This is a genomic window from Nocardia sp. NPDC055050 (genome assembly GCF_053608345.1).
On sequence record NZ_JBSGVG010000033.1, the window covers coordinates 1 to 56,332 of the forward strand.

Sequence of the window (56,332 nt, forward strand, 5' to 3'; positions counted from 1 at the left end):
TACTGCACTCGACAGGGTGTGGGAGAGTAGGACACTGCCGGAACATCTTTGCGAAAGGCCCTCCAACTTCGGTTGGAGGGCCTTTTTGCGTTCCCGGAAACCCGCGGGGACCACTATGTCCGATTCCTGTGTGGGCCAGGTCACCCTGGAGTATGTTGTCGAGAACAACATTCGCTCCAGCTCAACCGCCACAGGCGGTGGTTCCACGAAAGGCCCACGCTCATGCGTCAGGGGATCTTCGGCATCGCGGCCGTCTCGATCGCACTTCTCACTTCGCTCACCGCCTGCGGCGACGACACTTCGAACTCCTCGGGAAGTGGCGGCGCCAAGATCGGCGTCATCCTGCCCGACAGCAAGACCTCGGCGCGGTGGGAGACGGCGGATCGCAAGTACCTCCAGCAGGCGTTCGACGCCGCGGGGATCAAGGCCGACATCCAGAATGCCCAGGGCGACAAGAACGCCTTCCAGACGATCGCCGATCAGATGATCACCAACGGCGCCTCGGTGCTGATGATCACCAACCTCGACAGCGGCACCGGCAAGGCCGTCATTCAGAAGGCAAAAGCGCAGGGCGTCACCGTGATCGACTACGACCGGCTGACTCTCGGCGGCGGTGCGCCGTATTACGTGTCGTTCGACAACGTGAAGGTCGGACAGCTCATGGGCGACGGCCTCGCGAAGTGCTTGGCCGACAAGCAAGCAGCCAAGCCGGTGGTCGCCTACCTCAACGGCGGCCCGACCGACAACAACGCCGCCCTGTTCAAGAGCGGATACGACGGCGCGCTGAAGCCGAAGTTCGACGCGGGCGAATATGTGAAGGGCCCGGATCAGGCCGTTCCGGAATGGGACAACACCAAGGCGGGCACCATCTTCGAACAGATGCTCACCGGCACGCCGAACCTCGGCGGCACCGTCGCGGCTAACGACGGGCTGGCCAACGCGGCCATCGCAGTGCTGAAGAAGCAGAAGCTGAACGGGCAGATCCCGGTGACAGGTCAGGACGCCACGGTCCAGGGTCTGCAGAACGTCCTGGCCGGTGATCAGTGCATGACCGTGTACAAGGCGATCAAGCTCGAGGCCGCCGCCGGCGCGAAGCTGGCGATCGCGCTGGCCAACGGGGAGAAGGGCGAGGCGCCGAGCACTGTCGACGATCCCGAGGCGAAGTCGAAGGTGCCCGCGGTGCTTCTCGAGCCGAAGGCGATCTTCAAGAACAACGTGAACGACGTCGTGGCGGACGGCTTCGTCGACAAGGCCGAGTTGTGCACCGGTGAGTTCACCAAGCTCTGCGCGGACAACGGCGTCCGCTGATGACCGACACCCCGCTCATCGAATTACGCGGATTAGAGAAGAGTTTCGGTCCGGTCCATGTCCTGCACGATATCGACTTCTCCGCCTACCGCGGTGAGGTGACGGCCCTCGTCGGCGATAACGGCGCAGGAAAGTCGACCCTGGTCAAATGCATCGGCGGCACCCATGCGATCGATGCGGGCGAAGTGCTGTTCGACGGTGAGCCGGTGCAGATCGGCAATCCGCGAGACGCGGCCGAACTGGGGATCGAGATCGTCTACCAGGATCTCGCGCTCTGCGACAACCTCGACATCGTGCAGAACATGTTCCTCGGCCGGGAGAAGAAGCACGGCCTCGTGCTCGACGAATACGGCATGGAGGAGCTCGCGGGTGCGACCCTGGCCGGGCTGTCGGTGCGCACGGTGAAGTCCGTGCGTCAGAAGGTGGCCAGCCTGTCCGGCGGACAACGCCAGACCGTCGCCATCGCCAAGGCCGTGCTGTGGAACAGCAAGGTGGTGATTCTGGACGAGCCGACCGCGGCGCTCGGCGTCGCCCAGACTCAGCAGGTTCTCGAACTGGTGCGCCGCCTGGCCGACAAAGGTCTTGCGGTGGTGCTGATCTCGCACAACATGAACGACGTCTTCGCGGTGTCGGATCGGATCGCGGCGCTGTATCTGGGCCGGATGGCCGCACAGGTACGGACCGCCGAGGTGACGCATTCGCAGGTCGTCGAACTGATCACCTCCGGCCGCAGCGGGAGTCTCGGAATCGGAGTGCAGGCATGAGCGTGGTTGTCACGGACAAGGCCACCGAGCCTGCCGCACCGGTGACCGGGTTGGTCACCGGCTATGTCGCGCGGATTCGTGGCGGCAACATGGGCGCCTTGCCCTCGGTTATCGCGCTGGTGGTGCTGTCGGTCGTGTTCTGGATCGCGCGGCCGGTGTTCATGACCCAGGGCAATATCGCGAACCTGCTCACCCAGGGCGCCGCCATCGCGGTGATCGCCATGGGCTTGATCTTCGTGCTGCTGCTCGGGGAGATCGATCTGTCGGCCGGCTTCACCAGCGGTGTGTGTGCCGCGGTGCTCGCGGTCCTGCTCACCGACAAGGGCTGGCCCTGGTACGCGGCGGTGCTCGTCTCGTTGCTCACCGGTGTGGTGATCGGGCTGACCATCGGCGCGATCGTGGTGAAGATCGGGGTGCCGTCGTTCGTCGTGACGCTGGCCGCGTTCCTGGCGCTGCAGGGCGTGGCACTGAAGATCATGGACAACGGCCGCAACATCTCCATCCACGACGAGACGATCCTGGCGATCGCCAACAAGAATGTGCCGCCGCTGCTCGGCTGGGTCATGTACCTGGTGCTGGTGGGTGGGTTCTCGTTGGTGCAGTACCGAAAGTTGCGAGCGCGCACCACGCTGGGGCTGACCGGCGAGACGGCACCGGTGGTCGCGTTGCGGATCGCCACGGTCGCGGTGGTCGCGGGGATAGCGGTGCTGGTGCTCAACGACGAGCGCAGTCGCAACCCGGAGGTCAACTCGCTGCAGGGCATGCCGATCGTGGTGCCGATCATCATCGCGCTGTTGCTGCTGTGGACGTTCGTGCTCAATCGCACTTCGTTCGGCAGGCATGTCTACGCGGTCGGCGGCAGCGTGGAAGCGGCTCGGCGCGCGGGCATTCCGGTCGACCGGATCAAGATCAGCGCCTTCGTGCTGTGCTCGACGATGGCCGCCGTCGGCGGTTTGATCGCGGCCTCGCGGGCCAACTCGGTCGATCCGAACACCGGCGGTTCCGATGTTCTGCTCACCGCAGTCGGTGCGGCGGTGATCGGTGGGACCAGCCTGTTCGGTGGTCGTGGCCGGATGCTCGATGCGGTACTCGGTGCCGCGGTGGTCGCGGTGATCAACAACGGGATGGGCCTGATGGGCTACAGCGCGGGCACGAAATTCGTTGTGACAGGATTTGTCCTGCTGCTCGCGGCGGGGGTGGACGCGCTGTCGCGCAAGCGTTCGCTGCCAGGAAGTTGACCATCGACCGGGAAGGCTGGGCCGGATGAGGGCTGCACCCGCCCCGGACGAGATCCGAACACGTAATCTCGCCGTGCTGTTGCGCCACGTCCATCTGAGCGGGCCGGTCTCGCGGGCGGAGCTGGCCGAGCGAATGGGCCTGAACCGCAGCACAATTCTGGCGCTGACCACCGATCTGGCCGCTGCCGGGCTGGTGAGTGAGCAACTGCCACGCCAGACCGGGAAGGCCGGTCGGCCGTCGCTGGTGGTGCGGCCGGAGTCGGAGCGGGTATTCGTGCTCGCGCTGGACGTCGGCGCGGATCGGCTCGCGGTAGCGCGGGTCGGTCTGGGCGGTGTGATTCTCGACCGGCGTGAAACGCCGCGTGAGAGTGCGGCTTTCGATCCCGACGAAGTGATCGAATCCCTGGCGGTGCTGGCCGAGACGATGATCGACACGGCAGGACGCGACAGTGTCTGCGTGGGTGTGGGTCTCGCGTTCTGCGGGATGGTTCGGCAGGGCGACGGTGTGGTGCGGTACGGGCCGAACATCGGCTGGGTGGATGTGCCGGTGGGCGCGAAACTGTCCGAGCGGCTCGGTGTTCGGGTCGTGGTCGGCAACAACGCGAATCTGGGAGCGCTCGCCGAGCGTGAGCGGGGTGTCGGTGCGGGGGTGTCGGAACTGATCTACCTGCACGGTGAGGTCGGCATCGGTGGTGGCGTCATCATGGGTGGTGAGTTGCTCGGTGGTGAGGGCGGCTACGGCGGCGAGGTCGGGCACATGATCGTCAACCCCGGCGGGCGGACGTGCCGGTGTGGTTCACGTGGCTGCCTGGAGGCCGAGGCGGGGGAGCTGGCGTTGATCGCGCTGGCGGGGCGGGCCGACCTCACCGGCCGGGCGGCGGTCGAGGCGATCGTCGACGCGGCGGCTCGCGGTGACGCGGTCGCCCGCGACGCGTTGCACCAGGTCGGGGACTGGCTCGGCTACGGGGTGGCCAATCTCGTCAATATCTTCAACCCGACGATGGTCGTGTTCGGTGGTGTCCTGCGCGAGATCTACCTCGCCTCGGCCGCGCAGGTCCGCAGCCGGTTGGCGGAGAACGGACTACTGGCCGTGCGCGAACGTGTTCGTCTGCGGACCTCCGCGCTGGCCGACGACGCGCCGCTGATCGGGGCCGCGGAACTGGCGTTCGCCGACGTGCTGACCGACCCACTCCAGACACTGGCGCGTAGCTCCGGCAGGTGATCGATCGGCGCCGGTCTCGCGACTATCGTGAAGGAATGGCGACCACAAGGATCGGCACGCAGATCAATGCGCCGCGCTCGACCGTCTACCGCCTGATGTTGGACGCCGACGCGGTCGCGGCCTGGATGCCCCCGCCCGGGATAACGGCCGAAGTGCATCGGTTCGAGCCGAAAGAGGGCGGATCGTTCTCGATCACCCTCACCTATGACGAGCCGACGGCCACGGGTGAGACGCGGCCGCCGCACCGCGACGCCTGTTTCGGGACGTTCCGCACGCTGGTACCGGATGAGCAGATCATCGAGGTGCTGGAATTCGTCACCGAGATCCCGGACATGACCGGTGCGCAAACCGTGACGTTCACCCTGACCGACGCCGACGGCGGCACCTACCTCGACACGGTGCACGAGGGGGTTCCGCCGGGGCTGAGCTCCGCCGACAACGAGAGGACCTGGCACCAGTCGTTAGCGAAACTGACCGCGCTGGCCGAGCGGGAATCGCGCGGCTGACCGCAGACCCACGCGGAGTCGTGCCCTTCAAATCATAGAAACGCTAATGGTGTTCGGGGGCGATCGTGGTTGCTTGAATTCGTCTATGTACCGACCGAACACCTCTCGACCCGGCCTGCGTGGCCGCGCCACCGCCGCACTCCTCGCGATGGCAACCGTTGCGACGCTCGGCCTGACCGGCTGCGCGCAAGGCAACAACACACCGGTCGGCACCCCCGACGCGCCACTGCCCACCGAGGTTCCACCGGGGACCACGCTCGTCGTCGCCGATCAGTCGGAACGTCTGCAATCGGCGCTGCGGCTGTCCGGTGAGCTGGACAAGCTGCCGTTCAAGATCGAGTTCGCGAACTTCGTCGGCGGCCCGGCCATTCTCGAGGCGTTCCGGGCAGGCGCGGCCGACGTCGGTCAGGTCGGCGATGTGCCGCCGATCCACGCACTGGCCGCCGGCCAGGACGTCCCGATCATCGGCTCCTATCAGACCAACCCTCAGGCGCTGAAACTCGCTGTCGCGCCGGGCCGTTCGATCAGCAAGCTCGCGGATCTGAAGGGCAAGAAGATCGCCTACGCCGAGGGCACCGCCCAGCAGGCGGCGGTGTTGAAGGCGCTTACCAAGGCGGGTCTGAAGCCCACCGATGTGGAGCTGGTCCGGCTGCAGCTGGCCGAGTTCCCTGACGCGGTCCGCACCGCTCAGGTCGACGTCGCGCCGCTGATCGAACCCAACGTGACCCGGTTCCTGCGCACCGAGGGCGCCTCGCTGATCCCGGACTCGGAGACCACGGGCATCTACAGCGGCCTCGCCTACCTGTACGCGCGCCGGGCGGTGGTCCAGGATCCGGCGAAGGCCGCCGCGACCCGTGCTCTGGTCGGCGCGTTCGTGCGGGCCTGGCAGTGGACCAACACCCACCGCGAGGAATGGGCCACCCGCTACTACGTCGGAAGCCAGAAGGTCAGCGCCGACGATGCCAAGCGGATCGTCGAATCGCTGGGCACCTACACCTTCCCGCACCTGGACCAGCAGTTGATCGCCCGGCAGCAGACCACCATCGACGCGATCGACGCCGTGGGCGAGCTGCCCAAGAAGATCAAGGCCGTCGACGGTTTCGACCTGCGCTTCGACGCCGCGGTTACCGAGGCGGTCACTGCCAGCGGAGCCGCGTTCGCACCGGCGGTGAGCTGATGGCCACCATCGATGCCGGGGCGCTGCGCAAACTCAGGACCAGCACCGCCCCGGTCGAGGCACTCGCCCCACGCGGGCGAGGCCGGCGCAGACTGGGACCCGGCAAGCCGATCCCATTCGGCTTCGCCCTCGGTCCGGTTCTGCTCATCGGTACCTGGGTTATCGGCTCCGCGATCGGGGCCATCGACCCGGAGACCCTGCCCGCGCCGTGGACCGTCGCGCAGACCGCGGGCGAGCTGATCGCCGACGGACGATTGCAGTCCAATCTGCTGACCTCGTTGCAGCGCGCCGTGATCGGCCTCGTTCTCGGTGTGGCGATCGGCGTGGTACTCGCGCTGGTCGCGGGGCTGAGCCGGATCGGTGAGGCGGTGGTCGACGGTCCCGTGCAGATCAAGCGGGCGATCCCGACTCTGGCACTGATCCCGCTGTTCATCGTCTGGTTCGGGATCGGCGAGCAGATGAAGCTGATCGTGATCACCACCAGCGTGCTCATTCCGATCTACATCAATACCCACGCCTACCTGCGCAGTGTCGACGCGCGCTATGTGGAACTGGCCGAGACCGTCGGGCTGTCGCGGTGGGGCTTCCTGCGTCGCATCGCGTTGCCGGGCTCGTTGCCGGGCTTCTTCCTCGGACTGCGGCTGGCGGTGACCATTTCCTGGTTGGCGCTGGTGGTGGTCGAACAGGTCAACGCGACCAGCGGCATCGGCTACCTGATGACCCAGGCGCGCACCTACGGCCAGATCGACGTGATCGTCGTCGGTCTGGTGATCTACGGGCTGCTCGGACTGTTCGGTGATCTCGCCGTGCGGGCAACGGAACGAAAGGTGCTGGCATGGCGACAGACACTGGGCGACTGAGCTCCGACGAGCGGGTCGTCGTACGCACCCGCGCCCTGACCCGCGGCTTCGGCGAGCGAATCGTTCTGAACGGCATCGACATCGAGATCCGGCGCGGTGAGTTCGTCGCGCTGCTCGGGCGCAGCGGTTCCGGCAAGAGCACGCTGCTGCGGGCACTGGCCGAACTCGATTCCGACGTGCCCGGATCCGGTGACCTGACGGTGCCGACGCAGCGCGCGGTGGTGTTCCAGGATTCGCGGCTGCTGCCATGGGCGCGGGTACTCGACAATGTGGTGCTCGGGCTGACCGGGCGCGACGCGCAGCAACGCGGGCGCTCCGCACTGGCCGAGGTGGGGTTGGCCGGGCGAGAAAAGGCTTGGCCGCGTGAGCTTTCCGGCGGTGAACAACAGCGGGTGGCGTTGGCCAGGTCGCTGGTGCGCGAGCCGGAACTGCTCCTGGCCGACGAACCGTTCGGCGCGCTCGACGCGCTGACCCGGATTAGGATGCACGCCCTGTTGCAGGCGCTGTGCGAGCGGCACCGGCCCGCCGTGCTGCTGGTGACCCACGATGTGGACGAGGCCGTGCTGCTCGCCGATCGGGTACTGGTCCTCGACGAGGGCCGGATCACGATCGACCAACGCATCGAGACCCCGCGCCCGCGCAGACACGCGCACCCGGAGTTCGTCCGGCTGCGCGAGGTGCTGCTGACCGGGCTCGGCGTCGACACAACAGATTCAGAGAAAGTGAAACAGGCCTCATGAGTGCACCGCGTCAACTGAGTCTGAACGCGTTCATCTACCCGTCCGGGCATCATGAGGCCGCCTGGCGGCATCCCGACAGCAGGCCCGACCGCATCTACGACGTCTCCTACTACCAGGAGATCGGGCGCACCGCGGAGGCGGCGAAGCTCGATGCGGTGTTCTTCGCCGACGGTCCCGCCTTGCGCACCGATGTTCGTCACAATGCCGCGCCCGGCCTGGAGCCGATCACGCTGCTCACCGCGATCGCCGCGGCGACAACACACCTGGGCCTGATCGCGACCGCGTCCACCACCTACTACGAGCCCTACAACCTGGCGCGGCTGTTCTCCTCGCTCGACCACATCTCCGGAGGCCGCGCGGGCTGGAACATCGTCACCACCGGCACCGATCTGGCCGCGGCCAACTTCGGGCTCGAACGCCACCCGGACCACGCCGAACGTTATGCCCGCGCACGGGAATTCGTCGACGCGGTGGTCGGGCTGTGGGACAGCTGGGAAGACGACGCGATCGTGCTCGACCGCGCCGCCGGTGTGTACGCCGATCCGGACAAGATCCATCCGATCGACTTCGTCGGCGAACATCTCAGTGTGCGTGGGCCGTTCAACTCGGCGCGGACACCGCAGGGCCGTCCGGTCCTAGTGCAGGCCGGTGCGTCGAACGAGGGCCGTGCCTTCGCGGGCAAGTACGCGGAGGCGATCTTCACGGCCCATCAGCGACTGTCGGACGCGCAGTCCTTCTACGCCGATATCAAGTCCAAGGCCACCGAGTTCGGCCGTACCGCCGACGAGGTGAAGATCCTGCCCGGGATCAGCCCGTTCATCGCCGACACCGAGGCCGCGGCACTGCGTTTGGAACGTGAGTTCAACGAGCTGACGGTGCCCGAATACGGGCTCAAGCAGCTGGAATCGATCACCGGCACCTCGCTGCGGACCCTCGAGCTCGACGAGCTGGTGCCCGTGGAAGTGTTCGCGGGGGCGGGCGATGTCACCGACAACGCGCGCAGCAGATTGCAGGTGGTGGCGGGGATCGTCGAGCGGGAACGACCGACTTTGCGTGGGCTGCTGCACCGGCTGGCCGGTGCGCGCGGACACCGGGTGTTCGCGGGAACCCCCGAGCAAGTGGCCGACACCATCGAAGAGTGGTTCACCCAGGGCGCGGCGGACGGCTTCAACGTGATGCCGCCGTACTACCCCGGTGGGCTCGAGGTATTCGCCGAAACGGTGGTGCCGATCCTGCAGGAGCGCGGGCTGTTCCGCACCGAATACACCGGGACCACGTTGCGCGACCACTTCGGGCTCGCGCGCCCGGAAAGCAAGTTCGCCCGCAGTGCCGCACTAGCCGGATGACGGCGGGCTGTAGTAGCCGGCCCGGCACCCGCCGGTCGGTGGTGGCGCCGTGACTCAGCTGCGATCCATGGCGCTGGCGGTGTTCGTTCCCTCCGCCATCTACGGAATCGGTTCGGGCGCAGCGGCTCCCATGCTGCCGCTGCACGCACTCGAACTCGGCGCGTCGGTCGGCACCGCGGGCGTGGTCGTCGCCATGATGGGCTTTGGGCTCATTCTCGGCGATCTGCCCGCGGGCTGGCTGGTGGCGCGCACGGGGGAGCGCAAGGCGATCGCGCTCGGTTCCTTCACCTGCGCGCTGGGCCTGCTCGTGGCCATCCTCGCGCCGAACATCGCCGTGTTCGCCCTCGGGCTGCTGATCAACGGCGCATCGGGGGCGGTGTGGGGGCTGGCCAGGCAGACCTACATCGTGGCCGTGGTGCCGAGTGCTGATCGGGGACGGGCCTTTTCGGCGCTGGCCGGGTGGATGCGGTTCGGGTTCTTCGCCGGGCCCTTCCTCGGCGCGGGCGCGGTGCACTGGCTCGGCCCGATCGGTGGCCTGTGGATCCAGCTCGTCGCCATGCTCGTCGCGGGTGCGCTGGTGTTCGCCATGCCCGAGACCGATGGTTCACCGACGGTGGTGAGCGACAACACGATTCGCTCCGTGGTGGTCGAGCATCGCAGGCTGCTCAGCACGCTCGGACTCGGCGCCCTGCTGATGGGAGCGGCACGGGCGGCCCGGCAATCGCTGCTGCCGTTGTGGGCGGTGCACATCGGCGCCGACGCGGCGACCACCAGCATCGTGTTCGGTATCGCGGGCGCGGTGGACGTGCTGATGTCGTATCCGGCCGGAATCTGGCTGGATCGATACGGTCGCAAGGCGATCGGCGTTCCCGCGATGATCGCCTTCGCGGCGGGATATGCCGCGCTGCCGTTCGCGGGGTCGGTGGTCGGGCTGACCGCTGTCGCCGTGCTGCTCGGCTTCGCCAACGGGTTGAGCAACGGCGTGATCATGACCGTCGGCGCCGATGTGGCGCCGCCCGGTCAGCGCGCGGAGTTCCTCGGTGCCTGGCGGCTCACCCACGACATCGGGATGTTCGCGGGCCCGATCGCGGTCGGCGCCATCAGCGCGGTGACGGTGCTGGGCGCGGCGGCGGGAGCGCTCGCGGTGGCGGGGCTCGGCGGAGCGGCCGCGATGTATCGCTGGTTCCCCGGACGCCCGGTCGTCGCGGTGGCGGTGCCGAGGAAGCCTGCCGCGAGTCCGAACGAAACCAGGGAATCGGTGGAGAGCAGTTGACGATGCCGCCGGCGGCATCAGGAAAGCCTAGGGCCAGGCGGCGTCGCGTCCGGTGAGGCCGAGGATGCGGTCGATCAGCGGGGCGGTGGCCGCGACAAGTACCTCGGGGCCGGTAGATACCCATCTCACGGCCCCGATCGGCGGTGTCGTCGTAGGTGTCGCGCAGCAGGTCGTCGTCCCAGTGTGGCGTGCTGCCGCTCGCGCGAGCGAGGTCCCAGCCGTGGACGTCCGGGCGTCGGTAGTGCACCGAGGTGGCCACTGCGGCGCGGTGCTCGCGACGGCGGCCGGAAGCGTTCGGATTCGACCGCCCCTACAGTGGAAGTATGTCGTCATTCGATCGGCATCCGTCCACCGTCGCGGACTTCGACGATGCGCGTCGGCGGGATCGGTTGCGTGAAACCAGGCTGGGACACGGGTGGCGCGGTTGGCGCCGGACCAGGCTGGCGGTGCTGCGAATTCTCGGGGTGCTGCTGGTCGCGATGATCGTGTTCGGGCAGTACTGGGTGCACGATGTGGCTCCCGAACGCGATCGGCTGGCACAGACCACGCCGGAGTTGCTGCCCGCGAATCTGCCTGCGGACGCGCGGGATTGGGATACCGCGGTCGTCGATATGGTGGGGCTCGGGGGAGTCAACGCGGCACCGACCGCCAAGGCACTGCCCGCGCTCAGTCGCCTCGGGGTGGTGTGGGCGGTGCGCTACGACAACGCGGGTATCGACACCAAGGTGATCGCCGAGATGATCGTGCGGGCCGCGCGGTACGGCAATGTGCGCAATATCGTGCTGGTCGGTCACAGCATGGGCGGGATCATCGCACTCGAGGTGGCGCGCCATATCCACCTGGGCAGCGACCGGCGATTGGTGGCCGTCGTGCTGGACTGCACGCCGATGGATCTGGACGCGGTCCGCCCGGAGAGTCGCAGTCGCGGTGCCGATCTGGTGCGATGGGTGGGCTGGTTGCCCGGGGCGAGGGAGAGCAGGCTCCTGCGCTTCGTGGTCGAGATGTCGGCTCGGCGTGAACGTTTCGCGCAGCGGGACGGACTGTTCTTCGATATCGACTACCGCGCCATGGGTCAGGCGGCCTCAGAGGTATTGCGCGACAAGATCTTCTCTCGTGATGCCGCCAGCAACGGGTTGATCGAGGCGCAGTTCCTGGCGATCGTGGCCGGCGGCGGCACGGCGGATCTGCGGGCGCTCGGCAAACCGAATCCGGACAAGCGAAACCCGGCGATCGTGTTCATCCGGCCCCGCGAGGCGTCGCGCGATGACGTGGTGGACGTGGAGTATTCGCACAGGGTGCTGATCGAACAGTCCGGCGGCGTCAACGGCACCCTGTCGGTGGTGCGGCCGACTCGGACCGAACACGCGAATCCGATTCAGCGACCCGATGAATACAACGAGGTCATCGAAACGCAGGTACTGCCGTTCGTGCGGCGCTACCAGGAAGCCAATCGCAACGACCCGCCCTGATCAGCGCACCCGGGTCCCGAGGATGGTGCGCACGCCCGCGATGAACAGCTGCAAGCCGAAGTCGAAGCGCGCGGTGGGGTCGGGAGTGTCGAGCAACGGTGTGTTGTCCTCGGGCAGCGCGCCGACGGAGTCCATCTGCATGCGCGACTGCTCGTCGACGGTCTGGCCGAGCACGTAGTAGAGCAGGGTGTAGGCCGTGAGATCGGCTTCCTCCCTGGTCATCCCGGCACGGATCACAATGCCCGCCAGGCGTTCACGCGCCTTGCTGGTGGTCAGGCGCGAGGCGTAGGTGGCCGAGACCAGTTCGGCGCCGTCGCGATAGGCGAGCAGGCAGTCGCGCAGTCGATGCGCCAGTTCGGTGAGCTGCGCGGGCCATTCGGCGGCTGCGATCGGCTCGTCCATCGGGGCGAGAATCCGGTCGGCCACCGCGCCGAGCAGGGTCTGCTTGTCCTTGACGTGCCAGTACAACGCCCCCGGCTGCACCTGCAGCGAGCCCGCGAGCCGGCGCATCGTCAGATCGGCGAGCCCGTACTGATCGAGAATCGCGACGGCGGCATCGACCACATCCGTCTTCCGCAGTTGCACGCGCGTCCTTCCGACGATTTTCCGACCCGAGTGTCGTGGTTCACTCGTAGCCGCTACCCTATCCTGAACACCGTTCAAGTTGCACGGCCACGCCGGGTGGACCACACCCACGGCACGTGCGCACACCCCCGTCGAAGGGACATCACGTCGTGACGCAGGCACCCGTCCAGACCGATATTCTGGCTATCGCCCGTGAGCAGGTGCTCGAGCGCGGCGAGGGCCTCACCGAGCAGCAGGCCGTCGAGGTGCTGCGCCTGGGTGACGAACACCTGGAAGCGCTGCTCGAGCTCGCCCACGACGTGCGGATGAAGTGGTGTGGCCCCGAGGTCGAGGTCGAGGGCATCATCAGCCTCAAGACCGGCGGCTGCCCCGAGGACTGCCACTTCTGCTCGCAGTCGGGCCTGTTCCAGTCGCCTGTGCGCGCGGCCTGGCTCGACATTCCCAGCCTGGTCGAGGCGGCCAAGCAGACCGCGAAGACCGGCGCCACCGAGTTCTGCATCGTCGCCGCGGTGCGCGGCCCCGACGAGCGCCTGATGGCGCAGGTCGCCGCCGGTGTGGAGGCCATCCGCAACGAGGTGGACATCCAGGTCGCGTGCTCGCTGGGCATGCTCAACCAGGAACAGGTCGACCAGCTCGCCGCGATGGGCGTGCACCGCTACAACCACAACCTCGAGACCGCCAAGTCGCACTTCCCCAAGGTGGTCACCACCCACTCCTACGAGGAGCGCTTCGAAACCCTGCGGATGGTGCGCGAAGCGGGCATGGAGGTGTGCTGCGGCGGCATCCTCGGCATGGGCGAGACCATCGAGCAGCGCGCCGAGTTCGCCGCGCAGCTGGCGTCGCTGAACCCCGACGAGGTTCCGTTGAACTTCCTGAACCCGCGTCCCGGCACCCCGTTCGGTGACCTGGAGGTGCTGCCCGCCGCCGACGCGCTGCGCGCGATCGCCACGTTCCGGCTCGCGATGCCGCGCACCATCCTGCGTTTCGCCGGTGGTCGTGAGATCACCCTCGGCGACCTGGGCGCCAAGCAGGGCATGCTCGGCGGCATCAACGCCGTCATCGTCGGCAACTACCTCACCACCCTCGGCCGTCCCGCCGAGTCCGACCTCGATCTGCTCGGTGAGCTGAGCATGCCGATCAAGGCGCTCAACGAAACCCTGTAAAACGCTGTGTACGATCGAGTATCGACCCAGGTCGGCAGGGATGACGCGACCGTCGAGTCACACTTCACGGAGGCGGTAACCGCATTGGACGAGCGCTACAACCCGTTCACCGGCAAGCGGATCGTGGCCGGGATCGACGATGTCACGCCCGCGTCGGCGACGCTCGGTCTCGAACCACCGCGATTCTGCGAGCAGTGCGGACGCCGGATGATCGTGCAGATCAGCCCGGATGGCTGGTGGGCCAAGTGCTCACGGCACGGTGTCATCGAATCGGCACAGTTGGAACGCCGGTAGTGCTCGGCCGCGAGGAGCGCCCCGAGGTGTTGCGGCGCGAGATCGTCGGCGTCGGCATCGTCATGGCCGTGGTGCTGGTGGCGAGTGCGGCGGCCGGGGTGGTGTGGGGTCTGCTCGCACCGACCGAGCGGTTGCGGGTGACTCAGCCGGGGCGCGCCGCGGTGCTCACCGGCGAGAGTCTGCACCTGTTCGACGCGGTCGCGATGTTCCTGTGCTTCGGCGCGGTGGTCGCGGTGCTGAGTGCGGTCGGGGCGTGGCGGGTGCGGACCACGCGCGGGCCCGCGCTCGTGCTCGGCATGCTGCTCGCCTCGGGGCTGGGCGCTGCGCTGATGATGTGGATCGGGGAATGGGTTGCGGGCGTGCGTCATCCGCGTCCCGGCGATCCGGCGATCGGCCAGATCGTCGCGCTGCCGGCGGAAGTCGGGACCGATCTCGCACTGCTGATCCAGCCGTTCCTGGCCGCCCTGGTGTTGTTGTTCCTCGCCGCGCTGCACCCGGCCGTCGATCTCCATTCCGGCGCGGCCGGGCTGCTCGGCGACTTACGTCCGGCCGATTTCGGCGACGAGTCCGACGACTACCGCCTGCCCTACGGTGCCGAACAGTATCGGCCGAGCGGCGATTTCGATCCGAGTTCGCAACCACGCGGCTGAGCGGCCATCAAGCGATACCATTTTCGCATAACAGCAGGTAGATACCGGCTGTCGTGTGAGAGGAACGGTCGTGGGATTCATCGGTGGTGGTCCGGTTGTCGAGGAACTGGACGCGAAATTCTGGCGGCTCACCGAACCGCTCACCTACCAGGCCGCGGTCGAAACCTTCACGGTGCCTACCGGATTCCGCACCGACTTCGCCTCGGTGCCGCGCGCGCTGGTCTGGCTGATCCCGCGCTACGGTGTCTACACCAGAGCCGCGATCCTGCACGACTACCTGTGCCGCACAGGCGAAGTCGGCCCCGCCGACGCCGACGGGATATTCCGGCGCAGCCTGCGCGAGGCCGGGGTTTCGGTACCGCGACGCTGGATGATGTGGACGGCGGTCCGCCTCGGCAGCCGGCTTCGTGGGGCGCGTGCGGTCGATGTGCTCGGGTGGTCGCTGATCGCGGTGCCTTCCGTGGTCTTTCTCGTGATCCCGGTGCTGGTGGTCACCGCCGCGCTACTGGTGTTCTGGGTGGTCGAGCTCGGGTTCTGGGCAGTGGGGCGGATCACCCGCCACACTGCAGCGCCGCCGCCGCAACCGCAGATGAAGACCGCCTGATCGCGCATCTCACCCGGAATGGGGGAGGTGGCGGCGCCTTCGCGTGGTTAGCGTTCGGCGCATGTCCGAGCCGAGCACCGACACCGCGCCCCCGGCCCCGCCCGTCGAATGGTCGATTCCGCGCGGTCTGATCGTGCTGCTGTCGCTCGGTGCGGGAGTGGTCACCATCGGCGGCCTGAAGGCCTTCTCCGGCATCATCGGACCGGTCTTCCTCGCCCTCATGTTGACCATCGCGGTGCAACCGATCCAGAGTTGGGCGCGCCGCAAGGGCTGGCCTGCCTGGCTCGGTATGGCCGCGGCACTGGTGGCGGTGGTCGGGATTCTGTTCGGCATCGGTGGGGCACTGGCGCTGTCGGCGGTGCAGCTGGCCTCGCTGCTGCCCGAATATGCCGACAAGCTCAACGAATTGCTCGACCATGGGCGCGCCTGGCTGTCGGATCTCGGGGTGAGCTCCGACCAGATCCACAAGGCGCTCAGCGGCATCGACGTGGGTAAGGCCGCGAGTGTCATCGAGGAGCTGGTCGGCGGGGTGCTCGGAGTCTTCTCGAATCTGTTCTTCGTCGTGGCGCTGCTGCTGTTCATGGCCGTCGACGGGATGACGATGGACCGCCGGCTGGCGATCGTGGCTCGCGAGCGGCCCGCGATCGCACAGGCACTGGACTATTTCGTCACCGGAACGCGCAAATACCTCATCGTGTCCACGGTGTTCGGTGCCATCGTGGCCGTGATCGACGGTGGGGCACTGTGGTTGATGGGGGTACCGCTGCCGATCCTGTGGGCGCTGCTGTCGTTCATCACCAACTACATCCCGAACGTCGGGTTCGTTATCGGCGTCATCCCGCCCGCGCTGCTGGCCCTACTCGACAGCGGTCCGGTGCTGATGATCTGGGTGATCGTGGTCTATTCGGTGATCAACTTCGTGATCCAGTCGATCATTCAGCCCAAGTTCGTCGGTGACGCCGTGGGCCTCGGAGTCACCATCACGTTCCTGTCGCTGGTGTTCTGGGCGTGGGTGATCGGGGCGCTCGGCGCGCTGCTGGCGATTCCGCTGACGCTGCTGGTGAAGGCGCTGCTGTTCGACATCGACCCGACAACGCGATGGGCGGATGTGCTGATCGGTGCGCCGATCGACCAGAAACCCGCGCCGCGCAAGGAATCCGGCAAGCCGACCGGGGCCCGGACAGCGGTGGACAAGGAATAGCGGGCGCCGCGGATCGGTTCACCGAAAACCAGTGGAACGCGGTCGGACCCGCTCCCTATCCTGGCAGCATCGTATTTTCGGGGGAGGACCTTGACCATGAAGACCGCAGCCGGGCAATCCACTGAGCCGCCCGCCGAGCGACCCGATCTGGTCGCCTGGCGCCGCCGCCACGCCCTGCGCAGCTCGTCCGCTGCCACCGCGGTGCCCAGCGGGCGCGCTTACCGCCGCTCGCCGAAGCATCGCGATCGCCGCCACGATTCGTGACGCCGCCGGGGCTACTGTGATGCTGTCCGGGTCAGCACCACCAGCGGTAGCGGCTTGTCGACCTTGGCCTGATATTCGGCCAGCAAGGAGTTCTCCGCCAGTGCCCATGCCGCGAACTCGTCGTAGCGCTCGCCGGTGAGTACGTCGGCCGTCGCCGCGAACTTCTCGCCGCCCAGTTCGATCGTCACCCGTGGGTCGGCCTTGGCGTTGTGATACCAGGCCGGGTACCGATCCTCGATGAACGAGCTCACATACATCAGGTCACCGCGATACAGCGCGCCGAGCGGAACCACATGCGGCTTACCGCTTTTGGCGCCCGTCGTCGTCAGCAACAGCAGGGTGGCGCCCGCGTAGTCGCCCCCGACCCGACCCTGGTTCTCCCGGAACTCCGTGATGACCCCGTCGTTCCAGCCCGCCATCTCCTCCTCGGAGAACTCCTTGTTCCAGGGAGCATCCGGGTCGTCATAGGAAGTGGTCTGCTTCGCGTCCGTCGCGTCGTTGTCCATGCTCGCAGTGTGGCACCGGCCACCGACAACTTCCGTCCGTCGACCGGCTGTCACCGCTACGTGGTCTGCACGGTGATCCGGTAGCCGAGGGTGAGTCCTTTGCCGATGTGCGCGGCTCCGCCCAGATGCAGCCATCGGTCGGTGCCGCCGCGTGGATCGGCCAGATAGGCCGCGCGGACGTAGTCGACACCGGCGGGAAACCCGCCGGCAGCCGAGGACACGGTGCTCATGACATACGCCTCGGCCCACACCTGGGGTTCGGGCTCGTTGCCCGGCAGGGGCGCGACGTGCGGGACGAACGCGCCGAACTCGTCGGCCGGTGCTCGATGGGACTGCAGGAATCGGCCCGTCATGGCGAGTCGCACGATGCCGCTGTAGACGGTGCAGACCGGGGTCAGCCGCAACGGCGGGGCGGGCTGGATATCGCACTGCAATTCGCTCATAGGTGCAGTGTGCACTTCGGTCAGGTCGGGGGACGGAGGGCGGCGAACTCGTCGGTTACTCGCAGGCCGGAGTCGGTGAAGCGGTAGAGCGCCGCGGGACGGCCGCCTGCCCGGCCGGACGGGGCGGTGTCGCCGGTGGGGGTGATCACCTTGCGGCGGGTGAGGACTCGCTGGAGATTGGTGGTGTCCACGTCGTATCCGAGTGCGGCGCAATAGATTTCGCGCAGGGTCGACATGGTGAAAGTGTCGGGGGCCAGGGCGTAGGCGATGTTGGTGTAGGAGAGTTTGGCGGCCAGGCGGGTGCGGGCGTGGTCGACGACGGTGCGATGGTCGAAGGACATGTCGGGCAGATTCGAGACCGGGTGCCAGGTGGTGTCGGACGGGAGTTCGGGTTCGGTGGTGAGGGGGACCAGGCCGAGGTAGGCCGAGGCGATGCGACGCGGGGCGGGGACGCGGTCGGGGTTGCTGAACACCGACACCTGCTCGAGGTGGTGCAGGTCGCGCACGTCGACCTTCTCGGCGAGCTGGCGCCGGGCGGAGGTGTCGAGGTCCTCGTCGTCGCGCAGGCGGCCGCCGGGTAGTGACCACGTGCCTTTCTGTGGATCGAGCGCGCGTTCCCACAGCAGAACCGCCAACTCCGGGTGCTTGGCGCCTCTACCTGCGGAAATGCTCGACGGGAAGCGGCGAACCTGGAACACCGCGGTGAGCGATTCGTGGATGGTGTTACTATGGGGCACGTTTTCGATTGTAAGTCGAAAACCTGGTTTGGTGCGAATCGCGGCGGTGGAGCCGCTCGCACGATGAAGGGAGCCACCATGGCGACGACGACTGCACAGCGGACGCTGATGGATTCGGTCTTCGACGGACCCACCGGTTACGCGGGTGTCGAAGCGACGCCGGAATGGGCGCAGGAGGTGCGCCGTCTGGCGCGCGAACGTAATGCGACCATCCTCGCGCACAACTACCAGCTGCCCGAGATCCAGGACGTGGCCGACCACGTCGGCGACTCGCTGGCCCTGTCACGCATCGCGGCCGAGGCCGAAGAGGGCACCATCGTGTTCTGCGGCGTGCACTTCATGGCGGAGACGGCCAAGATCCTCAGCCCGGCCAAGACCGTGCTCATCCCGGACCAGCGCGCCGGCTGCTCGCTGGCCGACTCGATCTCCGCCGACGAACTACGCGCCTGGAAAGCCGAGCACCCCGACGCGATGGTGGTGTCGTATGTGAACACCACCGCCGAGGTGAAGGCACTCACCGACATCTGCTGCACCTCCTCCAACGCCGTCGACGTGGTCGACTCGATCGACCCCGACCGTGAGGTGCTGTTCCTGCCGGACCAGTTCCTCGGCGCGCACGTCAAGCGGGAGACCAAGCGCGAGAACATGCACATCTGGGCGGGCGAGTGCCACGTGCACGCGGGTATCAACGGCGACGAGCTCACCGAGCAGGCCCGCACCCACCCCGATGCCGAGCTGTTCGTGCACCCGGAGTGCGGTTGCGCCACCTCGGCGCTGTATCTGGCCGGCGAGGGCGCGTTCCCGGCCGAGCGGGTGCACATCCTGTCGACCGGCGGGATGATCGACGCGGCCAAGGCGTCGCACTCCAACCAGGTGCTGGTGGCGACCGAGATCGGCATGCTGCACCAGCTGCGCAAGGCGGCGCCCGGGATCGACTTCCAGGCCGTCAACGATCGCGCGTCCTGCAAGTACATGAAGATGATCACCCCGGCGGCGCTGCTGCGCTGCCTGGTCGAGGGCGCCGACGAGGTGCACGTCGACCTGGCGATGGCCGAGGCCGGTCGCGCCTCGGTGCAGCGGATGATCGCCATCGGCAACTCCGGCGGTGGCGAGTGACCGGCACCGTGCGGCCGAGCCGGTAACGACCATGACGGTTCCTGTTTCGTGGGAGGCCGAGGTCGACCTGGTCGTCATCGGCGGCGGCGTCGCCGGGCTCACGGCCGCGCGCACGGCCTCGTTGCGTGGGCTGCGGGTGCTCATCCTGAGCAAGGGCGGTCCGACCGACACCTCGACCCAATACGCGCAAGGCGGCATCGCGGTCGTCGCACCGCTCGGTGATTCGGTCGACTCGCACGTGCGCGACACGGTCGAGGCCGGCGCCGGGTTGTGCGAGGTCGACGCGGTGCGTTCGATCGTCGAGGGTGGACAGGCCGCGGTCGCGGCGCTGACCGACCTCGGCGCGGTGTTCGACCTCGGTCGGGACGGCCAGATCTCGCGTACCCGCGAGGGCGGGCACAGCACGCGCCGCATCATCCACGCCGGTGGGGACGCGACCGGGGCCGAGGTGCAGCGCGCGCTCAACGCGGCGGGATTGCCTGTGCTGTTCGGCGCCGCCGCGCTGCGCGTGGTGACCGGCGCCGAGGGCGTGCAGGGTGTGATCGCGGTGTCGGACAACGGGTTCGGCGTCGTGCACACGCCCGCAGTGCTGCTGGCGACCGGCGGTCTGGGGCAGCTCTACGCGCTGAGTACGAATCCGCCGGGGGCGACCGGTGACGGTGTGGCGCTGGCATTGTGGGCCGGGGCCGCCGTGGCCGATCTCGAATTCGTGCAGTTCCATCCGACGGTGCTCTACACGCCCGGCGGAGTGGGCAGGCGACCGCTGATCAGCGAAGCGGTGCGCGGCGAAGGCGCGATACTCGTCGACTCCCACGGGAACTCGGTGACAGCCGGGCATCCACGTGGTGATCTGGCTCCTCGCGATGTGGTGTCGCGGGCGATCGCCGAGCGGATGCGGGCGCTCGGAACCGACCATGTCTTCCTCGACGCCCGCGCCATCGAAGGGTTCGCCCAGCGATTCCCGACCATCACCGCCTCGTGCCTGGCGGCGGGGATCGACCCTGCGGCGCAACTGATTCCGGTCGCGCCTGCCGCGCACTACCAGTGCGGTGGTGTTCTCACCGACACGCACGGGCGGACCGGTGTCGCCGGGCTCTACGCGGCGGGCGAGGTCGCCAGGACCGGGCTGCACGGTGCCAACCGGTTGGCCTCCAACAGCTTGCTCGAAGGGCTCGTGGTGGGTGAGCGGGCCGGTGCGGCGGCGGCCGAGCGGGTCGGGGTTCGCGCTCGGGTCGAGGAGATCTCCTCGTGGACAGTGGAATTCGCCGACCGATCGGTGGTGCAGCAGGCGATGACCGCGCATGCCTCCGTCGTGCGTGACGGCGACGGACTCGCGCGGGCACGCAGGCGGATCGACGGTGCGATGTCGGCAGTGTCGTCGCTCGACTCGGCTTCTGCTGATTCACCGGCAGCGGCACAGCAACTGCGCCGGATCGAGGACGCGGCGCTCACCTTGACCGCGCGTGCGCTGCTCGGTGCGGCGGCGGCGCGTACCGAGAGCCGAGGGTGCCACACGCGTGCGGAGTCGCCGGGCGCGGTCGAGGATCAGCGGCACAGCACGGTGATTCGGCTCCGGCCGGAGGGCACGCTCGAACTGTCCACCGTGCCCGCGGAATGCGGTTCGGTGCCCCTCGGCGTGCGTTGACCAGCGACGTTCCCGGCCGAGTTCACTCGGATCGGGCGGGTCGCAGCTGGAAATCACAGTCGGACAAGCAATATCGGTGGAGTGGTGACCTGCTCCGCCGCTTCGACCGAGGCGCACTGTGCGCCCGAGAATTAGGAGTGCGGTGATGGCTTTGGACGCCACTCTGGACCGTGACGAGCTGCTGACGCTGATCGGCAACGCCCTCGACGAGGACCTGCGCTACGGGCCCGACGTCACCACGATCGCCACCGTTGCCGAAGACGCGGTGAGCAAAGCCTCGGTCGTCTCGCGCCAGCACGGCACCGTCGCGGGCCTGGACGTCGGGCTGCTCGTGCTCGACGAGGTCCTCGGCGCGGGCACCTACGAGATCACCGCGCGGGTCGCCGACGGCACCCGGGTGGAGCCCGGCACCTCGGTGCTGAGCATCGTCGCCCCCACCCGCGGCCTGCTCACCGCCGAACGAACCATGCTCAACCTGGTGTGCCACCTGTCGGGCATCGCCACCGCCACCGCCGCCTGGGTCGACGCCGTCGACGGCACCGGATGCGAGATCCGCGACAGCCGCAAGACGCTGCCCGGCCTGCGCGCTCTGCAGAAGTACGCGGTCCGCGTCGGCGGCGGCGTCAACCACCGCATGGGGCTGGGCGATGCCGCCCTCATCAAGGACAACCACGTGGTGGCCGCCGGTTCGGTCGTCAACGCCCTGCGCGCGGTCCGCGCACTGGCACCCGACATCGCGTGCGAGGTGGAGGTCGACAGCCTCGAACAACTCGACGCTGTCCTCGCCGAAAACGTCGAACTCGTCCTGCTGGACAACTTCCCCCTCTGGCAGACCCAGGCCGCCGTCCAGCGCCGCGATGCCGCGGCCCCCGCGACGAAACTCGAGTCCTCCGGCGGACTTTCACTCGACCAAGCCGCCGAATACGCGGGCACCGGCGTCGACTACCTCGCCATCGGCGCCCTCACCCACTCGGTCCGCGTACTCGATCTCGGCCTGGATATGTGAGGTCATCTCGAAGCGACGTAGACCTGCGGACCGGCTCTCGTGGTCGGTCGACAGCTCAGGTCTGTGCCCAGGGGCTGCGGTCGGCAGCCGCATGCCACCAAGCCGGTGGTGACGGGTGTGTCGGCTGCGCGTCCGGTTGGTCGGGATGCAGGCCCAGGGGGGGCGCAGGGCCGCGCTACGGATGGCGATACCGACCGCGCAACCGACGCGGCCATCGGCATGCCGGGCTCGCATGAGGTCGACGCGGATGTCGTCGGCGGAGAAGGGCATCCAGTCGATTCCGCGGTCGCGCAGTCAACCGCGCAGGGCGCTGATCGGTCGCGGCGCGCCCTCGGTGGCCTCGTAGGTCATCAGCCGAATCCATTCGGGCTCTTCAGCATTCACCTGACCATTGTGACGGACTCGCCGGGCGAAATGTGGCGGCGGGACAGACCCAGATCCGCCGGTGATCGGTTCGGTGCCGAGTGGCAATGTCGAAGCGATGGGATCACCAGAATATTCAGGCACGTAACGAAATTCGGTGCCACCATCGGCGGTCCTGCCGAGCGCGGCAGCGAGACGACCGGACTTGTAGACGTCCGCGCTGCTGACCCTGCGCAACGCGCCGAAATCCGTCACGGCGTCACCGTCAGCGTTAGTCCCAGTGCGCCGGCCACTGCTGTGACCGTTCCGATGCTGGTCGAACCTCGACCGTGTTCGATGTCGCGAATCGTGCGCGTGGACGTAGCCGCGACTTCGGCAAGCTCCTCCTGAGTCAGGTGGTGGCGGCGACGCTCCGTTCGGATCTTTCCGCCGATGTCTTTCAGTACATCCATGAACACACCTCCAATCGGCAGGATATTGCCGAATTTATCCCGATTGGTCGGAAGCATACGCCTGTCCTGATCAGATCGGCAATATTCTGCCGATCAACGTCATTTCGCCACACTTTGACCACGGGCGGCACCGTATCGGCAGGATATTGCCGAAATTGTTGCCGCTAGGCGGTGAGTTCGCGTTGTAAGGGGGTCCGGAAGCGGGGGATGGCGCGGATGTCGCCGAACCAGGTTGTGGTGCGGTCTATTTCGGCGTCGATCAGCTTCTGGGTTCGGGGGTCCACGTCTTCGAGGAGGCGGGTGACCACTTCGCCGTTGGGGCGTTGGGCCCAGCCGCCTACTATGCGGCCGTCGGCCCAGATGGAGGGGCCGATATTGCCGTTGGTGTCGAAGAGGGCAGGGGCGTGGGGGCCGAGGAACCAGTCCCGGGATTGCCAGCCCATGGGGGTGGGGTCCAGGGCGGGGAGCAGGGCTGCCCAGGGTTCGGGGGTGGGGACGGGGGTGAGGTCGTCGGCGAGGATCAGGCCGGGGGTGCCGTCGAGGTCTACGTCGACTGTGTCGACTTCGGCCAGGGCCTTCCGGACTTCACCGAGGGTCCAGCCGGTCCACCATTTCAGGTCGGTGATCGGGGCCGGGCCGAAGGCGTACAACCACTGCCGTACCAGTTCGACGCGGGCCTCGGCGGCGGACAGCGGTGAAAACCCCTGGGGTAGCCAGGTTTCCACGGGGGCCCAGGTGTACTGGCTGCTGGTCCAGCTGCCGTTCGGGCGGCCGCGCACTATCCGGCCCTCCGCGCCGAGCACCACCAGTACCCAGGTGGTGATGCTCGTCGGTTTGGAATAGGACTTTCCGGGGGCGGTGTCGATCTGGGTGCGCAGCCGTGGCACATCTTTGCTCAGCTGGACACCGGTCGCCGCGCCACGGGTCAGCAGCGCCGCGTGCGTCTCGGCTTCGACCTCGGCCAGCCACGTCGAGATGTCACCGTCGACGACGCCCGCCTGCTCGATGAAGCGGCCGTAGGTGCGGCGTTGCTTGTGGGCCAGCGCATCGCAGGTGGATGCCTGCAGAACCGGGAGCAACTCGGTCGGCGCGACGAACATCGTGCGGCGCATGGCCAGCATGCGAAGCAGGGCCCGGTCGTCGTAGAGCGCCTTCTCGACATCGGCGGGAGTGAGATCGATGCCCCGAGCACCGACCGACAGGTACACCGTTGCCGGATCGGTGGCGTGCAGAACCACCATCGAACGGGCGATGTCCACGGGGTCGGTCGAACGCGCCGACGGCGCGAGGCGATGCCTGGTGGCCACTCGGGCGCGACGCTGCGCGGTATCGATCGAGAGCATGAGCGGATCGTAGGCGGGGGCACCGACAATCGCGGGGCAAGCCCGGTTCCGTGGGCGGTGACAGCCCAACCGGGTTACGTCGGCGGTGGTGCTCAGGCGAGACCGTCGAGGAACGCCGCGGCCTCGCGACGGGAGCCCAGCCGGACGAAGGTGAGATACCGGAATGCTGGATCATGCTGTGCCGCAAGGTAGCTCGCCCGGTTCTTCGCATGGGTCGTCCAGGCCCACATGATCACCGATCGTGCCGGGTCGAGCGAGATCATCTCGCGCCAGCGCTCCCGGTTGCTGTTCCACAGCTCGCGCCCGGTCAGCGCCCGGCCCACCGTCCGGCCGACGATCTGGCGCATGACCAGCGACCGTGGCAGATCGAACCAGGCCACCGTATCGGCACGTCGCCACACCAGATCGCCGAGTTTGCCCCGGTAGTTGCCGTCGACCACCCAGGCATCCCCGGCGATCCGCTCGGCGACCGCGGCCTGGAATTCGGGCGCGGCCATCGGTGTCCAGTTCGGCTGATGGTGGATCGAGTCGAGCTCGATGTGCGGGATGTCGAGCCGGTGCGAGATCTGGCGGGCCAGCGTGCTCTTGCCCGATCCCGAAGTCCCCACCACCACGATTCGTCGCCTCACGGCCACCACGACATTATCCACGCCGGTTCGGCCTGGAACCACGGGTTATTCGGCCCGCCACGCGCGGACGAGGTCGAGGAGGCCGGGGAATCGGGCGTCGAGGTCGGCTACCCGGACCTGGCTGCGGCGTTCGAGGCCGTAGCGGTGCTGACGGGTGATGCCCGCTTCGCGGAGGGCGCGGAAGTGGTGGGTGAGGGTCGACTTGGGGCGGTCGATGCCGAACCAGCCGCAGGGGCGGTCGAGGTCGGGGGATTCGGTGAGCAGCTTCTGCACGATGCCGAGGCGGAGCGGATCGCTGAGTGCGCCGAGGACGACATCGAGGCGCAGGTCGGCGCGCGGTGGCTCGGGAAGTCGTTCGGCTTCGGTCGTTGCCTGCATGGGACACCTTCAGGTCGGGGCTTGTACGAATCTTATCGTACTGAGTATGTTCGACTTCTGTCGTACTGGTACGAGATAAGTCGAACTAAGGAGTGGGCATGACGATCCAGGCAGCGGCGCCACGGGTGCGCGATGGGGCGATCTGGGCGGCAGCGTGGCCGGTCCTCGCGGTGTTCGCGCTCTCGAACGCCGCCACGCCGCTCTACGTCGTGTGGCAGCGGGAGATGGGATTCTCCTCGGGCACGCTCACCCTCGTCTTCGCCTGCTACATCGCGGGATTGCTCGGGGCGCTGACCGTCGCCGGCGTGGTCTCCGATCGGGTGGGGCGTAAGCCGGTGCTGCTACCCGCGATCGTGCTGGCGATGGTGGCCTGCGTGCTGTTCGCCTGCGCCGGTTCGGTTCTCGTGCTCGCGCTGGCGCGATTGCTCACCGGCGTCGCGGTGGGCTGTGCGGTCTCGGCGGGAATGGCGGCGGTGACCGATATCGCGGGCCGAGAGCGCTCGGCGAAAGGCGCGTTGGCGGCTTCGGTGGCCATGGTGCTGGGTGCCGGTCTCGGTCCGCTGCTGGCCGGGGTCTTGTCGGAGGCCGCGCCCGGTGCGACCGTGACCGTGTTCGTGGTCGAAATCGCGCTACTGGCAGTGGCTTTCGTCGTGGTGTCGCGGCTGGATCTGCCGAGCGGTGTGGGCGGGCGCGGTCCGTGGATCCGAGTGCCCGCGGTACCGGCGCGGGGCAGGACGGCGGTGCTGCTCGGGATTGTCGCCTTCGCCCCCGGCATCACGGCCACGTCCTTCATCCTGTCGCTGGGCCCGTCGGTTCTCGGGATGCTCGGATCGGCGAATCGGGTCGTGGCGGGTGCGCTCGCCTTCGTGATGTTCCTGGCCGCGACGGGGATCCAGTTCACGGTGCGGCGCAGGAGTATTCGCGTGATCCTGCTCGCCAGCTCGGTGGCGACGGTGGGGAGTGCGGTCGCGCTGATCGGCGCGGTCGCGACGGCGGCGGTGCCGGTGTTCGGTATCGCCGCGGTGCTGGCCGGGATGGGGCAGGGGCTCGGGCAACTCGGCGGTTTGACCGCGATCGGATCGGCAGTGCCGCCGGATCGGTTGGCCGAGGCCAACGCCGCGCAGAACGTGGGCGGTTATCTCCCCGCCGCGGTGTTGCCGCTGGCGACCGGTTTTCTCGGCGATGCGGCGGGGTTGGCCACGGCCACCACGGTATTCGCGATCGTTGTCGCGGCCGCCGCCGCAGCGGGCGCCACCTTCGCGCTGCGCCGAGGTGCGGAAGTGGATCGTGGGACCACACAGCGGTGAGCGCCACCCGCGTAGTGTCCATTTTGTACAGACTGCCCGGTTGTCGATTTCGTCACCGGCCGTGAATCTCGTTGCTATCGTCCGCTCATGAACGCAGCGCCACCGGTTGTCACTGCGGCTGAGCTGGGGGTGGACGACGAGGAGCGGCCCGCGCGGGTGCTCTCCGGATTCCCCGGTCGGCTGGTCGGCGGCGTCGCGCTCGGGCTCGCGCTGCTGTCGGTGTGGCAGGTGTTTCGGCCGCTGGCGCAGGGCAGCCAGTACTACCTGGTCATCTTTCTGGCTGTCGCGCTGCCGCTGGTGTATCTGAGCTATCGGTCGTGGTGGGGTCCGCTCGATCGGGCCGACGGACCATCCGTGCTCGACTGGGTACTGGCGGCGATCACCCTGGTGGTGTGTCTGTATCCGGTGCTGCCGATTCGAATCGGTGACGCGGGTGGGGGATACGACGCGTTTCTCGATCGGCAAGGGATGCTCGCGCCGCTCGATGTCGTGATGGGCGGGTTGCTGCTGGTGCTCGTGCTCGAGGCGTGCAGACGCACCACCGGGGTGATCCTGCCGGTGGTGTGTCTGGTGTTCCTCGGGTACGGGTACTACGGCGGTCTGCTGCCGCAGGACTGGTCGATCGCGCACGCGGGCCTCGACGTCGATCAGATCGTCGACGCGCTGTACAACTCCGGCAGCGGCTTCTACGGCACGCCCCTCGACGTCGCCGCCAGTTACATCGTGTTGTTCACGCTCTACGGAGCGGTACTCGAATTCTCCGGTGCGGCACGGTTCTTCGTCGATCTGTCGGTGTCACTGTTCCGGCGCTCGCACAGCGCGGCAGGGCGCACGGCAGTGGCGTCGGGATTCCTGCTCGGGACCGTCTCGGGCTCGGGAACCGCGACCGCGGTGAGCACCGGCGCGGTGACCTGGCCGATTCTGCGTAAGGCCGGCTACCGGCCCGAACAGGCGGGCGGGATGCTGGCGGCGGCGGGCGTCGGTGCGATTCTGTCGCCGCCCACGCTGGGTGTGGCGGCATTCATCGTCGCCGAATATCTCGACGTGTCGTATGTGACGGTGCTGGGGTGGGCCCTGATCCCGACGCTGCTGTACTACCTGGGCATCCTGCTGTCGGTCGAGATCGACGCCCGCCGGATCCACGCGGACGGGCGCGCGCCCGTGGATCTGGCCGACGGTCCGCTGCCGACGCCGTGGTGGAAGCTGCTGGGGCGCTTCGGGTATCACTTCTCGTCGCTGATCGTGATCGTCGTGCTCTTGCTGGCCGACGTGAGCGCGACCCGCGCGGTGGTGTACGCGACGGCGCTCGCGCTGCTGCTCGCGATCCCGGACCGGATGCTGCGCAGTGCCGCGGTGACCGATGCGGCCTCGGCCACCGATCTCACGAAAACGCCCGCTGAACAGAGCACGACGGAATCAGTTGAGGGCGGCTCGGTGCGAGCGGAGGGGCACCGCTGGTCACGCAAGAGCGTGGGGCAGTTCGTGATCGAAGCCTTGCGCTCGCTGTCGTACGGGATGCGCTCGGCGCTGCCGGTGGTCGCGGTGTGTGCGGCGGCGGGCGTGATCACCGCGATGACCACCAAGACCGGCCTCGGTGCGCAACTGGCCGCGCTGCTGGTCAAGGCCGGATCGGCGCTGTCGGACGATCCCGCCGTCGTGCTGGCGACCACCGCGGTGCTGGCGGCGATCGCGTTGTCGCTGCTGGGTCTGGCGGTCCCGGTGACGGCGTCGTTCGTCATCGGCTGGGTGATCATCGGGCCCGCGCTGCTCGACCTGCACGTCGCCGCACCCGCCGCCGCCATGTTCGTCTTCTACTTCTCGGTGCTCTCGGAGGTGACGCCGCCGACCGCGCTGGCCGCCGTCGGCGCGGCCGCGGTGACCGGGGCGAAGGCGATGCCGACGATGTGGCACGCCCTGCGGTACGCGCTGCCCGCGTTCCTGGTGCCGCTGATGTTCGTGCTCACCGACTCCGGGGAGCATCTGCTCGGCCGCGGTGCGGTGCTCGACGTGCTGTGGGTCAGCGCGGCAGCCTGCGTCGGCGTCGCGGCGCTGGCGGCGGCAACCGGCGGGTGGCTGTTCGGAATCGGCGCGATCGGCCCGATTCCGCGCGTCATCGCCGCCGCCGCGGGACTGATTCTGCTGTACCCGAATCCGGTCGCCACCGGGCTCGGACTCGGGGTGCTGGTCGTCGCCGTGCTGGCGGGCCTTCTCGACCGGGCGAACAGAACATCCACGGACACACCGTGATCCGCGGGAATCGGCAGGCGGCCTGGCCGTCGACGGAAGGGGACCTGATGGTCAGAACAATTGTCGCGGTGGTCGCGGCCGCCGCGTTACTCACCGGCTGCGGTGGCCGGCAGGACACCCCGACCGCCGACGCGGGCGGCGAGGTGACCTGTGCAGTGAAGCAGGACACCAGGATCGGCATCGCCACCGGAAACGCGACCGGCGTGTACTTCGCGCTCGGCAACGCCTACGCCGAGCAGATCTCCGCCGCCACCGGCGGGACCGTGAAGGCCACCGCGGCCGAGACCGGCGCCTCCGTACAGAACATCCAGCAGGTGGTCGGCGGCACCTATCAGGTCGGCTTCTCGCTCGCCGACTCCGCGGCCGACGCGGTCGCGGGCACGGGCAGCTTCACCAGCGCGCAGCCGATCCGCGCGCTGGCTCGGCTCTACGACAACTACACCCAGGTCATCGTGCGCACCGACGCCGGCATCAACTCCCTCGCCGACCTGCGCGGCAAACGGGTCTCCACCGGCTCACCCAAATCGGGAACCGAGGTGATCGCCCAGCGCGTGCTGCAAGCCGCGGGGCTCAACCCCGACAGCGACGTCGCCGCCCAGCGCCTCGACCTGACCAAGACCGTCGACGGTCTCAAGGACGGCTCCATCGACGCGATGTTCTGGTCCGGTGGCCTGCCGACGCCGGGCATCACCGACCTGTTCACCACCGCCGAGGACAAGGTCCGCTTCCTCGACATCACCGGTGTGCTGCCGAAACTGAAGCAGATCAACCCGGTCTACGAGACGGGCTCGATCCCGGCCGCCACCTATGGGCTGCCCGCCGACGCGCCGACCATCGTGGTGCCCAACCTGCTCGTGGTGCGCGACGATCTCGACGCGAACCTGGCCTGCGTGCTGACCAAGACGCTGCTGGATCGCAAACCTCAACTGGAACAGGCGAATCCGGCAGCCAAGGGAATCAACGCCGACACCGCGAGCAAGACGGCGCCGGTGTTGTTGCATCGCGGGTCGGAGGTCGCGCTGCGCTGACGTCACCACGAACGGATCCACGCCGACACGTGGGTTCCGGCGGTCCCCGCAACCCCTGCACTGTGGGGGCCGCGGGGACCGTGCCGTGTCGGCGTGGGAACGCGCGACGATGTGCTGGACCCCCGTCCACCGGTGGCGGACAATCGCGACATGAAGCGGGTCGGGGTCGTCGTGGCGGTGTGCGCGCTGCTGGTCGCGATATCGGCCGCAGCCGGACCCGCCCCGCACGGGCAACCGCCGTGCGCACCGGGTGTCGACCTGCGACAGGTCGCGATCACCGTGGACGGCGAGCGTGCGACCGGGCGCGTATACGAGCCGTTTCGCTGTGTTCCCGGCGATATCGCGGCCACGAAGCTGGTGGTCGCGGTGCACGGGCACGGTGGGTCGTCGGCCGATTTCGCCCCGTATATGTCCGCGCTCGCGCGCACGGGCGGGTCGCCGATTCTGCTCATGGATCTGCGCAGCGCCGACGGACCGTGGCGCACCGGCGACTGGAACCTGTGGACGGGCTGGCACGACCTGGTGGCAGCCACGCAGTGGTATCGCGGCGAGCATCCCGCTATCGCGTCCACCGTGCTGTGGGGGTGGAGTCAGGGCGGCATCACCAGCGGGCTCGCGGTGGCACACGGGCCGCCCGGGCTGTTCGACTACTGGGTCGACAACTACGGCCCCTCCGACGATTTCACGATGTGGGCGGCCGGTGGCTCGGTGGATCCCGCACTGCCCCGCCAGATCGAACGTGACGCGGGCGGCTGCGCGCCGATGATCTGCCCGCTCGCCTACATCGAGCGTTCGCCCGCGCTGCTCGCCGACCGGCTGACCATGCGCCGGGCCTTCCTGATCCACGGCACCGCCGACGCCATCGTGCCCTTCGCGACCAGTGTGGAACTGCGCGCGGCGCTGACCGCGGCAGGGCAAGCGTTCTCCTTCTACACCGTGGTCAGCGGGCGTGACCTGACCGGCGCCATCGTCGCGGGTGATCACTCGGTCGGACCCGCGCTGTTCGAGGGCGGATGTGTGGTGTTGCGCCTGCTCGCGGGAACCGAGCCGCTCGCGCCGCAGGTCATCGACTATGTCGTCGATGTCGAGCACGGTTCGGTCACCGCGCCCGCGGCCCCCGCGGGCGCGAAGTGCGCGGCCTGAGACACGCGGGAACAAGGTTCGGCGAACCGCGGTTGTGCGAGAAGACACCGACCGGAGTGAGGATGCGATGACCGACGTAGTGCCCGACGATCACGGCTGGCAGGGTGCCGAGCTCGATCTGGACGCCTATCTGTCCAGGATCGGCTACGACGGGCCGCGCACGGCATCGGTCGACACCTTGCGCGCCTTGGTGCGCGCCCACACGACCACCATCCCGTTCGAGAATCTGGAGATCATCCTCGGCCGCGGCATCCCGCTGGATCTGAACTCCTTGCAGAACAAGCTGATCCGTCGCAGCCGCGGCGGCTACTGCTACGAGAATGTGGGGATCTTCGCCGCCGCGCTCGAACGGTTCGGGTTCGGTGTCGCGGGACTCAGCGGCCGGGTCTCCTACGGTGTGGCCGACACCGGCGCCCTGCGGCCGGCGACCCACGCCCTGCTGCGCGTGACCACGCCCGACGACGATCGCGTCTGGATCTGCGATGTCGGTTTCGGTTTCGGTCCCTTGGCGCCGTTCGAACTGGTCGACAGCAACGGCGAATTCGCGCTCGGCGACTGGCGCTACCGGCTGGAACGCCGGGCCGGTGACCTGTGGGTGCTGTTCCAGTTCAGCCGCGACGGCTGGATCGACCGCTACACCTTCACCGAGAACCCGCAGTTCCGTATCGACTACGCGGTCGGCAACCACTTCGTGTCGACCTCGCCACGTTCGCCGTTCACCACGCGACCCTTCCTCCAGCGATTCCTGCCCGGCGTCCACCACGTGCTCGATGACCTGACGCTGAGCTCGGAATACCCCGACGGCACTGCCACTTCGCGTGATCTCGATCCCACCGAGCTGCCCAAGGTGCTGGCGGAAGTCTTCGACATCGACCTCGGCGAAGACGACGCCGCCACTGTGACGACCACGCCCTGGCGAACCGGATAGCACCCTCCCCACACGGCACGGCGGTTTGCTTCCTGGGTGGCGCTACGGCAAATTGATGGTTACTTGCCGGGAAACAATTCCTTTGTGGGGGCCGATTCTGTGGGGTCGTTGGTGCCGAATGTTCGGACCGCATCGCCGGGTGCGGCGGTCCGTGGCACCGTCGAACGCCGCCGGGATCTGGACGGTCTGCGCGGGATAGCGATCGCGCTCGTGGTGGCGTTCCATGTGTGGGCCGGCCGCGTATCCGGCGGTGTCGATGTCTTTCTGGTGCTGTCGGGGTTCTTCTTCACCGGGGCCGTGGTGCGCGGGGTGGAGCGGCGCGGCGGGGTGTCCGCGGCAGAGACCGCGCGACGGACCGCGCGCAGGTTGATGCCGTCGTTGGTGGTGGTGTTAGCGGCGATTCTGCTCGCGACGGTGGTGTTGCGCCCGTACACCCAGCTGGGCGAAGCCGCCGCGCAGACGTTGGCGTCGATGTTCTACGGCCAGAACTGGTATCTGGCCACCGCCGAGCTCGACTATCTCTCGCCCGATCCGTCGGTGAGCCCGCTCCAGCATCTGTGGTCGATGTCGGTACAGGGGCAGTTCTACCTGGCGATCTTCGTACTGCTGGCGGGGTGGGCCTGGTTGCGCAGGCGCGGTTCGGCCGGGCGGCTCACCTTGCTGATCGTGCTGGCCGGGCTGGCGTCACTGTCGTTCTGGTACGCGGCGTCGGGCACCGCACAGCACCAGGCCTGGACCTATTACGACAGCGTCGCGCGCGGCTGGGAGTTGCTGGCCGGTGCGATGCTGGCCGTCGCGGCGCCCTGGCTGCGGATACCGAACCGGCTGCGGGGGCTCGCGGCCGCGCTCGGTCTGGCCATGGTGCTGTCGTGTGGGCCGCTGTTCGACGGCGCGAATCAGTTCCCCGGCGTCGCGGCGCTGTGGCCGGTGGCGGCCGCCTGCCTGGTGATCGCCTCCGGGTTCGGCGTGGCCGCGCGGTCGTGGCCGAACCGCCTGCTGGGCGGACGGTTCTGCACCGAACTCGGCGCGCTGGCCTACCCGCTGTACCTGTGGCACTGGCCGATCCTGATCTTCTACCTCGGCGAGACCGGGCGGGCGAATGCCGGCATCGTCGACGGTGTGGTGGTGATCGGCGCCTCGCTCGTCCTGGCCTACGCGACCACGCGTCTGATCGAGTCGCCCTTGCGCATGCCACCGCGCGGCCAGGAGGTCGAGAACCGCAGGCTGACCGGGGCACTGGTCACCGCCACCGCGGTCGCGGTGTTGATCGCCTCGCTGGGATGGCAGGTGGTGCTGGTGGCCAACCCGGCCGTGCCGCCGCAGGCGCTGGACACCCACCGCTATCCGGGCGCCGCCGCGTTGCTCTCCGGTGCCGAATACTCACCGGAACCCATGCGGCCCACCGTCTTCGAAGGACAGGCCGACACTCCGCCGCCGACCACCGACGGCTGCATCACCCCCAACCGGGAAGTCCGCGTCTGTACCTACGGCGACCCCACCGCCGCGCGCTCGATCGCGCTGGTCGGTGGGTCGCACTCCGAGCACTGGCTGCCCGCGCTGGAACCACTCGCCCTCGAGCACGGGTTCCGGGTGGTCTCCTACCTCAAGGAAGGCTGTCCGGTCGTCCTCGCCGATCAGCCGTCCTACGCCGAGTGGCCTTTCCCCGAGTGTCACGAATGGTCGGTCGAGGTGCTCGACCGGCTGGCCGCCGACCCCCCGAACTGGGTGCTGACCCTGTCCACCCGCTACCGCCAGAACGGCACGGGCGACGAGGTGCCCAACGAATACCTCGAAGTATGGACGGCGTTGCAGGACCGTGGCCTCAACGTGCTCGCCCTGCGTGACACGCCTCGATTACGCCGCGACGGCGTCCTCTACCGCGCCACCGACTGCCTCGCCCACCGCGGCGACCCCGACAGCTGCGGGCTCGATCGTGCCGATGTGCTCGACCCGCGCGATCCCGCTCAGGAGCCGGCGGCCGGCTACCCGAACGTCCATCCGCTCGACCTGTCCGACGCTGTCTGCCGACCGCAGCGCTGCCGGGTGGTCGAGGGCAATGTGCTCATCTATCGCGACGAGCACCACCTGACCGCCAGCTACGCCCGCTCGCTCGCCCCCGAACTCGGCCGCCAGATCGGGGCGATCACCGGCTGGTGGTAGCGGACGGGCTCGTCACAGCAGAAACGACAACCCCACCGGTACCACGGATCGAGCTAGTCTCGGACTCGTGCGCACACCACGGAAGGCATCGGTCCTGCTCGTCGCGCTCGCTGCGCTGCCCCTCGCGTGCTCCTCCGGACCCGACCAGCCCCAGACCGTCGCCGAGTCCTTCGCCGCCGCGCTCACCAGCGCAGACGCATCCGCCGCCGCCGCACTCACCGACGCACCGGAGCAGGCCCTGCCGGTCCTCACCGCGCTGTTCGAGAACCTCGGCAAGAACGACACGGTCCGGGTGTCGTCCACCGACGACAAGTCCTTCACGCTGGAATCCACCTGGAAATTCGGCCCCGACGGCCGCAACGCGTGGACCTACTCGAGCGCCGGAACCACCACCGGCGACGACGAGTGGAAGATCGCCTGGCAGCCGACCACCGTCGCGCCCGGCCTCGACCTCGGCGCGCTCAGCTACAGCCCGGTCGCGGCGAAACCGGCGCGGGTACTCGACGCCTCCGGCGGTGACCTGATGACCCAGCAGGTGGTGACGCTGGTGAACGTCGCGCCCGACGCCGACCTGCCCGCCGCCGCCGCGCTGCTCGCGCCGCAGGGCGTCACCGAGACCACGCTGCGGACGGATCTCGCCGCGGCACAGGGTAAACCGATCACCGCCGTGGCACTGCGTGACGCCGACATCGCGCCGGTGCAGCAGGCGCTGACGGGCGTGCGCGGGGTGACGCTCGCGCCACAGACCCGGTTGCTCACCGTCGACAAGACTCTCGCCGGACCCACCATCGGGGGATTGGCCGAGATCTGGCAGGAACAGGCCGACACCGCCGCGGGCTGGGCGATCCGCGCGCAGACCGCCGAGGGCACCCAGCGCATCGCCGGACCCGACGCGAAGCCCACCGCCGACATCGCCAGCACCCTCGACATCGATCTACAGCACGCGGCCGAGGACGCACTGACCCCGATCACCACTCCGGCCGCCATCGTCGCGCTGCGCCCCTCGACCGGGGAGGTGCTGGCCGTCGCCCAGAACGCGCCCGCCGACGCCCAGGGTCCGATCGCGCTCACCGGGCTCTACCCGCCGGGCTCCACGTTCAAGACCGTCACGGTCTCGGCGGCACTGCAAGCAGGCGGGGTCACGCCCGACACCGTGCTGCCGTGTCCCGGCCGCGCCACCATCGAGGGCCGCACGATTCCCAACGACAACGGCTTCGACCTGGGTATGGTGCCCCTGCACACCGCGTTCGCACGCTCGTGCAACACCACGATGGCCGAGCTGGGAGTGAAATTGCCTGCCGACGGACTCACCGCGGCGGCCCAGCAGCTGGGTCTCGGGGTGGACTATGTGACACCCGGCTTGACGACTGTCACAGGGAAAGTTCCACCCGCCGAAAGTCCGGCGCAACGGGTCGAATCGAGCATCGGACAGGGCACGGTGACGGCGTCGCCGTTCGGAATGGCGCTCGTCGCGGCCGCCCTCGCGCACGGTTCCGCGCCGGCTCCGAGCATCATCCGCGGCCGTCCCGGCACTCCCGACCGGCCTTCGGCGCCGGTGCCCGCGACGGTGACGTCGCAGCTAGAGACCATGATGGGGGAGACGGTGAGTGCGGGTACGGCCACCGCCCTGCGTGACATCCCCGGCCTGCTCGGCAAGACCGGTACCGCCGAGTACCTCGACGACACCCACGCCCACGGCTGGTTCGTCGGCATCGACGGTGACCGGGCGTTCGCGGTGTTCGTCGCGGACGCCGGAAGCTCCGGACCGGCGGTCGAGGCAGCGGGACGGATGCTACGTGTGACACCATGAGTCGTCTTTCCCCCCGCAGGCGAGCAATCCCCCCGCTGCCGCACGCGGTCATCACCCAGCCAGCTACACTCGGCGGCGGACCATACCCATGGTCAATACGCGGGATGTCACAATTTCGAGAAGGTTCGGAGTAGGCGCCATCGATACCGGTCAGAAGATCGCGGAGCATTACCGCCTGGTCGAGCGTATTGGTAGCGGCGGCACAGGCGTTGTATGGCGTGCTGTCGACGAACGCCTCCAACGCTCCGTGGCAGTGAAGCAGATCCACATCAAACCCAGCTTGCCCGAGGGCGAGCGGGATGTGTTGCGCCAGCGCGCGATTCGGGAAGCCCGCAACGCGGCACGCTTCCAGCACCCCAATGCCATCGTCGTATTCGACATCACCGAGCACAACGGTGATCCGTGCCTGGTGATGGAGTACCTCAAGTCGGTCAGCCTCGCGGGTGAGCTGGGCCAGAAGGGCCCGCTGCCGCTGCTCGAGGTCGCCCGCATCGGGGAGAAGGTCGCCTCCTCCCTGATCGCCGCCCACCAGGCCGGCCTGGTGCACCGCGACGTGAAACCGGGCAATATCCTGCTCGGCGACCACGGTGAGGTGAAGATCACCGACTTCGGCATCTCCCGCGCGGCCGGCGACGTGACGCTCACCGAGACCGGGCTGATCTGCGGCACTGCCGCCTATCTGGCACCCGAGGTTGCGCGCGGCTCCGATCCGACCCCTGCCGCCGACGTATTCGCCCTCGGCGCAACCCTCTTCCACGCGCTGGAAGGTGAACCCCCCTACGGTGCCAACGCCAACCCGCTCGCGGTGCTCTACGCCGCCGCCAACGGACAGGTACGCGAGCCCCACAACGCGGGCCCGGCCACCGACTTCCTGCTCGATCTGCTCAGCCCGGACCCCCTCGACCGTCCGACGATGACCGAGGCCCGCGACGCGCTGGCCGCGTTCGCCGAGGACGAGAACGCGGTGCCCGCCGGATTCGTCCCCGCCAGTGAGGCTTTCAACCGTCGCAACTCCGCGGCCACCACCCAGGTGATCCGGCAGTCCGGTCGCCGGGCCTCCCATGCGGGCGCGTCCACCGCCACGACCCGTCAGATTCGCTCGAACCCGCGTCCGCAGGTCCGTCAGGACACCGCGGCGCACCCGCACACCCAGGCTCAGCCGATGCCCGCCCCGCGCAAGCAGGCGGGCAAGGGCCGTGCGGTACTGATCGGGTCCGCGGTGGGTGCGGTGGTCGCGGCCGTCGCCGTGGCGTTCAGTGCCTTCAACAGCTCCGACTCGGATTCGCCGCAGGTGCAGGCCGGTCCGCAGACTTCGGCGCAGTCGTCGGCGGCACCGAAGCCCAGCGCGGCGGTTCCGCCGCTCGGGCAGGCCAGCAATGTCGGCACCGTCGATATCGGATCGGCGGGTCTGCTGGTCGAGAACTTCTTCAGCGATCCGGCCGGTTCGTGGTCGCTGCTCACCCCTGCCGCACAGCAGGTCTACGGCAGCGAGTCCGCGTTCCGCGAGTACTGGAACGCCCGCACCGTCGACACCTTCGCCAGCATCACCGCGGTCAGCGGCAACAACGCCGACGGCTCCACGAATATGCGCCTGGCCAGCATCACCATCAACGGCTCGACCAAGGCCATGGTCATGCGCGTGGTGAGCTCCGGCGGCAGTCTGCGCATCGACGGGGATACCCGCTAGCTGGTGTTCGCGACGGATCCGCCGGTCGGGTCCGTCGCCTCGGTGGGATGTGGGTGGAAAAGCGATGGCGGCCGACCATTAGGCTGGTAGCTGACCTGAGCCCCAGCACAGAACAGGACCGTACCCCGATATGACTTCCCGCATCGAGCTCGCCCGCGTCGATCTGCGCGGTCGTACTCCTTCCGCTGCCGAGCTGCGCACCGCGCTGCCGCGCGGAGGGGTCGACGTGGACTCGGTGCTGCATCATGTGCGGCCGGTCGTCGAGGACATTCGGGACCGGGGCGCCGAGGCGGCGCTGGACTACAGCGAGAAGTTCGACGGCGTGCGGCCCGCCGTGGTGCGGGTACCGGCCGGCGAGCTGACCAAGGCGCTCGCCGAGCTGGACCCGGCGGTGCGCGCCGCACTCGAGGTGGCGATCGAGCGGACCAGGAAGGTGCACGCCGATCAGCGGCGCACCGACACGGTGACCGAGGTCGTGCCCGGTGGCACCGTCACCGAGAAGTGGCTGCCGGTGGAGCGGGTCGGGCTGTACGTGCCCGGCGGCAACGCCGTGTACCCGTCGTCGGTCGTCATGAACGTGGTGCCCGCGCAGGCCGCCGGTGTCGAGTCGCTGGTGGTGGCCTCGCCGCCGCAGGCGCAGTTCGGTGGGCTGCCGCACCCGACGATCATGGCGGCCGCCGCGCTGCTCGGCGTCGAGGAGGTGTGGGCGGTCGGCGGTGCGCAGGCGGTGGCGCTGCTGTCCTACGGCGGTGTCGATACCGATGGCGGGGCGCTCGAACCGGTCGACCTGATCACCGGGCCCGGCAATATCTATGTCACCGCGGCCAAGCGGCTGTGTCGTGGGCTGGTCGGCATCGATGCCGAGGCGGGCCCCACCGAGATCGCCGTGCTGGCCGACGCCACGGCCGATCCGGTGCACGTGGCCGCCGACCTGATCAGCCAGGCCGAGCACGATGTGCTCGCCGCCAGTGTGCTGGTCACCGATTCTCCCGCGCTGGCCGACGCGGTCGACGCTGCCGTGAACGCTCAGCTCGCCGTGGTCAAACACCACGATCGCGTGCGGGAAGCGTTGAGCGGCAAGCAGTCCGGGATCGTGCTCGTCGACAACATCGCGCAGGGTCTGCGGGTGGTCGACGCCTATGCCGCCGAGCACCTCGAGATCCAGACCATGGACGCCGCCGCTGTCGCCGCGCGGGTGCGCAGTGCCGGTGCGATCTTCGTCGGCCCGTGGGCGCCCGTCAGCCTGGGTGACTACTGCGCGGGTTCGAACCACGTGCTGCCGACCGCGGGGTGTGCGCGGCACTCCTCGGGACTGAGCGTGCAGACGTTCCTGCGTGGCATCCACATCGTGGAGTACACCGAGGCGGCGCTGAAGGATGTCGCCGGACACGTTGTCGCCCTGGCCAACGCGGAGGATCTGCCCGCGCACGGTCAGGCCGTGCAGGCGCGTTTCGAGGCGCTGTCATGAGTACTCCCACCGTGCCCGGCGCTTCGGCGACCCTGGACCAGCTACCGCTGCGCGACAACCTGCGGGGCAAATCGCCTTATGGCGCACCGCAATTGACGGTGCCGGTGCAGCTCAATACCAACGAGAACCCGCACCCGCCCAGCAAGGCGCTGATCGACGATGTCGCCGAGTCGGTGCGCGCCGCCGCCGCCGATCTGCACCGGTACCCGGATCGCGACGTTGTCGCGCTGCGCCACGACCTGGCCGAGTATCTGACCCGTCAGACCGGTGTCGCCGTCGACACCGCGAATGTGTGGGCGGCCAACGGCTCCAACGAGATCCTGCAGCAGCTGTTGCAGGCGTTCGGCGGACCGGGCCGCAGCGCGCTGGGTTTCGTGCCCTCGTACTCGATGCACCCGATCATCTCGGAGGGCATCGACACCGAGTGGGTCGAGGCCAAGCGCAGTGGTGACTTCTCGCTCGACATCGACTACGCGGTGGCCCAGATCGCTGAACGCCGACCCGACGTGGTGTTCGTGACGAGCCCGAACAACCCGACCGGGCACAGCATCCCGATCGCCGAGCTCGAGCGGATTCTCGAGGTCGCGCCCGGCATCGTCGTGGTCGACGAGGCGTACGGCGAGTTCTCCGCGGCGCCCAGCGCGATCACCTTGATCGACCGGTTCCCGACCAAGCTCGTTGTCACCCGCACCATGAGCAAGGCGTTCGCGTTCGCGGGTGGGCGCCTGGGCTACCTGGCCGCCTCGCCCGCGGTGATCGACGCGATTCTGCTGGTGCGGTTGCCGTACCACCTGTCGGTGGTCACCCAGGCCGCCGCGCGCGCGGCATTGCGTCACGCTGACGAAACCCTCGGCAGTGTGGCGGAATTGGCGGCTCAGCGTGATCGGGTCGCCGCCGCACTCGCCTCGCTCGGGTTCGACGTGATCCCCAGCGACGCCAACTTCGTGCTGTTCGGCCGGTTCACCGACGCGGGCGCCGCGTGGCAGCACTATCTCGACGCGGGTGTGCTGATCCGCGATGTCGGCATCCCCGGGTACCTGCGCGCCACCATCGGCCTCGCCGCCGAGAACGACGAATTCCTGCGCGTGAGCCGCGATATCGCGGGCACCGACCTTACTCACTGAATCCACCTGTGGAGGAACACAATCATGAGCAGAACAGCGCGGGTGGAACGCGTCACCAAAGAGTCCTCGATTCTGGTGGAGCTGAACCTCGACGGCACCGGGCAGACCGAGATCTCCACCGGAGTGCCGTTCTATGACCACATGCTGACCGCGCTCGGCGCGCACGCCGGGTTCGACCTGGTGGTACGGGCCGAGGGTGACATCGAGATCGAAGCGCACCACACGGTCGAGGACACCGCGATCGTGCTGGGACAGGCGCTCGGGCAGGCGCTGGGCGACAAGAAGGGGATCCGCCGCTTCGGCGACGCGTTCATCCCGATGGACGAGACCCTCGCGCACGCCGCCGTCGACGTGTCCGGCCGGCCGTACTGCGTGTTCACCGGCGAGCCCGAACACCTCGTGCACACCATCATCCCGAGCGCGGGCCCCGGCGCGTCGTACTCCACGGTGCTCAACAAGCACGTCTTCGAGTCGATCGCGCAGAACGCCCGCATCGCGCTGCACGTGCGGGTGCTCTACGGCCGCGACCAGCACCACATCACCGAGGCCGAGTTCAAGGCTGTCGCGCGGGCTCTGCGCGCCGCCGTGGAAATCGACCCCCGGGTCAGTGGTGTGCCGTCCACGAAGGGTGTGCTGTGAAATCCGTTGTGCTGCTGGACTACGGCTCCGGCAATCTGCACTCCGCCGAACGCGCGCTGGTGCGTGCCGGTGCGCAGGTGGAGGTCACGGCCGACCCCACCGCCGCCTTGGCGGCCGACGGGCTCGTCGTCCCCGGCGTCGGTGCGTACGCCGCCTGTATGGCCGGGCTGCTGTCGGTGCGCGGTGATCGCATGATCGGCCAGCGCCTCGCCGGTGGACGTCCCGTGCTCGGCATCTGCGTCGGCATGCAGATCATGTTCGACCGCGGCGTCGAGTTCGGTGTCGAGACCGAAGGCTGCGGCGAATGGCCCGGCACCGTCGCGGGACTGGACGCTCCCGTCCTTCCGCACATGGGCTGGAACACGGTCAAGGCACCCGCCGACAGCACGCTGTTCGCCGGTATGGACGCCGACACCCGCTTCTACTTCGTCCACTCCTACGCGGCGCAGCAGTGGGAACTCCCGGACAACGAGCACATCGCACCCGCGAAGCTCACCTGGGCCGAGCACGGCGTCCCCTTCCTGGCCGCCGTCGAGAACGGACCGCTCTCGGCCACCCAGTTCCACCCGGAGAAGTCCGGCGACGCGGGTGCGCAACTGCTGCGCAACTGGATCGGCTCGCTGTAGTCCGGCCACCTCGGCTGACTGTCGTGCGGCAACCGTGGCTAGGCGCGGTGGCGTTCTCGTTCGCTTCCGGCGGTCAGCGGCTCGTCTGACAGGAACGCGCGGACCGGTGCCGCGCAGCGGACCGCGTCGTCGAACCACGGGCCGTGACCGCCGGGGACGACGACGAGTCGCGCGCCGGGGATCTTCGTCAGCGATGGTCGAGCCTGGTCAGGGGAGCTGAAAACGTCGTGCTCGCCCCAGACGAACAGCAGCGGCGTGGTGATCCGAGCCAGTTCGTCATCGGTCAGGACGTTGTCGGGGCGCGCGATACGTCCCCGCATCAGGCGACACAGCAGCGCGCGGTAGGACGCGGCCTGTCCGGGCAGTCGCAGCGGTAGCCGGTGCAGATCGAGCATGTCGTCGGACATGGCACGAGACGCTGTCGCCCCGAGCGCCTCGGTGAGGGCGAAGCGGGCGACGAACCGCGGGGACGGCAGTCGCATCAGCCTTTCATCGACAGGGCCGCGGAGCGGAGAGGTCAGTGACTCCATCTCGGCAATGCCGCGCATGTCGGGGAAGGCGGTGGCGGGGGTGGCGACAATCGCTGCTCGCGTGAGCCGTTTCGGCGCGTCCAGCGTGGCCCAGAGGGTGAACAAGCCGCCGAGGGAGCTGCCGACGAACGCGGCTCGATCCACGCCGAGCGCATCCAGTGTTCCGGTGAGCACACCCGTGGCCAGCTCGCGGACGGTACTTCCCTGCCAAGTGAAAGGGGGTGCGAGACTGTGACCCGGCAGGTCGACGAGGATATGCCGGAAGCCGGGCAGGTGGGCGATCAGCGGTGCCATGCCCATGGCGGGTGCCGAGATGCCGTTGATGTGGACGACGGGTTCGCCGGATCCGGCGGTCAGGACGCGGACCTGTACCGCGGGATCGCGCAGCGTGAACAGGTGCTCGCTGATCGTGAGTCCGTAGGCGTCGGCGACGCGCTGTTCGGCGGCGCGGATCCGGCGTTGCAGACCTCGGGAATTGCTCATGCACTCACTGTGGGGTGCGCCGGGGTGCGCTGTCTTGAACGAATGTTCCGGCGGTCAGAGCGCCGTGAGCGCACCCGGTGTGACACCGGCGAAGGCCGACACGTCGCGATGTAGGTGTGATTGATCCGAATAACCGCATGCCACAGCGGCATTCGCGGGTGAATGGCCGGTCGTCAGCAGGTCGAACGCGTGCCGGAACCGGGTGAGCATCGCGGCGCGTTTCGGTGTCACGCCGACCTGGTCGGTGAACCTCGACCACAGCCGTTTGCGGCTCCAGCCGGTGAGTTCGGTCAGTTCCCGTACCCGCACGCCGCCGTTGCCGGCGACGATGCGGTCCCACGCTGCGGCGACCTCCGGGTCGGCCGTCCTGGTCGATTCACGCAGGGTGAGAAACCGGGACGTCAGCGCGAATCGTTCTGCCCACGTGGCTGTTTCGGCCAGCTGTTCGCGCAGCAGTGGCGCCGCCGGACCCCAGACCTCGTCGAGGCCGATCATCGCGCCGCTCAGGGCGGCCGGCGCGACCCCGAGCAGGCGGTAGGCGGCGATCGGCGACATTCGTACCTCGACACATTCGACACGCGCCGCGTGAACACGGCGAACCCCCGGGTCGAGCCCGGCGACCAGGCCGTCGAACGTGAACTGCTGGTCGGGGCCTTCGACACTGAGCCGACAGTCGCCGAACTGGATCACCACAGTGACTTCCGGTCGCGGGAAGATCCGCAGATCGCACCCCGCGGACACTCGATCGCGGAATCCTTCCATCACGACATCGGTGGCTGCCGCTCCGGTCGAGCGCGCCAACTCCCAGCCGTCGTCCAGCTCGTGTTCGGACATGATGGGCCGCACACATCGAGCGTACGGACGTCGTGACGATCGTGGGGCCTGTCGGTGATCAGGGGTTGTCGAAGTGGGCTCGGTCGGCGGCTTCGGTGCCTGCGGTCCAGCCTTCGGCGCTGCGGATGGTGATGCCTCGGGTACGGGCGGTGGGGAAGTAGGTGGCGAAGGCTTTGTCCACTCGTTGTCGGTGGGTGGCCAGGACGGGGAGTAGGTGGGTGGGGTCGGGGGAGTCGGCGATGGTTGCTCGGGCAGCCTCGGCGAGGCGTTCGCCGACTCGCGTGGCATAGGCGGTGAGGTAGGCCTTGCGGTAGTGGCGGGAGCGGGATTCCTCGGTGGTGGCGTTGTCGATCATGGTGCGGGTGGCTTGGACGAGCAGGGAAGTGGACAGGATCTCCACGGCATCGAGGTCGGGGTCGTCGCCGACGATCGTGACGAAACCCCAGTCGGCGACGAAGATCGCGCGGCAGCGGTTGGCTCGGGTCACCATGTCGATGAGCAGGGCTTTGGCGTCGGTGTAGGGGGTTTCCAGCCAGATGCGGCGGGCGGCGGGCAGGTCGGGGTCGGTGCGCTGGGTGTCGAGCAGGGCGCGGTCGATCGCGTACTTGGTCATGAGTTCTTGCGCCTTGGCGGACAGCGTTTCCGCTTCCTCGGCGAAGGACGTCGATTCGGCCTTGGCGAGGAGGCCACGGACTCGGCCGAGGGTCTTCTCGTCGACATGGTGGTGCGTGACGGTCTGCCTGCGGGTGCCGGGCAGTGCGACGATCTGCTCGAGTTTCGGGAGTTGGACGAGCAGGGCCAGGGCGGTCAGAGCTGAGGTGAGGGCCTCTTCGCGGGTGAGAAGCGCGCGGTCGGCCCACTGATCGAGGTGGGGTTGCCCGGACGTCCACCAGACCGTGGCGCTCAGCTCGTCCAGTTGCGACTGCCAGATCTCGTCGACGGACTCGGCGGGGAAATCGGACCGGTGCTCGGCCATCAGATCGGTCAGGTAGCTCACCGCGAACTCGTCCACCCGTCTGCGCGCTGCCTCATGAACATCGCGGGGCAACCAGCCGAACTCGAAGGCGCGGGCGATGATTCGCTCAGCGGCGAGCTGAACTCCGGCGGCCGGTTCGGCGCCCGCGACGTGTTCGGCGAATCGCCCGATCGCGTTCGTGTCGCCCTGGGCGGCGAGGAAGGCCACGGTCGCGATCGCGTCGGCCACCTGCGACCGGTCGCCCGACAACGCGGCATCGATCGGAAGTCCGGGAGCGGCTGCCGGTTTACGGCCTGTCCGGCGCCGACGATTCTGCTTGGCCAAGGGTTGCGCCGATCCTGTTCGTGGAGGTGCTACCCGTCACGGGGGGTAGGCAGTGTTCGCGGCGTCCATTGTCGCGCATCGCTCCCGTACGGCCGCGTCGTCATCGGGCCCGCGTCGAATCGTCGAAGGCAGCTCAGTTGTTCCCTGCCGATCCTGGGTTCGTAATCGCTACTCGCCCAAGGGAACTGCTGAAAGAGGGTGTCGGAAGTCGGTCGGTGAGCTTAGGCTGGCGGGATGAGTTATCGGGGGATGGTTCTCGACGAACGAGCCGAACTGGTCGACCTGCTGCGGGGGTTGAGCGAGCAGGAATGGGAGACGCCGTCGCTGTGCGCGGGGTGGCGGGTTCGTGACGTCGTCGGGCACCTGTTGCAGGACACCCTGAGCCCGCTGGGCTACGCGGCCGTCGTGGTGAAGAGCCGGGGCTCGGTCAGCCGCACCAATAACGCGCTCGCGCAGTCGTTCTCGGAGCTGACGACCGCGCAGCTGGTGGACAAGCTCGAGACCGAGTCGGGTCGCCTGTCGAAGTACTCGCCCCGGTTGATGCTCTCCGACCTCGTCGTCCACCACCAGGACATCCGCCGTCCCCTCGGCCGCCCACGGACGATCCCCGCGGACCGTCTCATCGCGGTCCTGAACTACCCCGACCCCTTCGCCTTCCCGGCCAGGTACGCCAAGGGTCTGCGTTTCGTCGCCACCGACGTCGACTGGTCCTCCGGCGACGGTCCGGAAGTGCGCGGCCCCGGCGAGGCCATCGCCCTGGCCGTGGTCGGCCGCACGGCCGCGCTCGCCGACCTCACCGGCGGCGGACTCCCCGAACTCCGCCGCCGCCTCGGCTGACTACTTCAGCGGTGGGGAATCGAGTGCGCGCGCGAGCCGACGGCCCCCACCTCGGTCAGTTCGTCGGCGCAGGTCGGCCGGGTCAGCGTCGCAGCGTGGTCGCGGTATCCGTCCGCGACAGTTTGTCGGGATTGCGGACCGAGTAGAGGCCGGTGACGAGGCCGTCGTCGACGCGCACCGCGAAGACCGTGTCGATCACGCCGTCGAGTCGCAGGATCAGGGCCGGGTGGCCGTTGAGCTGTGCCGATTCGACAGTCATCGCCGCGCCGATCCTCGGCACACTGGCGGTGAGCAAGGCGGCGACCAGCTCGGCCCCGACGATGGGCGACAGCGCGGCCTGCCTGATTCCGCCGCCGTCGCCGAGGAACACGACATCCGGTGCGAGCAGGTCGAGCAGGTTCTGGAGATCGCCGGTCTCGATCGCCCGCTGGAATGCCGCGAGCGCATCGCGGGATTCGCTCGCCGACACGATGCCGCGCGGTCGGCGGGCTGCGACGTGGGCGCGCGCCCGGTATGCCAGCTGGCGGACGGCGGCCGGGCTCTTGTCGACGGCCTCGGCGATCTCGTCGTAGTCCAGATCGAATACTTCGCGCAGCACGAACACCGCCCTTTCGATCGGCGTCAGCGTCTCCAGGACGAGCAGCATCGCCATCGAGACGCTCTCGGCCAACTCGACGTCCTCGGCGATGTCAGGCGTGGTCAGCAGCGGTTCGGGCAGCCAGGGGCCGACATAGGACTCCCGGCGCCGACCCAGCGTGCGCAACCGATCGAGTGACCGGCGGGTCGTGATCCTGACCAGATACGCGCGCCGGTCGCGCACCGCGTCGAGATCGACGCCCACCCACCGCAGCCAGGTCTCCTGGAGCACGTCCTCGGCGTCGGCGGCCGAGCCGAGCATCTCGTAAGCGACCGTGAACAGCAGATTGCGATGGGCGACGAACACCTCCGTCGCCGGGTCCTTCGCTGTGCCCTCGGGCTGCGGCGCCATGGGTAACTCCCTTTCCACTCGGATGTGTCGCCCATCAGACGCCGGCCGACGCCGTCGCGTAACACCGATCCGCAGTGGCGTGGATCACGTCGACGAGCTGTTACGGAGGTCCGGTCGCCGCCGTCTCATGGTCGTTCGATTCAGCACCAGCAGTGAGGAACACGTCATGGAACCCCGATTCAACCTTTTCGGCACCGAGGTCGGCGCCACGTTCGGCAAGCGGTTCGGCAACGCCAGCCTGGCACTGATCCGGTCGACCCTGCCGAAAGCCACCCAGGACCTGGTGATGCTGCGCGTCAGCCAGATCAACGGCTGCGGCTACTGCACCGACGCGCACAGCAAGGATCTGGCCCACTCCGGGCAGTCCGCGACGCGGATCAATCTCGTTGCCGCCTGGCGTGAGTCGACGGTGTTCACCGATGCGGAACGGGCGGCGCTGGCGCTGGCCGAGGAAGGGACCCGCGTCGCCGACGCCGCGCAGGGGGTGTCCGACGAGACCTGGGCCCAGGTGCGCGAGTACTACGACGACGAGCAGCTCGCCGCCTTGGTCGCGGTGGTGGCCCAGATCAACGCCGCCAACCGGCTCGGTGTCATCCTGCGCCAGCAGGGCGGTGCCTACGAGCCCGGCGCGTTCGACGTCGCGGCAGGCTGAGCGAATCGTGGCAGGCCCGGGTCCCCGGATCCGGGCCGACCCGCTCGACGCGCCGAGCGGTTGTGCGCGGGGTTCGCGTGACACGGGCCTCACCGTCGCGGACCGTTGCGGGAGCGGCGGCACAGACCTACTAGTCTGAATGCGTGAGTCTTGTGCTGTTGCCCGCTGTCGATGTCGCCAATGGTGAGGCCGTGCGCCTTGTGCAAGGGGAGGCCGGTAGCGAAACGAGCTATGGGTCGCCTCGGGACGCGGCGTTGGCGTGGCAGCAAGCGGGGGCCGAGTGGGTGCATCTGGTCGATCTCGACGCGGCCTTCGGCAAGGGGAGCAATCGCGAACTGATCGCTCAGGTCGTCGGTGAACTCGACGTGAAGGTCGAGCTGTCCGGTGGTATCCGCGACGACGATTCGCTGAAAGCGGCGCTGGCGACCGGGTGCGCGCGGGTGAACATCGGCACCGCGGCGATCGAGAATCCGCAGTGGTGCGCGCGAGTGCTCGGCGAGTACGGCGACCGGATCGCGGTGGGACTCGACGTCAAGCAGATCGACGGCCAGTGGCGGTTGCGCGGTCGCGGCTGGGTGACCGACGGCGGCGACCTGTGGGAGGTGCTCGAACGCCTCGAGCGTGACGGGTGCGCGCGCTATGTGGTCACCGACGTCTCCAAGGACGGCACGCTCACCGGCCCCAACCTCGAGCTGCTGAGCGAGGTCGCCAACGCCGCCGAGGCACCGGTGGTCGCCTCCGGCGGCATCTCGGTGCTCGACGACCTCGTCGCCATCGCCGGCCTGGCCGACGACGGTGTGGAGGGCGCGATCATCGGCAAGGCGTTGTACGCGGGCCGCTTCACGCTGCCCGAAGCTCTGGCCGCGGTGCGCTGACACCGCCGATGACCGCCGCGCCGAGCACCGCCGAACTGACCGACCTGCTGACCGTCGCCACCCAGATCCTGGACGGCGTGGTCCCGCGTTTCGTCGAAGGACTCGGCGCGCCGAGCGCGGTGACCAAGGGCCGCAACGACTTCGCCACCGAACTCGATCTCGAGCTGGAACGCACCATCTCCGCCGAACTCCAGCAGCGGACCGGCATCGCGGTGCACGGCGAGGAATTCGGCGGACCGGCGCTCACCTCGGGCACGGCCTGGGTGCTCGATCCGATCGACGGCACCTTCAACTACTCCTCGGGCCACCCGATGTCGGGCACCCTGCTGGCTCTGGTGCACGAAGGCGAGCCGGTGATCGGCCTGACCTGGCTGCCCATGCTGGGTCGCCGCTACGCCGCGGTGACCGGTGGACCGTTGTACCTCGACGGTGTGGCATTGCCACCGCTGGAACCGGGCAAGCTCGCCGACTCCATGATCGGATTCGGCGCCTTCAACCTCGACTCGGCGGGTCGCATCCCCGGCCAGTTCCGGTTCGACCTGCTCGGTGCACTGAGCCGGTTGTCCTCGCGGGTGCGGATGCACGGCGCCACCGGCATCGACCTGGCGTTCACCGCCTCGGGGGTGCTCGGCGGCGCGGTCGTGTTCGGGCACCATCCGTGGGACAACGCGGCCGGGGTCGCGCTGGTGCGCGCCGCGGGTGGCGTGGTCACCGACCTCGCGGGCGCGCCGTGGACGATCACGTCCGGTTCGGTGCTGGCCGCCGCGCCGGGCGTGCACGAAGAACTGCTGGAAATGATTTGCACCGTCAGCGAAGAAGAACGAGGGTGAACCCCATGACACCGCGTACCGACGAACGACCCGGCACCACCGCGCCGAGCACCTTGGCGGTCCGCGTGATCCCGTGTCTGGATGTCGACGCGGGTCGCGTGGTCAAGGGCGTCAACTTCCAGAACCTGCGCGACGCGGGCGATCCGGTGGAACTGGCCGCGACCTACGACGCTCAGGGCGCCGACGAACTGACCTTCCTCGACGTCACCGCCTCCACCGGTGACCGCGGCACCATGCTCGACGTGGTGACCCGCACCGCCGAACAGATCTTCATCCCGCTCACCGTCGGCGGTGGGGTACGCACGGTCGAGGATGTCGACCGGCTGCTGCGCGCCGGCGCGGACAAGGTATCGGTGAACACCGCCGCCATCGCACGCCCCGAGGTGCTGTTCGAGATGTCGCAACGCTTCGGCGCCCAGTGCATCGTGCTCTCGGTCGACGCGCGCACCGTGCCCGACGGTCAGCCCGACACCCCGTCCGGCTGGGAGGTCACCACCCACGGCGGCAAGCGTGGCACCGGCATCGACGCTGTCGAATGGGCCGTCCGCGGCGCCGAACTCGGTGTGGGCGAGATCCTGCTGAACTCGATGGACGCCGACGGCACCAAGGCCGGTTTCGACCTGCCGATGATCACCGCCGTGCGCGCCGCGGTGCGCGTTCCGGTGATCGCCAGCGGCGGCGCGGGCGCGGTCGACCACTTCCCGCCCGCTGTCCACGCCGGCGCCGACGCGGTCCTCGCCGCGAGCGTCTTCCACTTCGGCGACCTCACCATCGGCCAGGTGAAGGACGCGATGCGCGCGGACGGCATCACCGTCCGCTGACACCGGTTGCGGTGTCGAGCCGAATTCACCTGGCGCCGAACGAATTCGGCGTCACAGCACGATGATCCGACGGAACGCATCGACCGAGCGTCAACGGTGAGCTGGTCGCAGGCAATGGAATCATCGTGCGTGGATCGCGATGATCTCCGTTGCCGCCGACGTTGGTGCGGGGATGAGCATCGGAATCGCGTTGTCCCCGTTCGTCCTCGACAACTCCGCCAACGCCGTGGACACGGCCGTCGATCTGGGCGGAGTCGCCGCCGAGGTCGGGCTGAGTTCGGTGTGGTTGGGACAGGCCTTCAGTAGTGACGCGATCGTGTTGGCGGCGTTGATCGGTCGGGCGGTGCCCGGGATCGAAGTGGGGACGTCGGTCGTTCCGGTGCCGGGCAGGCATCCGCTGCTGGTGGCCGGTCAGGCGCAGACCGCGCAGGCGGCGACCGGTGGACGGTTCGTGCTGGGGTTGGGGCTCGGCGCTCGGTCGCTGTCCGAACGCGCGTTCGGTGGGCCGTTCGACCGGCCCGGCCTCCGGCTGCGTGAATTCCTCACGGCGCTGCGGTCGATTCTCGACACCGGTGCGGTGGACTTCCGCGGTGAGACGGTGACCGCCGCCAGTCCGATGCCCGCGACGGTGGCGGGTGCCGACCCGACAGTGCCGGTGCTGGTCGCGGCCATGGGGCCGCAGGCGCTGCGAGCCACCGGCGAACTGGCCGACGGCACGTTGCCCTTCCTGGTCGGTCCCGAGGCGCTGGCCGAACACATCGTCGCGCCGTTGACCGCCGCCGCGACGGCCGCGGGCAGGCCGCACCCCCGCATCGTGGCGATGGTGCCCGGCGTCGTGACCGCCGACGTCGCCGCGGCCCGGAGCATCGCCGAGACGAAAACCGCCTTCTACGACACGATTCCGTCGTATCAGCGAGTGGTCGCGCTGTCGGGCGCCCAGCGGGCCGCCGAACTCGTGGTGATCGGCGACGAGGAGACGGTCGCCGCCCGCGTGGCCGACTACTTCGCCGCGGGCGCCACCGATGTGGTGTTCTCCCAGACCGACCTCACCACACCCGAGGACCAGCAGCGCACCTGGCGGCTGCTCGGTGAGCTCAATCGCGCCCGCTGATCTGGCGTCACAACCCCATCTCGGCGGCGATGATCGTGCGCAGCACTTCGCTGGTGCCACCCACGATCCGATCGATGCGGTGGTCGGCGTAGAGGCGGGCGATGGGGGAGTCCGCGAGATAGCCGACCCCGCCGTGCAATTGGAGGCAGCGGTCGATCACCCGCCCGGCCGACTCGGTGCAGAACAGCTTCGCCGATGCCGCGTCGGCGGGGGTCAGGTCGCCGCGGTCGTGGGCGGCGAGCGCGCGGTCGACCACCGCCTCGATCGCGTCGACCTCGGCCCGGCAGGCGGCCAGCTCGAACGTGGTGTTCTGGAAGCTCGCCACCGAGTGGGTGAACGCGGTGCGCTCGGCGGTGAAGCGGTGCGCGAAACGCACCGCGGCCCTGGCCTGCGCGTGGGCGCCGACGGCGATGGTGAGCCGTTCGCGTGGCAGCTGTGCGGCGAGATGGTCGTCGCCACGGTGCGCGGCACCGAGCCGATCGGTCACCGGCACCCGCACATCGGTGAAGGTGAGTTGAACTATGTCGCAGACCTTTCGGCCGAGAGTGTCGAGGGCGCGCCCGACGCGGTAGCCGGGGGCGGCGCTGTCGACGACCAGCAGGGACAGGCCGTAGGTGGGGTCGTCCGCGCTCGGGGGCGCGGTACGCGCGCACACGATGACGCGGTCGGCGTGCACGCCCCCGATGACGTAGGTCTTCGAACCGTTGAGCAGGTATTCGCTGCCGTCCAGCGACAGGGGCGCGGTGGTACGCATGCCCGACGGCTCCGTACCGGTGCCGGGTTCGGCGACCGCGAGCGCGAACATCGTTTCGCCGGTGACGAATCCGGGCAACCAGCGCTGCCGCTGTTCGGCGGTCGCCAGGTCGTTGATCAGGGGCAGACAGCGGGACACGTGGGCGCTGGAGCCGCCGAAAGACACCGCGGCGCGCGCGATCTCCTCGGTGAGCACCGCCCGGTACCGGAACGAGTCCAGGCCGCATCCGCCGTGTTCGACGGGCACCTCCATGCCGAGGATCCCGAGTTCGCCCAGCCGGTAATAGAATTCGCGCGGCACCAGTCCGTCGTCGTACCACTTGCCGAAACTCGGCACGACCTCGGCATCGATGAACGCGCGCATCGCCGCGCGGAAGGCGCGGTGCTCGGCATCGAAAACTGTTCTGCGCATGGGGAATCCTTACCGGCCGGAAACGGCCACGAGCCGGCCCGCCCGACGCGGTGATCGGGTGGGCCGGCGAGACGGCGGTGCGTACTACTTCGGCGGTGTGGGGACCGCGGGGTCCTTGCAGTAGGCGCCGAGTTCGGCCGGGCACGGCGCGAGAATGGTCGAGAAGTACTGGTAGGCCGAGAACAGCGCCAGCGGACCGCCGACGGTGACCAGACCGATCATCGTGCCGACCGCACCGAGCGTGGCCGCGCCGAGCACGCAACCAGCCACGGTGGCGCCGACCCACGGCACCAGCAGCACGATCACCGGGCTGGCGATGGTCGCGCCCGCGGCGCCGCCGACCAGGCAACCGATGCCACCGCCGACCACCGCGCCGACGATGGCCGCCACGGCGCCACCGACGCCGAGGCGCTGGCTGAGGACCCCGAGCGCGGCCTGATCGCGCGGGGTGAAGGACTCGGCGATCTGCTGCGCGGCCACGTCCTGGGTGATCAGGTTCGTCGCCGGGGCCACCGGAGTGCCGCCCTCCTTGGACGGGGTCAGGGTCGCGGTACCGCCGTCGACGGTGGCGGCGATCGGGAACACCTTGTCGTCCATGCGGTAGGTCAGCGGCAGGGCGGCGACCGGGGTGCCGGCGCCGGTGGTGAGCACGAGCTGGCCGTCGGCGACCTGCAGTTTGCCGTCGGTGGACAGCACCGCGGAGTCACCCTGCCTGCTCACCTCGTAGCGCACCTCGGTCTGTGGTGCGGGATCGGCGTTGCCGGTCCCGGTACTGACACACAGGGCCAGTGCGGTCATCGCCGCCGTGGCCAGAGTGGTTGACATCTTCATCTGTGATCCTCATCGATCGGGGTACTTCGGACGAGCCGCGCACGCTGGGACGCGCTGCGCAACGAGGGAGGGGGTGACTACTTGCCCGCAGTGTCGATCAGACCGCCGTCGGTGAGCGACCAGTGCTCGCCGACGAAGGTCTGGATGCCGACCGCTTCGAGCGGATAGCCGTCGTTCGCACCGGTTTTCATCGCGATGCCGGGCAGCATCAGGTCGGCGGAGACGTTGTCCAGCGAGCGCATCGCGTCGCGCAGGCCCTCGCGGGTCGGGCACTTCGCCGCGTCCATGGTCTTGCGGAAGCTCTCGGCCATCGTCCAGCCGGCCATCGCGTGCTGGTTCTCGGGATCGGCGCCGGGGGCGTACTGCGTCAGCTTGGACCGGTAGGTCTGCATGCCCGCGTCCGTGGCCCAGCGCGGATCGGCGGCGTCCTTGAGGAACGCCGCGGTCACCGTGCCCTGGACGTTGGGCAGCCCCACCGGGCGCAGGGTGGCCATGGTGTTGGAGACCACGGCGAGTACGTGCAACGGATTCCAGTCAGCGTTGCGCACGTCGGCGGCCAGCGCCTGCGAGGCGAACTTCGGGGTCGAGAAGTTCAGCAGCACATCGGCTTTGGAGTTGGCGAGGTTGCGCACCTGGGCATCGACGGTGGGGTCGGTGACCTCGAAGCTCTGTTCGGCGATCACCTTCACCCCGCTGCCCGCGACGCCCTCGGTGAACGCCGCGAGGAGGTCCTTGCCGAAGTCGTCGTTCTGGTAGAGCACCGCCACGGTGGCGTTGGGCCGCTGCGCCTTCACGTACTGCGCGTAGGCCAGCCCCTCGGTGCGGTAGCTGGGCTGCCAGCCGATGGTCCACGGGTGCTCGGTGCCGGCACCGAACTTGTTCGCCCCGGTGGCGACGAAGACCTGGGGCACCTTGCGCTGGTTGAGGTAGTCGGTGACCGCCGAAGAGGTTGCCGTGCCGAGGGTTTGGAAGACCGCGAACACCTGGTCCTGTTCGACCAGGCGGCGGGTCTCCTCGACGGTCTTGGGCGGCTGGTAGCCGTCGTCGCGGACGATGTACTCGACCTTGCGTCCGTCGATGCCGCCCTGCTCGGCGTTGATGTAGTCGAAGTAGGCCTTGGCGCCCTTGGGGACCTCGCTGTAGGCCGAGGCCGGACCCGACAGCGGGTACGCCCCGCCGAGTTTGATGGTGCTGTCGGTGATACCGGTGGTCTGTTGGCCCTGGCAGTCGCCTTGACCGACGGAGCCGGTCTCCTCGCCACGACCACCACACGCGGTGAGGGTCGCGAGAAGCGCGGCCGTCACACCGATGGAGCGGATTGCCCTAGTGCGCATGAGTTTTCCCTTTCCGGACACGATGTCCGAGCCATTGCGTCCACTGGGTGGCCAGGCCGGCCAAACCCTTCGGCGCGAGGTACATGACCGCGATGATCAGCAGTCCGAAGATGACGCCGGGTGCGGCCTGGTTGACGTCCTGGGCGAAACTGGGCACGAACATCACGAACAGTCCGCCCAGCAGCGGGCCCCAGGTGGTGCCGAGCCCGCCGACGACCAGTCCGGCCAGCAGCGTGATCGACAGCGTCAGCGCGAAGGAGTCGGGCGAGACGAACGCGATCACCCAGGTGTAGACACAGCCGGCCACACCGGCCAGCAGCGCGCTCCAGGCGAAGGCGAGCGTCTTGTAGTGCGCCAGGTTCACCCCGAGCACCTCGGCGGCGATCTCGTTGTCGCGCATCGCGTGCAGGGCCCGCCCGACTCGCGAGCGCAGCATTCCGGCGACCAGCACGAAGCCGATCACGGTGGTGGCCAGTGCCAGGAAATACAGCCACTGGTCCTCGGCGAGGCCGGTCCACGCGGGCGGCACCGGCTTGTCGACAACGAGTCCCATCGAGCCGCCGGTCAGGTCGTCGAACCGCTTGAGCAGGGGGACCAGGAAGATCGCGATGGCCAGGGTGACCAGCGCCAGGTACAGCCCGCGCAGTCGCAGCGCCGGGACGCCGAGGGCGAAACCGAGTACGAAGGTGATGCCCGCGGCGATCGGGATGGTCGCGAAATACGGTATGTCCCAGCGCTGCATCGCGATCGCGGCGGTGTAGGCGCCGACCGCGAAGAACGCACCGTGGCCCAATGAGATCTGGCCGGTGTGACCGACCAGCAGGTTCAGCCCGAGCAGGGTGACCGCGTAGATCATCGCCATGGCCAGCTGGAAGGTGTGGAACGGCACCAGCTGGAACGGGGCCGCGCAGGCGAGCAGCAGTAGCGCTGCCGTCGCGAGCAGTGGCCACCGGATGGCACTGATACGAGCTGAGACGGAATTATTCTGTGGGACAGCCAGTGTCGTGGTCACTGGCTTTTCGGTGAGTTTCACTTCGCTCATACTCTTTCCACCGCCGCGTGTCCGAACAGACCTTGCGGGCGCAGCAAGAGCACGCCCAGGATGATCACCAGCGGCACGCCGATCTTGAGTTCGGTGCCGATCGCGTCGACGTAAGCGCCGGTGAGGGTTTCGGCGACGCCGACGATCAGACCGCCCGCCACCGCGCCGCCGGGGGAGTCGAACCCGCCCAGCGTCGCCGCCGCGAAGGCGTAGATGAGGACTCCGCCCATCATGTTGGGTTCGAGGAACAGCAGAGGCGCCGACAGCACGCCTGACACCGCCCCGACCAGCGCGGCCAGTCCCCAGCCGAGCGCGAGCACGGTGCCGACCCGGATACCGACGAGTTTGGCCGACTGCGGGTTACACGCCACCGCACGCATGGCGAGCCCGATCCTGGTGTAGCGGAACAGCAGATACAGCAGCGCCATGACCACGCCGACGACGAGCAGGACGCCGAGACTGCCGTAGCCCACACTCAGCCCGCCACCACGCAGAGCCCCCTCCGGGAAGGGATTCGGGAACGATTTGGTCTGATACGACCAGATCCAGCCCGCAGTGGCGTGGATGGTGAAGAACAGTCCGACGGTGACGATCACCAGGGTGATCTCGGGCGCGCCCTCGACCGGCCGGATCACCACTCGTTCGATCAGCATGCCGCCGGCGAACGAAATGGCGAGAGTGAGGATCAGCGCCGCCCAGAACGGCATGATCTGGCTCAGCTGCCAGGCCAGGAACGCCGAGAACATGGCCAGCTCACCCTGGGCGAAATTGACGATCCCGGTGAATCGGTAGATGAGCACCAGTGCCAGCGCGAGACCCGCGTAGATCGCGCCCGCGGACAGACCCTCGACGAGTTGCTGCAGGAATTCGATCACGGCTTCACCTGGATTCCCAGGTAGGAGCGGGTGACCTGTTCATCGGCCCTGATCTGCTCGGCGGTGCCCGACAAGACGATGCGCCCGGTTTCCAGGACGTGCGCCTGCTGGGCGACACCGAGCGCCAGGTGGGCGTTCTGTTCGACGACGATCACCGTGGTGCGTTCCTCCTCGTTGATGGTGGCGACGATCCCGAACAACTCCTGGGTGACCAGCGGTGAGAGGCCGAGCGAGGGTTCGTCGAGCAGCAGCATGCGTGGCCGCAGCATCAGCGCCCGGCCGATGGCGAGCATCTGCTGCTGGCCGCCGGACAGGCCGCCTGCGGCGTCGCGTTGTTTGTCGCGCAGGATCGGGAAGTAGTCGTAGACGCGGCGC

Annotated in this window: 57 protein-coding genes (1 of these 57 cut by a window edge); 38 read left to right on the plus strand and 19 right to left on the minus strand. The window is 68.6% G+C overall.

Annotated features, from left to right (window positions below; genetic code table 11):
- The first annotated feature begins 222 nt into the window (after positions 1-222).
- The 11 genes from ACWGCN_RS27015 to ACWGCN_RS27065 all read left to right on the plus strand — a co-directional run bounded on the left by ACWGCN_RS27015 (position 223) and on the right by ACWGCN_RS27065 (position 11,903).
- Positions 223-1,308: a sugar ABC transporter substrate-binding protein gene (locus ACWGCN_RS27015; RefSeq protein WP_378995798.1), complete on the plus strand. Its 1,086-nt coding sequence runs from the start codon at positions 223-225 to the stop codon at positions 1,306-1,308.
- Positions 1,308-2,072 carry an ATP-binding cassette domain-containing protein gene (locus ACWGCN_RS27020; protein WP_452453881.1) on the plus strand — a complete coding sequence of 255 codons (765 nt, stop codon included), beginning with the start codon at positions 1,308-1,310 and terminating at the stop codon, positions 2,070-2,072. Before ACWGCN_RS27015 ends, ACWGCN_RS27020 begins: the two co-directional genes overlap by 1 nt.
- The gene (locus tag ACWGCN_RS27025) at positions 2,069-3,310 is read left to right on the plus strand and encodes a sugar ABC transporter permease (protein ID WP_452458198.1); all 1,242 of its coding nucleotides are present in this window, start codon (positions 2,069-2,071) and stop codon (positions 3,308-3,310) included. The genes ACWGCN_RS27020 and ACWGCN_RS27025 overlap by 4 nt, the downstream gene beginning before the upstream one ends.
- A 25-nt stretch (positions 3,311-3,335) precedes the next feature.
- Positions 3,336-4,532: an ROK family protein gene (locus ACWGCN_RS27030; protein ID WP_449971979.1), complete on the plus strand. Its 1,197-nt coding sequence runs from the start codon at positions 3,336-3,338 to the stop codon at positions 4,530-4,532.
- Positions 4,529-5,038, plus strand: a complete 510-nt coding sequence (locus ACWGCN_RS27035) for an SRPBCC domain-containing protein (protein WP_452458197.1) — start codon at positions 4,529-4,531, stop codon at positions 5,036-5,038. Before ACWGCN_RS27030 ends, ACWGCN_RS27035 begins: the two co-directional genes overlap by 4 nt.
- Before the next feature lie 85 nt (positions 5,039-5,123).
- On the plus strand, positions 5,124-6,215 hold the full coding sequence (locus ACWGCN_RS27040) for an ABC transporter substrate-binding protein (RefSeq protein WP_379312033.1): 1,092 nt from the start codon (positions 5,124-5,126) through the stop codon (positions 6,213-6,215).
- Positions 6,215-7,075 (plus strand): ABC transporter permease, encoded by an 861-nt coding sequence (locus ACWGCN_RS27045; protein ID WP_387448952.1) that lies wholly within the window; start codon positions 6,215-6,217, stop codon positions 7,073-7,075. Before ACWGCN_RS27040 ends, ACWGCN_RS27045 begins: the two co-directional genes overlap by 1 nt.
- Positions 7,051-7,815, plus strand: coding sequence for an ABC transporter ATP-binding protein (locus ACWGCN_RS27050; RefSeq protein WP_378995784.1), 765 nt, complete (start codon positions 7,051-7,053; stop codon positions 7,813-7,815). The genes ACWGCN_RS27045 and ACWGCN_RS27050 overlap by 25 nt, the downstream gene beginning before the upstream one ends.
- Complete coding sequence (locus tag ACWGCN_RS27055) at positions 7,812-9,161, plus strand: LLM class flavin-dependent oxidoreductase (RefSeq protein ID WP_378995781.1); 1,350 nt, start codon at positions 7,812-7,814, stop codon at positions 9,159-9,161. The genes ACWGCN_RS27050 and ACWGCN_RS27055 overlap by 4 nt, the downstream gene beginning before the upstream one ends.
- 49 nt (positions 9,162-9,210) lie before the next feature.
- Positions 9,211-10,434, plus strand: coding sequence for an MFS transporter (locus tag ACWGCN_RS27060; RefSeq protein WP_452458196.1), 1,224 nt, complete (start codon positions 9,211-9,213; stop codon positions 10,432-10,434).
- 323 nt (positions 10,435-10,757) lie between these two features.
- Positions 10,758-11,903: an alpha/beta fold hydrolase gene (locus ACWGCN_RS27065; RefSeq protein WP_452458195.1), complete on the plus strand. Its 1,146-nt coding sequence runs from the start codon at positions 10,758-10,760 to the stop codon at positions 11,901-11,903.
- On the opposite strand, the gene ACWGCN_RS27070 is transcribed toward ACWGCN_RS27065, so the two are convergent.
- Entirely contained in the window at positions 11,904-12,488 is a 585-nt protein-coding gene (locus ACWGCN_RS27070) for a TetR/AcrR family transcriptional regulator C-terminal domain-containing protein (protein ID WP_379312027.1), read from the minus strand. It lies immediately after the preceding gene.
- A 149-nt stretch (positions 12,489-12,637) separates the two neighbouring features.
- Between ACWGCN_RS27070 and bioB the strand changes: the two genes are divergently transcribed.
- From bioB to ACWGCN_RS27100, 6 genes are all read left to right on the plus strand, one after another.
- Entirely contained in the window at positions 12,638-13,651 is a 1,014-nt protein-coding gene (gene bioB, locus ACWGCN_RS27075; protein WP_378637307.1) for a biotin synthase BioB, read from the plus strand.
- An 84-nt stretch (positions 13,652-13,735) separates the two neighbouring features.
- On the plus strand, positions 13,736-13,945 hold the full coding sequence (bsaP, locus tag ACWGCN_RS27080) for a biotin synthase auxiliary protein BsaP (protein WP_378637366.1): 210 nt from the start codon (positions 13,736-13,738) through the stop codon (positions 13,943-13,945).
- Entirely contained in the window at positions 13,945-14,595 is a 651-nt protein-coding gene (locus ACWGCN_RS27085) for a DUF2567 domain-containing protein (RefSeq protein ID WP_452458194.1), read from the plus strand. Before bsaP ends, ACWGCN_RS27085 begins: the two co-directional genes overlap by 1 nt.
- 70 nt (positions 14,596-14,665) lie before the next feature.
- On the plus strand, positions 14,666-15,199 hold the full coding sequence (locus ACWGCN_RS27090) for a DUF1353 domain-containing protein (protein ID WP_378995773.1): 534 nt from the start codon (positions 14,666-14,668) through the stop codon (positions 15,197-15,199).
- A gap of 61 nt (positions 15,200-15,260) precedes the next feature.
- Positions 15,261-16,400 (plus strand): AI-2E family transporter, encoded by a 1,140-nt coding sequence (locus tag ACWGCN_RS27095; protein WP_452458193.1) that lies wholly within the window; start codon positions 15,261-15,263, stop codon positions 16,398-16,400.
- A 96-nt stretch (positions 16,401-16,496) separates the two neighbouring features.
- Complete coding sequence (locus tag ACWGCN_RS27100) at positions 16,497-16,664, plus strand: hypothetical protein (protein WP_358072375.1); 168 nt, start codon at positions 16,497-16,499, stop codon at positions 16,662-16,664.
- 11 nt (positions 16,665-16,675) lie between these two features.
- On the opposite strand, the gene ACWGCN_RS27105 is transcribed toward ACWGCN_RS27100, so the two are convergent.
- The 3 genes from ACWGCN_RS27105 to ACWGCN_RS27115 are packed head-to-tail and all read right to left on the minus strand — an operon-like array spanning position 16,676 to position 18,350.
- Positions 16,676-17,170, minus strand: coding sequence for a nitroreductase/quinone reductase family protein (locus ACWGCN_RS27105; RefSeq protein ID WP_387448939.1), 495 nt, complete (start codon positions 17,168-17,170; stop codon positions 16,676-16,678).
- A gap of 56 nt (positions 17,171-17,226) precedes the next feature.
- Positions 17,227-17,613 (minus strand): hypothetical protein, encoded by a 387-nt coding sequence (locus ACWGCN_RS27110; protein ID WP_452458192.1) that lies wholly within the window; start codon positions 17,611-17,613, stop codon positions 17,227-17,229.
- A gap of 20 nt (positions 17,614-17,633) precedes the next feature.
- Positions 17,634-18,350, minus strand: a complete 717-nt coding sequence (locus ACWGCN_RS27115; protein ID WP_378995765.1) for an NUDIX hydrolase — start codon at positions 18,348-18,350, stop codon at positions 17,634-17,636.
- A gap of 78 nt (positions 18,351-18,428) precedes the next feature.
- On the opposite strand from ACWGCN_RS27115, the gene nadA reads away from it, so the two are divergent.
- The 3 genes from nadA (at position 18,429) to nadC (ending at position 22,117) form a co-directional block, all read left to right on the plus strand.
- Entirely contained in the window at positions 18,429-19,466 is a 1,038-nt protein-coding gene (gene nadA / locus ACWGCN_RS27120; protein WP_378661043.1) for a quinolinate synthase NadA, read from the plus strand.
- A 31-nt stretch (positions 19,467-19,497) separates the two neighbouring features.
- Positions 19,498-21,111: an L-aspartate oxidase gene (locus ACWGCN_RS27125; RefSeq protein WP_452458191.1), complete on the plus strand. Its 1,614-nt coding sequence runs from the start codon at positions 19,498-19,500 to the stop codon at positions 21,109-21,111.
- Positions 21,112-21,256: 145 nt separating this feature from the next.
- Complete coding sequence (nadC, locus tag ACWGCN_RS27130) at positions 21,257-22,117, plus strand: carboxylating nicotinate-nucleotide diphosphorylase (protein WP_378995760.1); 861 nt, start codon at positions 21,257-21,259, stop codon at positions 22,115-22,117.
- Between the two features lie 294 nt (positions 22,118-22,411).
- Here the strand turns inward: nadC and ACWGCN_RS27135 are convergent, their stop codons facing one another.
- The 5 genes from ACWGCN_RS27135 to ACWGCN_RS27155 form a co-directional block, all read right to left on the minus strand.
- Entirely contained in the window at positions 22,412-22,735 is a 324-nt protein-coding gene (locus tag ACWGCN_RS27135; protein WP_452458190.1) for a hypothetical protein, read from the minus strand.
- Entirely contained in the window at positions 22,732-22,989 is a 258-nt protein-coding gene (locus ACWGCN_RS27140) for a helix-turn-helix domain-containing protein (protein WP_452458189.1), read from the minus strand. Before ACWGCN_RS27140 ends, ACWGCN_RS27135 begins: the two co-directional genes overlap by 4 nt.
- 107 nt (positions 22,990-23,096) lie before the next feature.
- Entirely contained in the window at positions 23,097-24,275 is a 1,179-nt protein-coding gene (locus ACWGCN_RS27145; protein WP_452458188.1) for a winged helix DNA-binding domain-containing protein, read from the minus strand.
- Between the two features lie 92 nt (positions 24,276-24,367).
- A complete protein-coding gene (locus ACWGCN_RS27150; RefSeq protein ID WP_452458187.1) occupies positions 24,368-24,904 on the minus strand; it encodes a hypothetical protein in 537 nt (178 codons plus the stop codon).
- Between the two features lie 45 nt (positions 24,905-24,949).
- Positions 24,950-25,282, minus strand: coding sequence for an ArsR/SmtB family transcription factor (locus ACWGCN_RS27155; RefSeq protein WP_378995750.1), 333 nt, complete (start codon positions 25,280-25,282; stop codon positions 24,950-24,952).
- Positions 25,283-25,380: 98 nt separating this feature from the next.
- On the opposite strand from ACWGCN_RS27155, the gene ACWGCN_RS27160 reads away from it, so the two are divergent.
- The 12 genes from ACWGCN_RS27160 to hisH all read left to right on the plus strand — a co-directional run bounded on the left by ACWGCN_RS27160 (position 25,381) and on the right by hisH (position 41,449).
- Complete coding sequence (locus ACWGCN_RS27160) at positions 25,381-26,589, plus strand: MFS transporter (RefSeq protein WP_452458186.1); 1,209 nt, start codon at positions 25,381-25,383, stop codon at positions 26,587-26,589.
- 87 nt (positions 26,590-26,676) lie between these two features.
- On the plus strand, positions 26,677-28,836 hold the full coding sequence (locus tag ACWGCN_RS27165) for a TRAP transporter permease (RefSeq protein WP_452458185.1): 2,160 nt from the start codon (positions 26,677-26,679) through the stop codon (positions 28,834-28,836).
- Between the two features lie 47 nt (positions 28,837-28,883).
- The gene (locus ACWGCN_RS27170) at positions 28,884-29,864 is read left to right on the plus strand and encodes a TAXI family TRAP transporter solute-binding subunit (RefSeq protein WP_379314102.1); all 981 of its coding nucleotides are present in this window, start codon (positions 28,884-28,886) and stop codon (positions 29,862-29,864) included.
- Between the two features lie 150 nt (positions 29,865-30,014).
- On the plus strand, positions 30,015-31,007 hold the full coding sequence (locus ACWGCN_RS27175) for an alpha/beta hydrolase family protein (protein WP_449972032.1): 993 nt from the start codon (positions 30,015-30,017) through the stop codon (positions 31,005-31,007).
- A 67-nt stretch (positions 31,008-31,074) separates the two neighbouring features.
- A complete protein-coding gene (locus tag ACWGCN_RS27180; RefSeq protein WP_452458184.1) occupies positions 31,075-31,935 on the plus strand; it encodes an arylamine N-acetyltransferase family protein in 861 nt (286 codons plus the stop codon).
- 111 nt (positions 31,936-32,046) lie between these two features.
- On the plus strand, positions 32,047-34,095 hold the full coding sequence (locus ACWGCN_RS27185) for an acyltransferase family protein (RefSeq protein ID WP_379314388.1): 2,049 nt from the start codon (positions 32,047-32,049) through the stop codon (positions 34,093-34,095).
- Positions 34,096-34,162: 67 nt separating this feature from the next.
- Positions 34,163-35,905, plus strand: a complete 1,743-nt coding sequence (locus ACWGCN_RS27190; protein WP_452458183.1) for a penicillin-binding transpeptidase domain-containing protein — start codon at positions 34,163-34,165, stop codon at positions 35,903-35,905.
- Between the two features lie 88 nt (positions 35,906-35,993).
- Positions 35,994-37,592, plus strand: a complete 1,599-nt coding sequence (locus ACWGCN_RS27195) for a serine/threonine-protein kinase (RefSeq protein WP_379314386.1) — start codon at positions 35,994-35,996, stop codon at positions 37,590-37,592.
- Between the two features lie 130 nt (positions 37,593-37,722).
- On the plus strand, positions 37,723-39,060 hold the full coding sequence (hisD, locus tag ACWGCN_RS27200; protein ID WP_387448908.1) for a histidinol dehydrogenase: 1,338 nt from the start codon (positions 37,723-37,725) through the stop codon (positions 39,058-39,060).
- Positions 39,057-40,184 (plus strand): histidinol-phosphate transaminase, encoded by a 1,128-nt coding sequence (locus ACWGCN_RS27205; protein WP_452458182.1) that lies wholly within the window; start codon positions 39,057-39,059, stop codon positions 40,182-40,184. Before hisD ends, ACWGCN_RS27205 begins: the two co-directional genes overlap by 4 nt.
- Positions 40,185-40,208: 24 nt before the next feature.
- On the plus strand, positions 40,209-40,823 hold the full coding sequence (gene hisB, locus ACWGCN_RS27210) for an imidazoleglycerol-phosphate dehydratase HisB (protein WP_056824871.1): 615 nt from the start codon (positions 40,209-40,211) through the stop codon (positions 40,821-40,823).
- The gene (gene hisH, locus ACWGCN_RS27215; RefSeq protein ID WP_378995727.1) at positions 40,820-41,449 is read left to right on the plus strand and encodes an imidazole glycerol phosphate synthase subunit HisH; all 630 of its coding nucleotides are present in this window, start codon (positions 40,820-40,822) and stop codon (positions 41,447-41,449) included. The genes hisB and hisH overlap by 4 nt, the downstream gene beginning before the upstream one ends.
- 38 nt (positions 41,450-41,487) lie before the next feature.
- Here hisH and ACWGCN_RS27220 read toward each other — a convergent pair whose 3' ends face one another.
- The 3 genes from ACWGCN_RS27220 to ACWGCN_RS27230 are packed head-to-tail and all read right to left on the minus strand — an operon-like array spanning position 41,488 to position 44,596.
- Positions 41,488-42,462 (minus strand): alpha/beta fold hydrolase, encoded by a 975-nt coding sequence (locus ACWGCN_RS27220; protein WP_387448898.1) that lies wholly within the window; start codon positions 42,460-42,462, stop codon positions 41,488-41,490.
- Between the two features lie 54 nt (positions 42,463-42,516).
- Positions 42,517-43,308 (minus strand): helix-turn-helix domain-containing protein, encoded by a 792-nt coding sequence (locus tag ACWGCN_RS27225; protein WP_452458181.1) that lies wholly within the window; start codon positions 43,306-43,308, stop codon positions 42,517-42,519.
- 46 nt (positions 43,309-43,354) lie between these two features.
- On the minus strand, positions 43,355-44,596 hold the full coding sequence (locus ACWGCN_RS27230) for a DUF2786 domain-containing protein (protein ID WP_452458180.1): 1,242 nt from the start codon (positions 44,594-44,596) through the stop codon (positions 43,355-43,357).
- Between the two features lie 234 nt (positions 44,597-44,830).
- On the opposite strand from ACWGCN_RS27230, the gene ACWGCN_RS27235 reads away from it, so the two are divergent.
- Complete coding sequence (locus ACWGCN_RS27235; RefSeq protein ID WP_378995718.1) at positions 44,831-45,433, plus strand: maleylpyruvate isomerase family mycothiol-dependent enzyme; 603 nt, start codon at positions 44,831-44,833, stop codon at positions 45,431-45,433.
- A gap of 82 nt (positions 45,434-45,515) precedes the next feature.
- Here the strand turns inward: ACWGCN_RS27235 and ACWGCN_RS27240 are convergent, their stop codons facing one another.
- Complete coding sequence (locus ACWGCN_RS27240) at positions 45,516-46,421, minus strand: RNA polymerase sigma-70 factor (protein ID WP_452458179.1); 906 nt, start codon at positions 46,419-46,421, stop codon at positions 45,516-45,518.
- 166 nt (positions 46,422-46,587) lie between these two features.
- Here ACWGCN_RS27240 and ACWGCN_RS27245 point away from each other — a divergent pair, with 166 nt between their 5' ends.
- The 5 genes from ACWGCN_RS27245 to ACWGCN_RS27265 all read left to right on the plus strand — a co-directional run bounded on the left by ACWGCN_RS27245 (position 46,588) and on the right by ACWGCN_RS27265 (position 50,710).
- Positions 46,588-47,073, plus strand: coding sequence for a carboxymuconolactone decarboxylase family protein (locus ACWGCN_RS27245; protein ID WP_387448888.1), 486 nt, complete (start codon positions 46,588-46,590; stop codon positions 47,071-47,073).
- Positions 47,074-47,216: 143 nt separating this feature from the next.
- The gene (priA, locus tag ACWGCN_RS27250; RefSeq protein WP_378637223.1) at positions 47,217-47,948 is read left to right on the plus strand and encodes a bifunctional 1-(5-phosphoribosyl)-5-((5-phosphoribosylamino)methylideneamino)imidazole-4-carboxamide isomerase/phosphoribosylanthranilate isomerase PriA; all 732 of its coding nucleotides are present in this window, start codon (positions 47,217-47,219) and stop codon (positions 47,946-47,948) included.
- Between the two features lie 8 nt (positions 47,949-47,956).
- Positions 47,957-48,778, plus strand: a complete 822-nt coding sequence (locus ACWGCN_RS27255) for an inositol monophosphatase family protein (RefSeq protein WP_378995711.1) — start codon at positions 47,957-47,959, stop codon at positions 48,776-48,778.
- Positions 48,779-48,783: 5 nt separating this feature from the next.
- Entirely contained in the window at positions 48,784-49,599 is an 816-nt protein-coding gene (gene hisF, locus ACWGCN_RS27260) for an imidazole glycerol phosphate synthase subunit HisF (protein WP_452458178.1), read from the plus strand.
- 172 nt (positions 49,600-49,771) lie between these two features.
- Positions 49,772-50,710: a TIGR03564 family F420-dependent LLM class oxidoreductase gene (locus ACWGCN_RS27265; RefSeq protein WP_452458177.1), complete on the plus strand. Its 939-nt coding sequence runs from the start codon at positions 49,772-49,774 to the stop codon at positions 50,708-50,710.
- A gap of 7 nt (positions 50,711-50,717) precedes the next feature.
- Here the strand turns inward: ACWGCN_RS27265 and ACWGCN_RS27270 are convergent, their stop codons facing one another.
- The 6 genes from ACWGCN_RS27270 to ACWGCN_RS27295 form a co-directional block, all read right to left on the minus strand.
- A complete protein-coding gene (locus ACWGCN_RS27270; protein ID WP_452458176.1) occupies positions 50,718-51,875 on the minus strand; it encodes an acyl-CoA dehydrogenase family protein in 1,158 nt (385 codons plus the stop codon).
- An 84-nt stretch (positions 51,876-51,959) separates the two neighbouring features.
- The gene (locus ACWGCN_RS27275; RefSeq protein ID WP_452458175.1) at positions 51,960-52,706 is read right to left on the minus strand and encodes a hypothetical protein; all 747 of its coding nucleotides are present in this window, start codon (positions 52,704-52,706) and stop codon (positions 51,960-51,962) included.
- A 77-nt stretch (positions 52,707-52,783) separates the two neighbouring features.
- Entirely contained in the window at positions 52,784-54,040 is a 1,257-nt protein-coding gene (locus ACWGCN_RS27280; RefSeq protein ID WP_378995700.1) for an ABC transporter substrate-binding protein, read from the minus strand.
- Positions 54,030-55,082 carry a branched-chain amino acid ABC transporter permease gene (locus tag ACWGCN_RS27285; RefSeq protein WP_452458174.1) on the minus strand — a complete coding sequence of 351 codons (1,053 nt, stop codon included), beginning with the start codon at positions 55,080-55,082 and terminating at the stop codon, positions 54,030-54,032. The genes ACWGCN_RS27280 and ACWGCN_RS27285 overlap by 11 nt, the downstream gene beginning before the upstream one ends.
- On the minus strand, positions 55,079-55,957 hold the full coding sequence (locus ACWGCN_RS27290) for a branched-chain amino acid ABC transporter permease (RefSeq protein WP_378995695.1): 879 nt from the start codon (positions 55,955-55,957) through the stop codon (positions 55,079-55,081). The genes ACWGCN_RS27285 and ACWGCN_RS27290 overlap by 4 nt, the downstream gene beginning before the upstream one ends.
- Positions 55,954-56,332, minus strand: partial view of an ABC transporter ATP-binding protein gene (locus ACWGCN_RS27295; RefSeq protein WP_379311899.1) — the 3' portion only. 371 nt of this gene lie beyond the right edge of the window; only the last 379 of its 750 coding nucleotides appear in the window; its start codon lies beyond the right edge, outside the window — the gene reads right to left on this strand; its stop codon occupies positions 55,954-55,956. The genes ACWGCN_RS27290 and ACWGCN_RS27295 overlap by 4 nt, the downstream gene beginning before the upstream one ends.

Bases quoted from the DNA above. Each gene is read 5' to 3' on its own strand.
- ACWGCN_RS27015 (WP_378995798.1), top strand. From the start codon at position 223: ATGCGTCAGGGGATCTTCGGCATCGCGGCCGTCTCGATCGCACTTCTC.
- ACWGCN_RS27020 (WP_452453881.1), top strand. From the start codon at position 1,308: ATGACCGACACCCCGCTCATCGAATTACGCGGATTAGAGAAGAGTTTC.
- ACWGCN_RS27025 (WP_452458198.1), top strand. From the start codon at position 2,069: ATGAGCGTGGTTGTCACGGACAAGGCCACCGAGCCTGCCGCACCGGTG.
- ACWGCN_RS27030 (WP_449971979.1), top strand. From the start codon at position 3,336: ATGAGGGCTGCACCCGCCCCGGACGAGATCCGAACACGTAATCTCGCC.
- ACWGCN_RS27040 (WP_379312033.1), top strand. From the start codon at position 5,124: ATGTACCGACCGAACACCTCTCGACCCGGCCTGCGTGGCCGCGCCACC.
- ACWGCN_RS27045 (WP_387448952.1), top strand. From the start codon at position 6,215: ATGGCCACCATCGATGCCGGGGCGCTGCGCAAACTCAGGACCAGCACC.
- ACWGCN_RS27050 (WP_378995784.1), top strand. From the start codon at position 7,051: ATGGCGACAGACACTGGGCGACTGAGCTCCGACGAGCGGGTCGTCGTA.
- ACWGCN_RS27055 (WP_378995781.1), top strand. From the start codon at position 7,812: ATGAGTGCACCGCGTCAACTGAGTCTGAACGCGTTCATCTACCCGTCC.
- ACWGCN_RS27065 (WP_452458195.1), top strand. From the start codon at position 10,758: ATGTCGTCATTCGATCGGCATCCGTCCACCGTCGCGGACTTCGACGAT.
- ACWGCN_RS27095 (WP_452458193.1), top strand. From the start codon at position 15,261: ATGTCCGAGCCGAGCACCGACACCGCGCCCCCGGCCCCGCCCGTCGAA.
- ACWGCN_RS27100 (WP_358072375.1), top strand. From the start codon at position 16,497: ATGAAGACCGCAGCCGGGCAATCCACTGAGCCGCCCGCCGAGCGACCC.
- ACWGCN_RS27105 (WP_387448939.1), bottom strand. From the start codon at position 17,170: ATGGACAACGACGCGACGGACGCGAAGCAGACCACTTCCTATGACGAC.
- ACWGCN_RS27110 (WP_452458192.1), bottom strand. From the start codon at position 17,613: ATGAGCGAATTGCAGTGCGATATCCAGCCCGCCCCGCCGTTGCGGCTG.
- nadA (WP_378661043.1), top strand. From the start codon at position 18,429: ATGGCGACGACGACTGCACAGCGGACGCTGATGGATTCGGTCTTCGAC.
- ACWGCN_RS27125 (WP_452458191.1), top strand. From the start codon at position 19,498: ATGACGGTTCCTGTTTCGTGGGAGGCCGAGGTCGACCTGGTCGTCATC.
- nadC (WP_378995760.1), top strand. From the start codon at position 21,257: ATGGCTTTGGACGCCACTCTGGACCGTGACGAGCTGCTGACGCTGATC.
- ACWGCN_RS27140 (WP_452458189.1), bottom strand. From the start codon at position 22,989: ATGCTTCCGACCAATCGGGATAAATTCGGCAATATCCTGCCGATTGGA.
- ACWGCN_RS27145 (WP_452458188.1), bottom strand. From the start codon at position 24,275: ATGCTCTCGATCGATACCGCGCAGCGTCGCGCCCGAGTGGCCACCAGG.
- ACWGCN_RS27155 (WP_378995750.1), bottom strand. From the start codon at position 25,282: ATGCAGGCAACGACCGAAGCCGAACGACTTCCCGAGCCACCGCGCGCC.
- ACWGCN_RS27160 (WP_452458186.1), top strand. From the start codon at position 25,381: ATGACGATCCAGGCAGCGGCGCCACGGGTGCGCGATGGGGCGATCTGG.
- ACWGCN_RS27165 (WP_452458185.1), top strand. From the start codon at position 26,677: ATGAACGCAGCGCCACCGGTTGTCACTGCGGCTGAGCTGGGGGTGGAC.
- ACWGCN_RS27170 (WP_379314102.1), top strand. From the start codon at position 28,884: ATGGTCAGAACAATTGTCGCGGTGGTCGCGGCCGCCGCGTTACTCACC.
- ACWGCN_RS27175 (WP_449972032.1), top strand. From the start codon at position 30,015: ATGAAGCGGGTCGGGGTCGTCGTGGCGGTGTGCGCGCTGCTGGTCGCG.
- ACWGCN_RS27180 (WP_452458184.1), top strand. From the start codon at position 31,075: ATGACCGACGTAGTGCCCGACGATCACGGCTGGCAGGGTGCCGAGCTC.
- ACWGCN_RS27195 (WP_379314386.1), top strand. From the start codon at position 35,994: ATGGTCAATACGCGGGATGTCACAATTTCGAGAAGGTTCGGAGTAGGC.
- hisD (WP_387448908.1), top strand. From the start codon at position 37,723: ATGACTTCCCGCATCGAGCTCGCCCGCGTCGATCTGCGCGGTCGTACT.
- ACWGCN_RS27205 (WP_452458182.1), top strand. From the start codon at position 39,057: ATGAGTACTCCCACCGTGCCCGGCGCTTCGGCGACCCTGGACCAGCTA.
- hisB (WP_056824871.1), top strand. From the start codon at position 40,209: ATGAGCAGAACAGCGCGGGTGGAACGCGTCACCAAAGAGTCCTCGATT.
- ACWGCN_RS27220 (WP_387448898.1), bottom strand. From the start codon at position 42,462: ATGAGCAATTCCCGAGGTCTGCAACGCCGGATCCGCGCCGCCGAACAG.
- ACWGCN_RS27235 (WP_378995718.1), top strand. From the start codon at position 44,831: ATGAGTTATCGGGGGATGGTTCTCGACGAACGAGCCGAACTGGTCGAC.
- ACWGCN_RS27240 (WP_452458179.1), bottom strand. From the start codon at position 46,421: ATGGCGCCGCAGCCCGAGGGCACAGCGAAGGACCCGGCGACGGAGGTG.
- ACWGCN_RS27245 (WP_387448888.1), top strand. From the start codon at position 46,588: ATGGAACCCCGATTCAACCTTTTCGGCACCGAGGTCGGCGCCACGTTC.
- ACWGCN_RS27255 (WP_378995711.1), top strand. From the start codon at position 47,957: ATGACCGCCGCGCCGAGCACCGCCGAACTGACCGACCTGCTGACCGTC.
- hisF (WP_452458178.1), top strand. From the start codon at position 48,784: ATGACACCGCGTACCGACGAACGACCCGGCACCACCGCGCCGAGCACC.
- ACWGCN_RS27265 (WP_452458177.1), top strand. From the start codon at position 49,772: ATGAGCATCGGAATCGCGTTGTCCCCGTTCGTCCTCGACAACTCCGCC.
- ACWGCN_RS27270 (WP_452458176.1), bottom strand. From the start codon at position 51,875: ATGCGCAGAACAGTTTTCGATGCCGAGCACCGCGCCTTCCGCGCGGCG.
- ACWGCN_RS27275 (WP_452458175.1), bottom strand. From the start codon at position 52,706: ATGAAGATGTCAACCACTCTGGCCACGGCGGCGATGACCGCACTGGCC.
- ACWGCN_RS27280 (WP_378995700.1), bottom strand. From the start codon at position 54,040: ATGCGCACTAGGGCAATCCGCTCCATCGGTGTGACGGCCGCGCTTCTC.
- ACWGCN_RS27285 (WP_452458174.1), bottom strand. From the start codon at position 55,082: ATGAGCGAAGTGAAACTCACCGAAAAGCCAGTGACCACGACACTGGCT.